At 54.0% G+C, this 57,671-nt stretch carries 47 protein-coding genes (2 of these 47 only partly in view); 14 read left to right on the top strand and 33 right to left on the bottom strand.

Features of this window, described 5'->3' with window-relative positions; all coding sequences use genetic code 11:
- Positions 1 to 365, top strand: the 3' portion of a protein-coding gene (locus ACYVHX_RS23760) for a membrane or secreted protein (RefSeq protein WP_460674192.1). 352 nt of this gene lie to the left of the window's left edge; 365 of the gene's 717 nt are visible here — the last part of the coding sequence; the start codon falls outside the window, past its left edge; it ends in the stop codon at positions 363 to 365.
- Between the two features lie 37 nt (positions 366 to 402).
- Complete coding sequence (locus ACYVHX_RS23765) at positions 403 to 1,488, top strand: dipeptidase (protein WP_460674193.1); 1,086 nt, start codon at positions 403 to 405, stop codon at positions 1,486 to 1,488.
- A 38-nt stretch (positions 1,489 to 1,526) separates the two neighbouring features.
- On the opposite strand, the gene ACYVHX_RS23770 is transcribed toward ACYVHX_RS23765, so the two are convergent.
- Complete coding sequence (locus ACYVHX_RS23770) at positions 1,527 to 2,093, bottom strand: DUF4126 domain-containing protein (protein WP_460674194.1); 567 nt, start codon at positions 2,091 to 2,093, stop codon at positions 1,527 to 1,529.
- 137 nt (positions 2,094 to 2,230) lie between these two features.
- On the opposite strand from ACYVHX_RS23770, the gene ACYVHX_RS23775 reads away from it, so the two are divergent.
- A complete protein-coding gene (locus ACYVHX_RS23775) occupies positions 2,231 to 3,991 on the top strand; it encodes an ABC transporter ATP-binding protein (protein WP_460674195.1) in 1,761 nt (586 codons plus the stop codon).
- Positions 3,992 to 4,069: 78 nt separating this feature from the next.
- On the opposite strand, the gene ACYVHX_RS23780 is transcribed toward ACYVHX_RS23775, so the two are convergent.
- The 9 genes from ACYVHX_RS23780 to ACYVHX_RS23820 all read right to left on the bottom strand — a co-directional run bounded on the left by ACYVHX_RS23780 (position 4,070) and on the right by ACYVHX_RS23820 (position 13,176).
- Complete coding sequence (locus ACYVHX_RS23780) at positions 4,070 to 4,342, bottom strand: hypothetical protein (RefSeq protein ID WP_460674196.1); 273 nt, start codon at positions 4,340 to 4,342, stop codon at positions 4,070 to 4,072.
- 111 nt (positions 4,343 to 4,453) lie between these two features.
- Complete coding sequence (locus ACYVHX_RS23785) at positions 4,454 to 7,018, bottom strand: penicillin-binding protein 1A (protein WP_460674197.1); 2,565 nt, start codon at positions 7,016 to 7,018, stop codon at positions 4,454 to 4,456.
- Positions 7,019 to 7,254: 236 nt separating this feature from the next.
- On the bottom strand, positions 7,255 to 7,743 hold the full coding sequence (gene msrB, locus ACYVHX_RS23790; protein WP_460674198.1) for a peptide-methionine (R)-S-oxide reductase MsrB: 489 nt from the start codon (positions 7,741 to 7,743) through the stop codon (positions 7,255 to 7,257).
- Positions 7,744 to 7,840: 97 nt separating this feature from the next.
- Positions 7,841 to 8,401 (bottom strand): fasciclin domain-containing protein, encoded by a 561-nt coding sequence (locus tag ACYVHX_RS23795; RefSeq protein WP_460674199.1) that lies wholly within the window; start codon positions 8,399 to 8,401, stop codon positions 7,841 to 7,843.
- 346 nt (positions 8,402 to 8,747) lie between these two features.
- Positions 8,748 to 9,629: an anti-sigma factor gene (locus ACYVHX_RS23800; RefSeq protein ID WP_460674200.1), complete on the bottom strand. Its 882-nt coding sequence runs from the start codon at positions 9,627 to 9,629 to the stop codon at positions 8,748 to 8,750.
- Positions 9,626 to 10,174 (bottom strand): RNA polymerase sigma factor, encoded by a 549-nt coding sequence (locus ACYVHX_RS23805; RefSeq protein ID WP_460674201.1) that lies wholly within the window; start codon positions 10,172 to 10,174, stop codon positions 9,626 to 9,628. Before ACYVHX_RS23805 ends, ACYVHX_RS23800 begins: the two co-directional genes overlap by 4 nt.
- 156 nt (positions 10,175 to 10,330) lie before the next feature.
- Positions 10,331 to 10,621 carry a hypothetical protein gene (locus ACYVHX_RS23810; RefSeq protein ID WP_460674202.1) on the bottom strand — a complete coding sequence of 97 codons (291 nt, stop codon included), beginning with the start codon at positions 10,619 to 10,621 and terminating at the stop codon, positions 10,331 to 10,333.
- 174 nt (positions 10,622 to 10,795) lie between these two features.
- Positions 10,796 to 10,903, bottom strand: coding sequence for an integrase core domain-containing protein (locus ACYVHX_RS23815; protein WP_460674203.1), 108 nt, complete (start codon positions 10,901 to 10,903; stop codon positions 10,796 to 10,798).
- Positions 10,904 to 12,045: 1,142 nt separating this feature from the next.
- On the bottom strand, positions 12,046 to 13,176 hold the full coding sequence (locus tag ACYVHX_RS23820) for an acyltransferase family protein (RefSeq protein ID WP_460674204.1): 1,131 nt from the start codon (positions 13,174 to 13,176) through the stop codon (positions 12,046 to 12,048).
- Positions 13,177 to 13,744: 568 nt separating this feature from the next.
- Between ACYVHX_RS23820 and lysA the strand changes: the two genes are divergently transcribed.
- On the top strand, positions 13,745 to 15,001 hold the full coding sequence (lysA, locus tag ACYVHX_RS23825; protein WP_460674205.1) for a diaminopimelate decarboxylase: 1,257 nt from the start codon (positions 13,745 to 13,747) through the stop codon (positions 14,999 to 15,001).
- A 65-nt stretch (positions 15,002 to 15,066) separates the two neighbouring features.
- Entirely contained in the window at positions 15,067 to 15,780 is a 714-nt protein-coding gene (locus ACYVHX_RS23830; protein WP_460674206.1) for a YebC/PmpR family DNA-binding transcriptional regulator, read from the top strand.
- A 14-nt stretch (positions 15,781 to 15,794) separates the two neighbouring features.
- Here ACYVHX_RS23830 and ACYVHX_RS23835 read toward each other — a convergent pair whose 3' ends face one another.
- The 4 genes from ACYVHX_RS23835 to ACYVHX_RS23850 form a co-directional block, all read right to left on the bottom strand.
- Positions 15,795 to 16,028 (bottom strand): hypothetical protein, encoded by a 234-nt coding sequence (locus ACYVHX_RS23835; protein ID WP_460674207.1) that lies wholly within the window; start codon positions 16,026 to 16,028, stop codon positions 15,795 to 15,797.
- Between the two features lie 90 nt (positions 16,029 to 16,118).
- Entirely contained in the window at positions 16,119 to 19,004 is a 2,886-nt protein-coding gene (locus ACYVHX_RS23840) for a T9SS type B sorting domain-containing protein (RefSeq protein ID WP_460674208.1), read from the bottom strand.
- A gap of 180 nt (positions 19,005 to 19,184) precedes the next feature.
- Positions 19,185 to 20,171 carry a glycosyltransferase family 2 protein gene (locus ACYVHX_RS23845; protein ID WP_460674209.1) on the bottom strand — a complete coding sequence of 329 codons (987 nt, stop codon included), beginning with the start codon at positions 20,169 to 20,171 and terminating at the stop codon, positions 19,185 to 19,187.
- Between the two features lie 70 nt (positions 20,172 to 20,241).
- Positions 20,242 to 21,084, bottom strand: a complete 843-nt coding sequence (locus ACYVHX_RS23850; protein WP_460674210.1) for an FtsZ/tubulin family protein — start codon at positions 21,082 to 21,084, stop codon at positions 20,242 to 20,244.
- Between the two features lie 188 nt (positions 21,085 to 21,272).
- On the opposite strand from ACYVHX_RS23850, the gene ACYVHX_RS23855 reads away from it, so the two are divergent.
- On the top strand, positions 21,273 to 21,662 hold the full coding sequence (locus tag ACYVHX_RS23855; RefSeq protein WP_460674211.1) for a DoxX family protein: 390 nt from the start codon (positions 21,273 to 21,275) through the stop codon (positions 21,660 to 21,662).
- A gap of 21 nt (positions 21,663 to 21,683) precedes the next feature.
- On the opposite strand, the gene ACYVHX_RS23860 is transcribed toward ACYVHX_RS23855, so the two are convergent.
- The 15 genes from ACYVHX_RS23860 to fbaA form a co-directional block, all read right to left on the bottom strand.
- Positions 21,684 to 22,400 (bottom strand): hypothetical protein, encoded by a 717-nt coding sequence (locus ACYVHX_RS23860; RefSeq protein WP_460674212.1) that lies wholly within the window; start codon positions 22,398 to 22,400, stop codon positions 21,684 to 21,686.
- Positions 22,401 to 22,469: 69 nt separating this feature from the next.
- Complete coding sequence (locus ACYVHX_RS23865; RefSeq protein ID WP_460674213.1) at positions 22,470 to 25,571, bottom strand: efflux RND transporter permease subunit; 3,102 nt, start codon at positions 25,569 to 25,571, stop codon at positions 22,470 to 22,472.
- 72 nt (positions 25,572 to 25,643) lie between these two features.
- Positions 25,644 to 26,771: an efflux RND transporter periplasmic adaptor subunit gene (locus ACYVHX_RS23870; RefSeq protein ID WP_460674214.1), complete on the bottom strand. Its 1,128-nt coding sequence runs from the start codon at positions 26,769 to 26,771 to the stop codon at positions 25,644 to 25,646.
- Positions 26,772 to 26,799: 28 nt separating this feature from the next.
- Positions 26,800 to 28,074, bottom strand: a complete 1,275-nt coding sequence (locus ACYVHX_RS23875) for a TolC family protein (RefSeq protein WP_460674215.1) — start codon at positions 28,072 to 28,074, stop codon at positions 26,800 to 26,802.
- An 80-nt stretch (positions 28,075 to 28,154) separates the two neighbouring features.
- A complete protein-coding gene (locus ACYVHX_RS23880; RefSeq protein WP_460674216.1) occupies positions 28,155 to 28,520 on the bottom strand; it encodes a hypothetical protein in 366 nt (121 codons plus the stop codon).
- A 260-nt stretch (positions 28,521 to 28,780) separates the two neighbouring features.
- Positions 28,781 to 31,483, bottom strand: a complete 2,703-nt coding sequence (locus tag ACYVHX_RS23885; RefSeq protein WP_460674217.1) for a DUF5686 and carboxypeptidase regulatory-like domain-containing protein — start codon at positions 31,481 to 31,483, stop codon at positions 28,781 to 28,783.
- A gap of 863 nt (positions 31,484 to 32,346) precedes the next feature.
- Positions 32,347 to 33,618, bottom strand: coding sequence for an HlyD family secretion protein (locus ACYVHX_RS23890; protein ID WP_460674218.1), 1,272 nt, complete (start codon positions 33,616 to 33,618; stop codon positions 32,347 to 32,349).
- A gap of 15 nt (positions 33,619 to 33,633) precedes the next feature.
- Positions 33,634 to 35,868 (bottom strand): peptidase domain-containing ABC transporter, encoded by a 2,235-nt coding sequence (locus ACYVHX_RS23895; protein WP_460674219.1) that lies wholly within the window; start codon positions 35,866 to 35,868, stop codon positions 33,634 to 33,636.
- Positions 35,868 to 39,062: a lantibiotic dehydratase gene (locus ACYVHX_RS23900; protein ID WP_460674220.1), complete on the bottom strand. Its 3,195-nt coding sequence runs from the start codon at positions 39,060 to 39,062 to the stop codon at positions 35,868 to 35,870. The genes ACYVHX_RS23895 and ACYVHX_RS23900 overlap by 1 nt, the downstream gene beginning before the upstream one ends.
- Positions 39,063 to 39,069: 7 nt before the next feature.
- Positions 39,070 to 40,008, bottom strand: a complete 939-nt coding sequence (locus ACYVHX_RS23905) for an LLM class flavin-dependent oxidoreductase (protein WP_460674221.1) — start codon at positions 40,006 to 40,008, stop codon at positions 39,070 to 39,072.
- Between the two features lie 168 nt (positions 40,009 to 40,176).
- Positions 40,177 to 41,370 carry a lanthionine synthetase C family protein gene (locus ACYVHX_RS23910; protein ID WP_460674222.1) on the bottom strand — a complete coding sequence of 398 codons (1,194 nt, stop codon included), beginning with the start codon at positions 41,368 to 41,370 and terminating at the stop codon, positions 40,177 to 40,179.
- A 105-nt stretch (positions 41,371 to 41,475) separates the two neighbouring features.
- Positions 41,476 to 41,628 (bottom strand): class I lanthipeptide, encoded by a 153-nt coding sequence (locus ACYVHX_RS23915; RefSeq protein ID WP_460674223.1) that lies wholly within the window; start codon positions 41,626 to 41,628, stop codon positions 41,476 to 41,478.
- A gap of 71 nt (positions 41,629 to 41,699) precedes the next feature.
- The gene (locus tag ACYVHX_RS23920) at positions 41,700 to 41,837 is read right to left on the bottom strand and encodes a class I lanthipeptide (RefSeq protein WP_460674224.1); all 138 of its coding nucleotides are present in this window, start codon (positions 41,835 to 41,837) and stop codon (positions 41,700 to 41,702) included.
- Between the two features lie 56 nt (positions 41,838 to 41,893).
- On the bottom strand, positions 41,894 to 42,082 hold the full coding sequence (locus ACYVHX_RS23925; protein WP_460674225.1) for a hypothetical protein: 189 nt from the start codon (positions 42,080 to 42,082) through the stop codon (positions 41,894 to 41,896).
- A 263-nt stretch (positions 42,083 to 42,345) separates the two neighbouring features.
- Positions 42,346 to 43,425 carry a class II fructose-bisphosphate aldolase gene (fbaA, locus tag ACYVHX_RS23930; protein WP_460674226.1) on the bottom strand — a complete coding sequence of 360 codons (1,080 nt, stop codon included), beginning with the start codon at positions 43,423 to 43,425 and terminating at the stop codon, positions 42,346 to 42,348.
- Positions 43,426 to 43,679: 254 nt separating this feature from the next.
- On the opposite strand from fbaA, the gene ACYVHX_RS23935 reads away from it, so the two are divergent.
- Positions 43,680 to 45,290, top strand: a complete 1,611-nt coding sequence (locus ACYVHX_RS23935; RefSeq protein ID WP_460674227.1) for a tannase/feruloyl esterase family alpha/beta hydrolase — start codon at positions 43,680 to 43,682, stop codon at positions 45,288 to 45,290.
- 162 nt (positions 45,291 to 45,452) lie between these two features.
- Here ACYVHX_RS23935 and ACYVHX_RS23940 read toward each other — a convergent pair whose 3' ends face one another.
- On the bottom strand, positions 45,453 to 46,919 hold the full coding sequence (locus ACYVHX_RS23940) for an amidohydrolase (RefSeq protein ID WP_460674228.1): 1,467 nt from the start codon (positions 46,917 to 46,919) through the stop codon (positions 45,453 to 45,455).
- Positions 46,920 to 47,094: 175 nt separating this feature from the next.
- On the opposite strand from ACYVHX_RS23940, the gene ACYVHX_RS23945 reads away from it, so the two are divergent.
- A complete protein-coding gene (locus ACYVHX_RS23945) occupies positions 47,095 to 47,616 on the top strand; it encodes an MOSC domain-containing protein (RefSeq protein ID WP_460674229.1) in 522 nt (173 codons plus the stop codon).
- On the opposite strand, the gene ACYVHX_RS23950 is transcribed toward ACYVHX_RS23945, so the two are convergent.
- A complete protein-coding gene (locus tag ACYVHX_RS23950) occupies positions 47,583 to 48,257 on the bottom strand; it encodes an HAD family hydrolase (RefSeq protein ID WP_460674230.1) in 675 nt (224 codons plus the stop codon). The genes ACYVHX_RS23945 and ACYVHX_RS23950 overlap by 34 nt on opposite strands.
- 94 nt (positions 48,258 to 48,351) lie before the next feature.
- Positions 48,352 to 49,557 carry an MFS transporter gene (locus ACYVHX_RS23955; RefSeq protein ID WP_460674231.1) on the bottom strand — a complete coding sequence of 402 codons (1,206 nt, stop codon included), beginning with the start codon at positions 49,555 to 49,557 and terminating at the stop codon, positions 48,352 to 48,354.
- Between the two features lie 144 nt (positions 49,558 to 49,701).
- On the opposite strand from ACYVHX_RS23955, the gene ACYVHX_RS23960 reads away from it, so the two are divergent.
- Together ACYVHX_RS23960 and ACYVHX_RS23965 are read left to right on the top strand one after the other, a co-directional pair.
- Entirely contained in the window at positions 49,702 to 50,565 is an 864-nt protein-coding gene (locus ACYVHX_RS23960; protein ID WP_460674232.1) for an AraC family transcriptional regulator, read from the top strand.
- Between the two features lie 37 nt (positions 50,566 to 50,602).
- Entirely contained in the window at positions 50,603 to 51,037 is a 435-nt protein-coding gene (locus ACYVHX_RS23965; RefSeq protein WP_460674233.1) for a GxxExxY protein, read from the top strand.
- Positions 51,038 to 51,104: 67 nt separating this feature from the next.
- On the opposite strand, the gene ACYVHX_RS23970 is transcribed toward ACYVHX_RS23965, so the two are convergent.
- The gene (locus ACYVHX_RS23970) at positions 51,105 to 53,219 is read right to left on the bottom strand and encodes an outer membrane protein assembly factor BamB family protein (RefSeq protein WP_460674234.1); all 2,115 of its coding nucleotides are present in this window, start codon (positions 53,217 to 53,219) and stop codon (positions 51,105 to 51,107) included.
- 114 nt (positions 53,220 to 53,333) lie between these two features.
- Between ACYVHX_RS23970 and ACYVHX_RS23975 the strand changes: the two genes are divergently transcribed.
- The 4 genes from ACYVHX_RS23975 to ACYVHX_RS23990 form a co-directional block, all read left to right on the top strand.
- A complete protein-coding gene (locus tag ACYVHX_RS23975; protein ID WP_460674235.1) occupies positions 53,334 to 54,710 on the top strand; it encodes an L-serine ammonia-lyase in 1,377 nt (458 codons plus the stop codon).
- A gap of 337 nt (positions 54,711 to 55,047) precedes the next feature.
- Positions 55,048 to 56,169 (top strand): sensor histidine kinase, encoded by a 1,122-nt coding sequence (locus tag ACYVHX_RS23980; RefSeq protein ID WP_460674236.1) that lies wholly within the window; start codon positions 55,048 to 55,050, stop codon positions 56,167 to 56,169.
- Positions 56,166 to 56,975, top strand: coding sequence for a LytR/AlgR family response regulator transcription factor (locus ACYVHX_RS23985; protein WP_460674237.1), 810 nt, complete (start codon positions 56,166 to 56,168; stop codon positions 56,973 to 56,975). The genes ACYVHX_RS23980 and ACYVHX_RS23985 overlap by 4 nt, the downstream gene beginning before the upstream one ends.
- 104 nt (positions 56,976 to 57,079) lie before the next feature.
- Positions 57,080 to 57,671, top strand: the 5' portion of a protein-coding gene (locus ACYVHX_RS23990; RefSeq protein ID WP_460674238.1) for a sugar phosphate isomerase/epimerase family protein. 449 nt of this gene lie beyond the right edge of the window; 592 of the gene's 1,041 nt are visible here — the first part of the coding sequence; it begins with the start codon at positions 57,080 to 57,082; its stop codon lies off the right edge, out of view.

The raw sequence follows: 57,671 nt of genomic DNA on the forward strand, positions 1-57,671 counted from the left end.
TCGATCAGCCCTCGACGCAAACGCCCCTGGCCGGGCTCTGGCGAATTACCGGTCGGTTGGGTGAAAATGGCCAGGTGAATGCCATGCAGCGGGGCGCCCGGAAAACCCTTAAGTTGTTGACCGGCACCCGGTTTCAATGGGCGGCCATCAACCCGGAAACCAAACAGTTTTCGGGAACGGGCGGAGGAACGTACACCTTCAAAGATGGCAAATACACCGAAACCATTGACTTTTTTTCCCGCGACAACAGCCGTGTGGGCCGCTCACTGACTTTTGATGGTGAACTGAAAGGAAACGACTGGCACCACCGGGGCCAGAGTTCCACCGGCGGCAAGGTCAGCGAAGTCTGGAGTCGGGAGAAGTAACGGTATTTTTTAGACCATTTTGCATCGATTTTCTGGTATGTTTTTGATTGACGCCCACCTCGATATTTCGTTAAACGCCATTGAATGGAACCGCGATTACCGGCTTTCGGCCCACGAAATTCGGCAGCAGGAAGCGGATATGACCGATAAGATCGACCGGGCGCGGGGTACAGTTTCATTGCCCGATCTGCGTCGGGGCGAAATCGGGCTGGTGGTGGCCACGCAGATCGCCCGGTTCAACCAGAGTAACGGCAATTTGCCCGGCGCAGGCTGGAACTCCCCCCACCAGGCCTGGGCGATGACGCAGGCGCAGCGGGCCTGGTATGAGGCCATGGAGGATGCGGGCGAGATGATTCAGATTCGCGACCGGCAAAGCCTGGACCGCCACGTGGCCCTCTGGCTGGATAAAACCGTACCGAATGAGCAAAAACCGGTGGGTTACATCCTGAGTCTGGAGGGCGCGGATTCGCTGGTCAATCTTTCGTATCTGGAAAAAGCGTATGCGTACGGGTTACGCGCCTTAGGACCAGCCCATTACAGCACCGGACGGTATGCGCCCGGTACGGGTTTGAGCGGTCCCTTAACACCGTTAGGTCGTGAGCTGGTGCTGGAAATGGACCGGCTTGGCATCGTTCTGGATGTGACGCACCTGACCGACGAAGGCTTTTCGGAAGCCCTTTCCCTCTACAAAGGACCGGTTTGGGCAAGTCACCACAACTGCCGGGCGCTGGCCCCGCACCAGCGTCAGCTTTCCGATGATCAGATCCGGCAACTGGCCGAACGGGGCGCGGTCATTGGCGGCTGTTTCGATGCCTGGATGATGAAACCCGGTTTTACGCAGCGGACGAGCAATCCGGCCGATTTCGGAATTTCACTCGTCACCATCATCGATCATTACGACCACATCTGCCAGCTAACCGGCAGCAGCCGCCACATTGCAATCGGCAGTGATTTGGACGGCACCTACGGAACGGAACAGTCACCTACCGACCTCGATACCATTGCCGATTTGCAGAAGCTAAACGGCTTGCTGGCAAACCGGGGGTATTCTTCGGACGATATCGAGAATATCTTCTATAAAAACTGGTTGCGGTTTTTGCAAACCGCCTGGGGCAGTAATTAATGAACAATGAATGCGCTGCCGCACGTGGTTCATTGTATTTACAACGGTCGGGGTTGCCGTTTGCGGGTGACCATCAACCGGATAAAAAAACCGATTATCAGCAGCACCAGAAAAGCCGCAATCAGGGGAAGCAGGACGGCCAGAAGCGATAACCCGAAGGAGGCAATGTTTTCGGCACTGGCGACGACCGGGTTGCCCAAGCCGCCGGTGGTTGCGGTTGAGCCAATGCGCATAAGGGTGGTTCCGGCCTGAATCAAACTGGCGGTGCCTCCGCCCGCAATGAGTCCGAGCCCCCATTTGAGCATGGGCAGGTCAACATCGACGAACGAAGTGGTCAGGATGGTGCCGGCCACGAAGGCAACGGGCGTGGCGATGGTATCGAAGGCATTATCGAGCCAGGGAATGTAATATGCGCCGATTTCGACAATCGTAGCCGTTGCCAGCACGAAAAGGGCCGTCCAGCTGCTCATCCACTCAAAACCGGGGGTGACGGAAACCCAACCCATCTTTAGCGCCAGACAGGCCACCAGCATAGGGACAAAAATTCGAAAACCGCAACAGGCACTCAGGGCAATTCCAAGACAAAGACTGATGATCCACTCCATGGTTGAGTTAAAAGTTAAAAGTTAAGAATTAAGAGTTTGAAGGAGCGCGCCCGGTTTTTTTAACTCGTAACTCTTCACTCTAAACTCATAACTCAATATTTCTGTTACACCAAAAACCTTCCAACTAACTTGCCTCTGTGAATACCGAAACCAAAAGTGGTCAGATCTTCGACTGGATTACGCTGCGACGGCTGTATGCGTTTGTAAAACCGTACCAGTTGCACTTTTACGGCCTGATCTTTATTATTCTGATGAGCGCCCTGCTGGCTCCGCTGGGTCCGTTGCTGATTCGCTACACGATTGACACCAAAATTGCCGCCGGTGATTACGCCGGTTTGACCACCATGCTGATTTTGATGATCGGCGTTCTGGTCTTGCAGGGCATTATTCAGTTCTTCAACACCTACCTGTCGGGTTGGCTTGGGCAGCACATCATCCGGGATATCCGGGTGCAGCTTTACCAGAAAGTGCTGCAACTTCGGCTGAAATTCTTCGACAACACCCCAATTGGCCGGTTGGTAACCCGCACGATCTCGGATGTGGAAACGCTGGCCGATGTGTTCAGCGAAGGGATGGCGGCTATTGTTGGCGACATTCTGCAACTGGTTCTGATCATTGGCGTGATGTTCTATACCGACTGGCGACTGTCGGCCATCAGTTTGTCGATGATCCCGCTGATGTTGCTGAGTACCTACATCTTCAAGGAAAAAATCAAGGTGTCGTTCAACGAGGTGCGGACGGCGGTTGCCAATCTCAATTCGTTTGTGCAGGAACACATTACCGGCATGAACATCGTGCAGATTTTTGGCAGCGAGAAGATCGAAGCCGAAAAGTTTAAGCAGATCAACGAAGAACACCGCAAAGCGAACATCCGCTCGATCTGGTATTATTCGGTGTATTATCCGGTGGCGGATATTCTGGCGGCTGCGGCAACGGGGCTGGTCGTGTGGTATGGGGCCAAAGAGATTCTTAATCAGGAGGTTACGTACGGGACCGTAACGGCCTTTATCATGTTTATCAACCTGTTTTTTCGTCCGATCCGGATGCTGGCCGACCGGTTTAATACCCTGCAAATGGGCATTGTCAGCACCGACCGGATTCTGAAATTGCTGGACAGCGACGATTTCACCCCCAACGAGGGAACGTATCAACCCGAAAGTATTCGCGGGAACGTCGAATTCAAAAACGTCTGGTTTGCCTACAATGACGAGAATTACGTGTTGAAAGACATTAATTTCTCCGTGAAGGAGGGCGAAACCGTTGCGTTCGTGGGAGCGACCGGTGCTGGTAAGTCTTCGATTATCAACTTATTAAGCCGGTTTTACGATATCAATACTGGAGAAATCCGGATCGATGGCGTTGAGGTTCACGATTATAAGCTGGAAACGCTTCGTCAGAGTATCGGTGTCGTTTTGCAGGATGTGTTCTTGTTTTCGGACACGATAGAAAACAACATTACGCTGGGGAACAAGTCCATCCGCCGGGAGCGGATTGTCGAAGCGGCTAAACTGGTGGGTGTTCATGAATTCATCGAACGGCTGCCGGGCGGGTACGACTACAACGTCATGGAGCGGGGGGCAACGCTGTCGGTCGGGCAACGGCAGTTGATATCGTTTGTTCGGGCGATGGTCCACAATCCACGGATTATGGTGCTGGACGAAGCCACGTCCTCAGTCGATACCGAAACGGAAGGGCTGATTCAGAACGCCATTGGGAAGTTGATGAAAGGCCGCACGGCCATTGTCATTGCTCACCGCCTTTCGACCATCCGCGAAGCCAACAAAATCATTGTGGTCGATAAAGGGCAGATTGTTGAGCAGGGCACCCACGAGGAATTGTTGCAGCGCGAAGGTGCATACGCCAATCTGTACCGGATGCAGTACAAGGAGATGGTGTAATATTTAATGATGGATTATGAATGATGAACGATGAATGGGCTACCGCAGCGCAATTCATCGTTCATCATTCATAATCCATCATTTCTTATTCGGTTCCGCGCCGTTCATGGCGTAGGCAATCTTCTCATTTAGACTCTCATCGCTGGCCGGATCGGGCGTTTGCTGCGACGGGATAAGCCCGACACTGTGGGCATTGGCTTCCAGATCCGTTTCCTCCGCGCTGGGCAGAGGCCCGGTTTGATCGATAATCTCCTCATCCGCATTCGGATCGTTGTCCATCCCCGATGGAATCTCGGCTAAAGGCGCAGAGTCCTTGGCGGGATGTAAATTCGGATTTTGTGATGGTGTCATGAGCTTGCGTAGATGGTATGGGAGTATAACCATTCCGTCGTCCCTCTTGTTTTTTGAACGAGCAACAAAAAGGCCACTCGCCCGGGCGAGTGGCCTTTTTGGGTTTGCCGGTTATTGCGCGCCCTGTGTCGTATCGGGCGGGTCGACCGGGTCGGGTGCCGTTGGTTGAATGAACAGGGAATCGGTCGGGAGGTCAAAGTCCGATGAGTCCGACTCCATGTCATCCGCTTCCGGATCGCCACCCGGGCAGCCGAGGTAATCCTTTGTGATTTTTACCTTGGGTTTGTCGAACGGCCCCTGATATAATTTCAGCGATTTATCGCGGTACACTTTTTCCAAAAACCGCCCCACCAGCGGCAGTGCCGTTTTGGCTCCTTCGCCCATGTCGGTCGAGCGGAAGTGGATGCTCCGGTCGTCGCCACCAACCCAGGCTCCCACCACCAGATCGCGGGTAACGCCCATGAACCAGCCGTCGGAGTTATTGGAGGTGGTGCCGGTTTTTCCGCCAACCTGGTTGCGGTTTTTGAATAAGTCGTACGACCACAGATTCTGGGAGGTGCCGCCGGATTCTTCCAAACCGCCTTTCAGCATTTGCAGCATCAGAAACGCCGATTCTTCCCGGATGGCCTGCTTCTTCTCGGGCACAAACTCTTCAATCACCTTGCCATCGCGGTCTTCAATCCTGGTGACAATAATCGGCTCCGTATGAACGCCGTTGTTGGCAAACGTGCAGTAAGCGCCCACCATTTCGTATAGCGACACGTCCGAAGAACCCAAGCCGATGGAAGGGACGGCCGCCAGTGGACTTTTGATGCCGATGCGGTGCGCATAATCGACCACGCGCTGCGGGGTGGCAACGTCGTTGGTCAGTTGGGCCGTCACCGAGTTGATCGACCGCGCCATCGCCCGGCGCAGGGTCATGTTGGAGTAGGAAAACGTGCCCGCCGAATTTTTGGGGGCCCAGTAATCCTCTTCGCCTTTCTCGTTGATGTACTCCTTGCGGAACGGTTCGTCACGCCGACGGTCGCAGGGACCCAGGTTGATCGTCGAGTCGTCGATGACCGTTGCGTACACAAACGGTTTAAAGGTAGAACCGGGTTGCCGCCTGCCCTGCTTCACGTGGTCATACTTAAAAAACTCGTAATCAAGCCCACCTACCCAAGTCCGGATAAAACCGGTATGCGGGTCCATCGCCACCAGACCCGCCTGCAGAAAGCGTTTGTAGTAGGCAATGGAATCCATCGGGGTCATGTATTTTTTCTGCGGGCCGTTCCAGGAAAAAACCGTCATGCTGTCTTTTTTCTCTTTCAGGTAGTAGTTGACAGAATCGGGCTGGTTCGGAAATTTCAGTTGCAGGGCTTTGTACCGTTCCGTGCGCTGGGCCACTTTGTCCAGAAAATCCGGAATTTCTTTGCCATCCTCGTCGGTCCACGGTTTGCGCCCCGACCAGTGATTGTCGAAAATCCGCTGCAACTGCTTCATTTTTTCGGCAACGGCTTCCTCCGCCAGCGCCTGCATCCGCGAATCGACGGTGGTATAAATCCGCAGACCATCGGTGTACAGGTCGTACCCGTTTTCCTCTCCCCATTTTTTGACGACATCGACCACCGCATTTTTGAAATAATTTGCGGGTCCGGAGTACGGATTATCGGGGCTAAACCGGGTAACAAGCGGTAACTTACTGATGGAATCCGCCTGGGGCTGGGTCAGAAAACCGTATTTCGCCATCTGGGAAATGACCACATTCCGGCGGTTCCGGGATTTTTCAAAGTTGCGTTTAATCAGCGGGTTGTAGGTGGTGGTCGCTTTCTGAAGCCCCACCAGCACGGCGGACTCCTGCACGCTCAGGCTGTCCGGCGCTTTGCTGAAATAAGTGCGGGCCGCGGTTTTGATTCCGTACGCATTGGAGCCAAAATCGACGGTATTGAAGTAAAGGGTCAGAATCTGTTCTTTCGAAAAATTCCGCTCCAGTTTCATCGCCATTAACCACTCTTTGGTCTTCAGGATAAAGGTCCGAACCAGCGGCACATTATACAGCAATCCCCTGGATTGACGACGGCGGGTTTTGAACAGGTTTTTGGCCAACTGCTGGGTAATGGTGCTGCCCCCGCCGGAGCTGTTTCCGGTCAGGACGCCATAAACCGCCCGGGCCAGACTCCGGACATCAATGCCCGAATGGTCATAAAACCGGACATCTTCGGTGGCAATCAGGGCGTTGATGAGGGGCTTCGGCAAATTCTGGTACTCAATCGGGGTGCGGTTTTCGGTAAAGAACCGACCGATCATCACCTTGTCGTAGGAGTAAATTTCGGACGATTGGGAAACTTTCGGATTTTTCAGCTCCTCGACGCTGGGCATTTCGCCGGTGAGGTACAAAAAGTTGGTTTCCAGGGTAAAAACATAAAACAAGGCCAGTACAAAGCCAAAAATTAAGGTTTTGGTGGTATGATAAAAGATTCGGAAACCGAGGGATCGCGTCGCAAAACGGGCGTTCAGCCAATTGCGATAATTTTGCCGAACGTTCCGGTACCGGTTGGTGAAGGCATCCACACGCCCTGTTCCGAAGAGGCCCGACATCATGCGGTAAACCAGTTGCCCGATGCGGTTTTTCAGGGAACCGAAAAAGCCGGTGATGCCTTGCCAAAGGGTACGAAGCTGCCCCCAGAATTTACTCATGCCTGGTATTTTGTCGGTTAAAAATCGTACGACGGATGGAGTAGACGTGGCACCCTTCGGGTTCTATACGCATCATCCGCCTGGACTCAAAAAAAGCATTTGTGTGCTCGTACGCAAAAAAGACGGATTGGGAAATCCGTCCTTCAAAGCAAATATAACGGAAATTTGGACGATATAATATGAAAAAAGCCAGCCCACCGAGTGGGCTGGCTCAAAACCAGTGAGTTAGTGCTCACTTATTTCTTCTCAAATTCCAGGGCAACCCCGTTCATGCAGTACCGGAGTCCGGTTGGCTTGGGGCCATCGTCGAAAACGTGTCCGAGGTGACCACCGCAAACCCCACATTCCACTTCGGTGCGGACCATGCCGTGGCTCCGGTCGACTTTCTCAACCACATTCTCTTTCGAGAGTGATTTGTAGAAACTTGGCCAGCCCGTGCCCGATTCAAATTTGGTGTCAGAACTAAACAATGGCGTTTTACAACCGGCGCATTTAAAGGTGCCTTTTTCGTGATTATCGACCAGCGGACTGGTGAACGGCCGTTCGGTACCTTGCTGGCGCAGAACGTAAAATTGCTGGGGGGTTAAACTCTTTTTCCATTCGGCTTCGGTTTTGACCACCTTAGGCGGTTTGGTGTCACCGCTAACGTTGGTTAGCGAAATGGAAGCGACCGAGACGGTGAGCACCAGCCCACACAATGCTCCTAAGAAAAGATTACGGTTCATACTAAAACAACAAATAATTTCAGCAGATAGTTTGCGCCGAAAAAGCCACGTGCGGCTTGGCAGCGTGGCTTTTTCGGCAGGATTCGTGGGGGCGGTTTTACATCGACATGGGCATCAAAACCGTGTCGATGGAGTGGATCACCCCGTTGGACTGGTAGACATCGGAGATGGCCACTTTGGCCGTTCCGCCTTTGGCGTCTTCAATCACCAGATCCTTGCCGCTCATTTTGGCTGTTAGGTTGCCGCCCGCAACGGTTTTCAGCGTGGCCGTTCCGTTGCCGGCTTTGATGAGTTTCGCCAGGGCCTTGGCATCCAGCCGTCCCGCGACAACGTGGTAGGTCAGAATACCGGTCAGCGTGGCTTTGTTTTCAGGTTTAACCAGGTTATCGACGGTTCCGGCCGGGAGTTTGGCGAAAGCCTCATTGGTGGGCGCAAAAACCGTAAAGGGACCGGCACCCTGCAGGGTTTCAACCAGCCCGGCGGCTTTCACGGCCGCCACCAGCGTCGTGTGGTCTTTTGAATTGACGGCGTTGTCAACGATGTTCTTGGTCGGATACATCATGGCGCCACCAACTTCTTTTGGTTTTTGGGCATACGCAACGGTTGCGTATGCAGAGAAAAGGATTGCAAAGATTCCAAGTTTGATTCCAGATTTCATGATACTTGTGTGATTTGAAAAGATGGTGAAAAAGAAAGAATCTGGTTGCAACCGACTCACAACAATACCTACGCCGGTGCTTTCAATTTGGATTTATGCGCGTTAAAAAAAATCAAAAAAGCCCCCTGAAAATCATTCAGGGGGCTTTTTTAAGAATAAAAATCAGCGTAAAAGGCGCTGGTTAAAACGCTTGGAGGAAAAGTTAATGAGAAGAATTAAAAGAACAGTTAAATAAAAAATGATAACTCATAAATGGTAAAGTAAATCCCATTGAAATACTTTTAAATTTATGAGTTATCATTTTTTATTTAACAATCTAAAAAGAAGAATGCCAGCGAGAAAGCCATCAGGTGTTGACATTGCCAACCACCACCATCGCCGATAAGGTGGGAGTGGGGCTACCGCCCCGGCGCTCCAGGGTAATGGCAAAGGCATCGGCCCGCTGGAATTTTTTAGCCTGTTGGACAATCCGGTCACTCTCGCCCATATCGAAGACCCCGGCATCGACCGGTTTTCCGTCGACAATCGCCCACAGCTGGTATTGCTGCGTTTCGGGTGGGCGGACCAGCGAATCAATTTCCAGATTGACCTGACCGGTGCTGGCGTTCCAGTAAACCGTAGCCAGGTTGGTGGTGGTGGAGTCGGTTGCGTTCAGACGAATGACCCGTGTACCCGGTTCTTTCAATATCGCCAGCGTTTGATCCGACTGGGATTGCTGGGCCCGTAAAATTCGGACTTCTTCGCTTAACTGTTGATTGGAAGCCCGCAGCTCGCCGAGCGTTTGCTGACTTCCCTGCAACTGCGAATAGAGAAAATAAGCGAAGACCAGTACCAGCAATCCGAGGGAAGCTGCCACCAGCCACGTTACGCGGTAGGTGGGCCGTGAATTGGTATAATCGACTTCTTTTTCTAAAAAGAGGGGCCGAACGGTAGCTTCATCGGCGGTTTCCGGGATGGTGAGGTCTGCCTTTGGGGTCGTAACTTCTTCCTCAACCGGCACAGCACCAAATTCCAGTTCCTTCAATAACCATTGCTTGACATCGGCGGGTGGCTCACGGCGCAGCGTCTGAGCATACTGTTCCAGGGCAGTCGACAACGTGTCCAACTCCTGCCGGATTTCGGGGTAAATGCTTGACATACACTCGACTTCCCGCTTTTCCTGCGGGCTGACAGTGCCAAGCACATACTCCTCCAGTATGCCAGATTCAATGTATTCTTTCGTGTTCATGTGCCGAAAAGCGTCTTCAATTCCAGTAAAGCAGATCGAACGCGCGTTTTGACCGTTCCCAGGGGCAAATTGAGTTTTTCCGCTACTTCTTCATGGGTGTAGCCATAGAAGTAAACCAGGTCAATTACGGTTCGTCGATCAGGATTTAATTGTTTCACTTTATCGGGTAAATCAATTGTCTCAATAGCAGGTTGATGGGTCTGCTGATGCTGATCAATTATATCTACGATATCGGTGTCAGTTTGGATTGATTGGCCTGAATGTCGGGTGCGAATGGAGTCGATTGCGGTGTTTCGGGCGATGTTGAGGATCCAGGTAAATAACCGTCCCTTCTGGGCGTCGTAGGAAGGAAGATTGCGCCAGATTTTGACAAAGGAATCCTGTAAAACGTCGCGGGCGGTTTCTTCGTCACGAACTACTTTCAAAATTACGCCATACAGCGCCGGGGAATACTGATCGTATAACAAGTGAAATGCCTGTTCCTCGCGCAGCTGGAGCTTCTTTACCAGTACTTCTTCCGTAAAGGGGAGGTTTGAACGCTTCAAGATATTGGAGTAATACGGTAACCAAAGGGGTCGAGTCAAAAATACAAATAAATTGATGCTGGCAAACAGAGGACCGCTTTTTTCGCCGGTAAAATCAAAAAAAAAGCTATTTCAACCAGGAAAATAGCTTTTTGTCTACGAAACTGCCCAAAAAAGTCACTTACTCGATGAGTCGTCGGGCTTTTTGGTTTTGACGGTTTTGGTGGTTTTTTTCTTCACCATCGTGCTTTTCGTGGCGGTGGCCTCGCCCGATCGCCGGGCGTTTCGGCTCGACTGCGTATTCTTCACCAGTTTACTCTTCATCGAATCCGTCCGGGCGGTGGGGTCGCCCTGGGGAAAGCTTTCGGAAGGTTGTTCCGGTGCGTGCGCGTTGGGCGACGGAGTCTGGGCCTGGGCTTGCAACGCAATACCCAACAGAATGGCTGGTAAGAGGGCTCGTATTTTCATGGCTTTCGTGTCTACGTTGAATAAAAATAAAACCCGGTTTTAGCCAAATTGTTTTGCCGTTCGGCCTTACCCAGACTAGGACGGCAAGCTTCTAGACTTCTGTGATTTTCATTTGCTTAATATAGATTGCTTTTGCTACCTAACGACTGATGGGGATGAAAACGATTATAATGATCACCCACTCATCCAAATTTGGGGTTGTCCCAGTGACTCGAATTGACAAGCATCCAGCACGTCCTTTCGAAACGTGTGGTTAAGCCGCTCAATATAGGAGTTTTGCATCGGTTTACCGGATAGATGTATTGAATTGTAATGTGATTATCTGCACACCATCGCTACGGCTACTCGCTCCTGAAATTTACCCGCAATAGATTCTTATCTATTTTCTACCGAGACGGCGGCTCAGCTGGATCTGCTTTAGTAAAGGACACTTTATGGAAAGCGTTTCCAGAACATCAATTACTTTCTGGACTGATAGCGAGAAATCAGCATGGGAAGCCAACACTTCGCGGCTACAGTTATCCATGATTGTCAAAAACCGAATCTTCAGTTTGCCCATCAGTGCATCCGAGACGAAGTCCATGCCGCAACGGCACACCATTCCAGGAGTTGTTAATTTCCTCAGGAACCAGTAAAGGTTATTTCACTCGGGCCGGTAACCTTCATTTGTACTTCCTTCGATGCTTTAGGTTCAAAAACCGATACACTCGTTAGGCCCGTTTATGATTCCACGACAACCTCTCAATACGAATCTTACCGTAGTATTCATCGAAACCACGAGTGGGATGGGTTTCGGCATATACCCGTAGTTTATCGATCACGGGTAGATTGTACTTCTTGCTCCGATAGTACCACAAGGCATTCCCACTAAACGATACTCCCTGCTTATAAACACGTTTTCTGCCACTGCTCATTCCATTGACGCTTTCTGATGGCAGGGCCCTCTATCTTTTTTCAATGAGCTCCTCTGTCAATTTTTAATCTAGGCGTCGATTCTCGCCCTGAAGGACTTTAGGCTCTTTCAACTGGCGGGGTTGTATTTCTTGAGCCAATACAAAAGGGTTACTTTTGAGATGCCTTTCTCACGACAAACATCCATAGCTTCTCGACCTCCTCCGTAATATCTAAGGATGGTCACGATTTGAGTTTCAGTGAGGTTGTGGTCCGCCGAGGTTCATTTTAAAATGATAGTTAAAATTAGATATTTTCGAGTCTAAGCCTATACTATCCTAATTTCAGGGAAGATTATGCTGCTTGTTGAAATTTGGCAGCAGGCGGGCCCGTGATGCATCCTACCCGATCCGATTCTAGAACTAATACATTTACTATGAATAAAATGAATTATTTGTAAAGGGTGAGCCAAGCCAACAAAGATAGTTCTATTGCTCCACCACTTTGCTCTTCAGGCTGGAAAGTTTAACTCCTTAACCGTCAACCAGCACCGATTTTTGACTAGGACGTAGTTTAGCAAATGCACGGATAGTGAAGAAGTTGTTGATAGGCTTCTCAACAAACCAGTAGAAAGGGATGCTTGCCAGCGTACAAAGCCCGAAAAGGAAGGCAATATAGAGCGACGGATACTGAAAACCATACGGAATCAGGATTTTGGAACCCACTTTAGTAGCGGCATTGATAATAAACATGTGAAGTAGGTAATTCGAGTAAGAAGCATCCCCTAGCAATTTTAATAAACTAGGTACTCCAATTACCTGTAATCGCTCCAGGAATATATAGCCCAAAAGGATCATAGCGCAAGGGCCTCCCCAGAAAATACACCGGTAAAATGCGTGAATATTACTATTAAGAACAACGGTTGAATTGGTATTACCCACACGCCAGAAAATTGTACTTAGAGCGATTAATGACCCGCCAATTAGGAGGCCCCACGAAAGCTTTGAAAGATTCCTATTATGTTTTTTAACCTTATCGTATGATATCCCACAAACTACACCCATACCGAACTCCAATAACAGGGGTGAAGAAAGAAACCGGGGCAGTGGCATAAGGGGATCACTTAGAGCGCCCATTATTCCTAAACATAATAATGCACCCGCAAGTTTATAAAAGGGTGACTGAGGGCTAATCAGTATGAACAAACCAACCAGTAAATAAAAGTATATTTCAAATGAGAGCGTCCACCCTACATTTAGAATCGGGTAAGAAAAATACGTTTCATCCAGCAAGGGGAAAAAGTAAATCGCTTTCCCCGTTTCTACCCAAGAAGGTGCGGAACCCTGGACGAGTTTGAGCAGAATCACCAAAGCGGTTAGGCCCCAATAGAGCGGAATAATACGAATTCCCCGCTTAATAACAAACTCTTTCCAACCTCCGGGCCTCGCATAACCTTTTGCAACGCGGGTCATGATAAACCCACTTATAATGAAAAAGAGATCGACTCCAATGGATCCCCAGTTTCGAAAATGAAAAAACGTGCTTTGAAAGGAAAGACCAAATATCTTGTCGGATGATAAAATGGAGTGGTAATAAACTACAGCGATTACAGCAATACCTCGCAGGGCTTGCACCGAATTCAAGCGTTCGTTTGACAGTAACATATTTCAATAGACTTGGAGTCGAATAAATTTAGGAGGGGATGCCTGTATTTTTTGAATAAAGAAACAGCGAACAGTAAAATGTAAATCAATAAATTCAAAGAATTAATATGTAAATAAAGGAAAATATACATTTTAATTGCCAATTTTGAGCCATCTTTTTTTTGTAATTTTTTTTTAATGCTGTTTCTGTTGACATACTTTAGGCTTTGATATAGCTACTTATAGAAAATAAAGTTTATTCAGAAAGGTCAATATCTGACAATGTGATTTCGGGATAATTTATACATGTTGAATGTTTGTTAGATGTTCATTTCCACATCTTCGAAAAAAATACACCTCTGAAACTTTAAACCGCCTGCTGATAGCTCCTATCGCTGCGGACTTTAAAACGGTTGATGGTTTCATGAAACAAGCCTGAAACAATGGCTTACTTCTAGTTACCAAAGCGAGGAAAAGCTACTCCGAGTAGAGGGCCAATTACCATTTTAAATCTATATTAAGGGTATACTGAGGAGAATAACGCAGTTGCTTTATATTTGCACCTCAATTCTAGCAGACCCAACTGCTCATGCAGATCGATCAGAACCGTTATCAGATTCAGGGCGTCGACGTGCTGGAAATGGCCGAGGAATTTGGCCTTCCCTTGTATGCGTACGATGCCGATAAAATTATCCAGAAAATAGGGGCGCTTCAGGCGGCTTTTCAGGGCGTTCCGCTGAAAATAAAGTACGCAGCCAAAGCCCTGACGAACGTGTCGATTTTAAAATTGATGCGCAGCCGGGGCATTGACATCGAAGTGGTGTCGATCAACGAAATCCGGCTGGCGCTGCTGGCCGGTTTTGAACCGGAGCAGATCATGTACACGCCGAGCGGGGTGTCGTTTCCCGAAGTTGAGGAAGCGCTGAAGCTGGGCGTTCGGCTGAACGTCGATAGCTTGCCCCTGCTCGAATGGATGGGGCAACAGTACGGGGCCGAAAAACCGGTGGGCATCCGGATCAATCCGCACATCACGGAGGGCGGAAACGAGAAAATTCAGACCGGTCACGCCGACTCCAAATTCGGCATTTCCATCGCCCAGCGGGACCAGATCCGGGGGGTTGTGGAAACGTATTCCATTCCGGTTATTGGGCTGCACATTCATACCGGATCGGATTTCAAAAATGCTGATGCCTTTCTGAAAGGAGCGGAGGTCCTGTTCGAGCTGGCCAGTGATTACCCCAACCTGCAATTTCTCGACTTTGGCAGCGGTTTTAAAGTGGCTTATAAGGAAGGCGATCACAGCACGGATATCGACGAGCTGGGTCGGAAAGTCACGACGGCTTTTCAACGGTTCTGCCGGCAATACGGCCGGGAGCTTGAGCTGTGGTTCGAACCCGGAAAGTTTCTGGTTAGTGAGAGTGGTGTGTTGCTGGTCAATGTCAATATTGTCAAGGAAAATCCGACCCGCACGTTTGTGGCCGTCGATTCCGGCCTGAACCACCTGGTTCGCCCCATGATGTACGGTTCGTATCACGAAATTGTCAACGTCTCGAACCCGACGGGCGAACCGCAGGTATACAGCGTCGTGGGGTATATTTGCGAAACCGACACGCTGGGCTGGGACCGTTCGCTGAACCAGGTCCGGCCCGGTGACGTGCTGGCCCTGAAGAACGCCGGTGCCTACGGTTTCAGCATGAGTTCCAATTACAACTCCCGGTGTCGGCCGGCCGAAGTGCTGGTCTACGACGGAAAACCGCATCTGATCCGTCGGCGCGAAACCTTCGAAGACCTGATGCGAAACCAGATCGAAGTTGATTTTGAAGAAGAAATAAGTGTTAAAAAATAAGGAGGAGGTACGAAAGTCGACGTGGTAATTCATCGTTCATCATTCATACCTCTTCATTCACAATCATGGGACGCGCATTCGAGTATCGTAAAGCCAGAAAATTCAAGCGGTGGGGGATGATGGCCAAAACCTTCACCAAAATTGGGAAAGACATCGCCCTTGCAGTCAAGAGCGGAGGGTCGGACCCCAGTTCTAACGGCCGGTTGCGGGCCATAATCCAGAACGCCCGGGCGGCCAACATGCCGAAGGAAAACGTGGAGCGGGCCATCAAACGGGCCACTTCGAAGGAGCAGGAAGACTTCAAGGAAATCACCTACGAAGGGTACGGTCCGCACGGCATTGCTATCGTAATCGAAACCGCCACCGACAACATCAACCGCACCGTAGCCAACCTGCGGAGTTATTTCACCAAAAGCGGTGGAGCGCTCGGCACGTCCGGCATGCTGGACTTTATGTTTGACCGCAAGTCGGTTTTTCGGATTCCGGCCGGAACGATTGATCTGGATGAATTTGAGCTGGAAATGATCGACTTCGGTGGCGACGAAATATCGCTGGATGATGAAGCGGGCGAAATTGTCATTTATGGCGAATTCACGGCCTTCGGAGCGCTCCAGAAACACCTGGAAGAAAAAGGATTCGAGATCAAACAGGCCGAATTCGAGCGAATTCCGAACGATACAAAGGAATTAAGCGAAGAAGAAGCCGCTGATTTGGAGAAACTGTTGGAACGCATTGAAGAGGACGAAGATGTGCTGAACGTATTTCATAACATGCGGTAATCAGTAGCGTCCAATTACCGCATACTCTCCAATAAGTCCTGGCGGGTCGGGCGCTCGTTGACGACCCGGTAGTCCAGCCCTTCCAGATCCAGCGTATCGACAAACGCCCGGTACTGTTCCACTTCAAACAGACAAAGGTTATCGTAGGGCTCGTTAAAGATTTCCACTTCGGTTAGGTTCGCTTTTTGCTGCAACAACTGGTATTGCTCGTTGGATAAGTCGTCTTGTCGAATGGTGAAATACCACATATTTTTTGCGATGAAAGAGAAAAGACACGCCAAGAAAAACCTGCTGTCACCCGGTTTTTCTTGGCGTGTCTACCGTCTCAGGTCTAGCCATTAATTTGTTCCCCCGGATTCGCGCAGCAGTTCCACCCAGCCTTTGTAGGTTTCGGCGGGGGCGGCACAGTTGACCCGTCTGAATTTGACGGTTATCTGGTAGAGATACAGCCCGCCCGGAACGTCTTTGCCCTGGCTGTTTTTGCCGTCCCAGCGCAACGACGGATCGCTGCTCCGGTAGACCAGCACACCCCAGCGGTTGACAACCGTCAGTTCGGCAGATTCCACAAACCGGGGGCAGCGGGAAGGTTCAAACACATCGTTTCGACCATCGCCGTTGGGCGTAAACACGTTCGGCATCTGGAGGTACGGGCAGTTGTCCTTGCACACCCGGTTGGACGGGGCGCTTTCCTGTCCGCTGCGGCTAACGGCTCTTACTTCGTAACAACCGGCAAAGGAAGTTAGATTCTGGTGCCGGTAGGTCAGCAGCGGAGCGTTGACCGAATCCACCAGGGCCAGCTCGTCGCCCTCACAGGCTGCGTAGTAAATCCGGTATTTCACAATGTTTCGATCACAACTGCCGGTTTCCGGGTTCTGCCAGGTGAGCGTGTTGGTAAACGTCGTCTGGTTGCAGAACGCTTCGGGCGTCAGGCTGGCACAATTGAGCGTATCGACGGCCAGACGCGGAGGGCAGGGACGGGTGGTGTCGATCGGCATGGCACACACGCCCTGCGAGAAGTTGTTGAGCAACATCGTCATCAGCGGAGGAGCATAGCGCCCGACGGTTTCAACCCGGTAGCAATAACTGCTGTCGATGGACATGGTAACGGGCTGCACTCCGTCGGCGGCAAACGAATCGCCCCCCTGATCGGTGTACGCGTAGGTATTCGCCGTTGTCACCGGCACGACGGCAACCAGGTTAAACGGCCCGTTCGGCCCGGTTTTACTCCGGTAAACCCGGTGCTGCTGATTGTCGTTGCTCCAGGGTACATTCGCTTCCCATTTCAGTTCGATGCGTCGCACACCCGCCGTGGCCGTGAGCCGGACCGAACTGGCGTTTTCGGTGGCATCCAGCCGCTGCAACTGCCCGGAAGCCGGGTCCGTATAATAAAACTCGATCCGGTAGCGATACGGATTGGCCACCGTGTTCAGTCCGCGGTCCGTGTAAACCGTGTCGGCCGCGCCCGGTTGCAGGGTGGTGTTGATGGAAGCAACCTGCGTAAAGTTGGTGCCGGTCAGACCCGTTGCCCGGAACAGCCGGTACTGAAACGGACCGGTTCCGTCGTTCGGATTGATGCCCGGAGGCCGGGTCCAGCGCACCGTAATGACGCCCCGGGTGTCGTAGGTACTGTCGACGGTTACGTGTGTAATCAGCGGAACCTGCTGGGGTAAATTCACGCAGACCTGCTCCGAAACCACGCTTTGGCCGTTGTTGGGACGCGGCAAGACCACCACAATCCGGTAGCTGTACTGAACCCCCCGTTTCAGGCCCTGGTTGTTGTTGTTATCGGTGAAATTGGTCTGATTGATGGGTACTTCGCCAACCTTCGTGTACCCTTTTGAGGCCAGGGCCCCGGGTTCCGTACAGGGATCAAACGTGTTGGCTTCGCAGCCTTCTTTCCGGTAAATAAACATTTTGGTGTCCGTCGGTAACGACGAAACCCCGCAGGCATAAGCCGCCCAGTTCAGAATGATGGCGCGTCCGGCGGCATCGGCGGCCGGCCGGGCGGTGAGGTTCTTGGGTTGGGGCGCGTAAATCCTGATCCGGAACGACTCCAGGGTTGCCAGCTGCGTCTGGCTCGCTCCGCGCGGAAGATCGACTACCCGAAACACAATGTCATAGGGTTCGGCCCGGACGTGGGAGCAATTGGTTTGCCAGCGGAGCGTACCGGAAGCCGGGCTGTTCTGGGCCGTCGTCGGGCTGAACGTGGCAAAGTCCCGCGTGATCAGGGGCGGATTGTACTGCTGGCCGTCGGGGCTCACGTTGAAAGGCCCACCAAACGCCGAGAGTTCCAGGCGGTTTCCGTCCGGATCGGTGGCCGTAACGGTTTGCTGAATCAGCGTACCGGCTTCCACGCAGAGATCCGGGGGCGCCACCAGCGCCGGGCGTTTGTTGGGCGAAGCCGTCACGATGATCTGCATGTCGCGGATGATCTCGCCAATCTTGACCCCGTCGCGCCATTCCTCCACAATAAAGGCAATGTTATACTGTCCCTGCTCGGCGGGGGCGTCCCAACAGACGTCACCAGTGATGGCGTTGACGGTCAGCGTGGCCGGGCCGGTTCCGGCCTCGTTGATTCGGTTAACCCCGATGGCCGTCGGATCCGAATAACCGGCCACCGAACGCAGCGTACAGTTGCCTTGCTGATCGTTCAGTCTGCCGGACGGAACGTACAGGCGGTACGCCAGGCTGTCGCCATCGGCGTCGAAGGCTGCGGGGTTGTGGCACCATTTCTGCCCGACCCGCGCCGAATCCAGCGGAGGATTCAGCATCACCGGGGTACTGTTCAAACCGAGGTCGGCATTGACGACGATGGTCGTCTGAAGCTGAAAGCTGGTCTGGATGGAACTGGGAATGTTGCGAACGTTCTCGTTCCGGTTGGTGATCGTACAGGTGATGCGGTAGGTTCCGGGGCCGGGATACGTAAAGGTTGCTATGTACGTATTGACGGTGGTAGCCCGGTTAATCGTCCGTCGGTTAGCCCGTTTGACGGCAACGGCGGGGCCGATACCAAAACAGAAATAGGAGGGGTCCTGCTGATCGCTGGCCGTTCGGCCCCCGATTTCGTCGTGGTAGGTCGTCATCGTTACCTCATACGTCAGGGCCGTGTTGGAAATCCGCCGGGTGGTAATTTCGCCCGCCCGCAAGTGCGTTGCCTGCGACTCGGTAACGACCAGCATGGCAAGCAACAAAACCCACAATGAAGTGAGGAAATATGTTTTCATAACCGATTATTTTCTATACTACAAGAACGTACAATTGCTTAGGTTGTGTATACGGTCAGGTGCCGTTGGAGACAATTATAGCAATAAAGTTTGGCAATTGGGCGGTTTGGAACGGGGGCCGGTCTTCCGAAGCGGGCGCCGGACCCTGGCTCGGTTCCCGGGCCGATCGTTGCCGCACCCCTAAATTTTGTAAAAACCGGGTCGATTGAAGAGGGTTTTCCAGAAAAACCGCAGAAAAATGCCGACGTGACGGGCAAATTCACGCTGATTTTCGAGTTCGGCCAACGGGTTTCGAAAGTTGAGCAGATTGACGCCAATTTTCCAGCCAAAAACCACCGGTACCATCGTCAGGTAGTGTAGAATCAGCACCAGATAGGCCCCGACGCCGTATTGCTTCCGGACCCAGAGCAGGTTTGAAACGTGCATTTGCGGTTTGAAACGGTTGATGTGCGTTACCTTGCGCTCCTGGTAGTCGGTGCTGCTGCCGTATTCCAAGTGGATGTAAAAAGCGTCCCGCAGCAGCAGCAATTTGCCTTGTTTGCCCAGCCGCCAGCACCATTCGACGTCTTCGGCGTACATAAAAAAATTTTCATCGAGCCCGCCCGCTTTCGCCACCGTGTCCCGGCGCGTCATGATAAAAGAGCCAATGAGCCAGTCGACCTGATTCGGGTCGGGAAATTGCGTGTCGGGCAGAAGCCGGTGCAGCAGGCGTTTGAAAAAACCGGAACCGGGCAGGATGTAGAAATACCGGCGGAGTTGCGAAAAACCGTCGTAGGCTTCCGTGTGAACTTTGCCTTCCCGCGTGATCTGCATCGGCGCCACCGCGGCCACCTCCGGGTGACTAGTCAACAAGTCGGCACAGCGTTTCAGTACATTATCAACCAGCAACGTATCCGAATTCAGAAGCAGAATCAGCCGCCCGGTCGATTCGGCGATACCCCGGTTGTTGGCGCGGGAAAAACCGGCATTGTATCCCATTTCAATCCAGCGCGTTGCCGGAAAGGCGTTCTGAACCACGGCCTGCCCCGAAGGATCGGGGTCGTTGTTGATCACCAGCACCTCGTACGTCAGGCCCGACGTGTATTTTTCAATGGAATGAAGGCAGTCGACAATGAGGTGTGGGGTTTTGTAATTAACCAGAATGATGGATACGTCCGGATTTTGCATAGAGATGCAAAAGTAAGAATTAAGCAGGAAGGTCGGCCATTTTTTAGTAGTAATGCGGGTGGTCCGCCGGCTAAACCGGCTCCTCCAGCGGGGTCCAAAGCAGCAGGGTGATCTGGATGCGGTTTCCTAGCGCAGCATCGGAGACATACCCGGTTTTAAAAAGCCGGGGCTGGTTGCTGAAGAGCGTCAGCAGTCCGCTGGTCAGCGTCCATTGTTCCCTCATCAAAACCGGAGACGCCGGGCTGGCGCTAAGTTGCATCAGCACCCGGTCAACGCGCGGGGTGTCAAAGGAGTAATTCTCCAATTGGTTGATGGCTTTTGCCAGCAGGGTTTCGCTGCGGGTTTCGCCTTCAGCCTCCTGATGAAGGACGGCGATGCGCCCAGCCCCCCGCAGGAGATACTGAATATCGGCAAAATCGGTGGTTCCCAGGGTCTGCCGGCCCAGATTGGCCAGACCTTCAATGGCCAGCACCAGTTGATGCAGCGGAGCTTCGCCGGTGGAGTCGGCCGGTCGAAAAACCATCAGGCTGGCGAAAATACCGCCCAGACGCTGTATCAAGTCCGGTTGTGGGTCGGCGGGAAGCGGGAGCAGGGCCACCCCCGGGCGGTTTTTCGATTGCAGCCAGTGGGCAATGGGCAGTAGGATTGGGACTGTTTCGGGATCGTTCAGATCGGCTACGATAAAAACCAGTCCGGTCGATTCCTCCAGCGGATAAAGGCCTTCCAGCCCATGTTCCGCCGTTGGCTGGTCCGGGTCAATCAACACTTTGTGAGGAATGGCGGACGCCCGGAGTGACTCAGAATCAGTTGAATAGGCAATGAACGTGAGGTCGTGCAGACCGCGGTTGAGCAGGTGTTCCAGCGTTTGGAGGCCCAGCGAGCCAATGCCGATGGCGGAAAATAGTGGATTCATCTAATTGGGTAGGAGAAAATGGACCACCGAAAGTAGCGGTTTTCTAAAATTTGCCAACAAAAAAGATAAAAACCGCAGGGTCGAAAACCGCCCGTTTGGGGGCTGGAAAGGCAGCTCAAACCGTTCGTTGCGTAGATATTATAACAAAACGGTCGGAATTTCCCTATATAGTAAAACGACTTGTCACCATGAACGAAAAAACCGCTAAAAAGGTCGCCCGTATGCTGTTAGGGGCGAATTTGATCTTTGCCGGCATCAGCCATTTAACGTTTGCCCGGAAAGCGTTCCAAGCCCAGGTTCCGGATTGGGTGCCCTTGTCGAAAGACGATACGGTGGTGTATTCGGGTATTGCCGAAATTGCGCTGGGCAGCAGCCTGGTGCTGACCGACGAAGAACACCAGCAAGCCGTGGGAAAAGTGGCTGCCGGTTTTTTTACGGCGGTATTTCCCGGCAACATCTCCCAATACGTCAACCACCGGGATGCGTTTGGCCTGGACACCGATCGGAAACGGTTTATCCGCTTATTTTTTCAGCCGGTCCTGATTTACTGGGCCTTGAAAAGTACGGACAACGCCTAGGGAGTGAGTGGGTTACAAACTTTAGGGAGGGCTCAATAGCGATTCTTTCGGCCATTCCCGGCGACGGATAAATTTCCAGATGTCTTTGAAAAACTCGGGGTACAGAGTAGTTCCGATGCTGTAATAGGTACCGTTGTAATGCTGGCTGACATTCGTCTGAAAAACCGCATACCGGTAGCCGACCTGCGCGCTCAGGCCAACCCAGCGGGTGGCTTTCCACTGGCCGTACACGCCGATTTGAACGGGCATGAAAAAATCCCAGTGCGCCCAGCCTTTCAGCGTGTCGGTCTGGGTGTCCTGCCGGACGGCGGAGGCTTTTCCGGCCCCGATCTCAACCGGGATGCTGAACAACCAACGGCGGTTGTTGATCGGGTTGCCCCAAAACATCAGACTGCCGTACGCCATGTCGGTTTTGGTGTAATATTCGAGGTTGAGTCGCCGGGCCGCATTGCGGTGCCAGTTGATCAGTCTGAGGTAGGAATTGTAGGAAAGCCAGTAGTACCCGACGGTGATCTGGTGTCGTTTTTCGCCCAGCACAATACCGGTATTGACGCCCCAGACGTTGACGGGCTGCCGATTAACGAACGAGTTCCGAAAGTCGAGGTTGAGGGTCCACCGAACCGGCTTCCGACTCGGTTTTATTACCGAGTCCGTTGGGAACTGCGTCGCCACGGCCTGGGCAAAACCGGGGGCGATGCTCAGCCCAAACACGCTCAAAAAGATCAATACCGCTTTCATGCTTCAAGACAAAACCCGCCAAAGTTGGCGGGTCTGTACCGATTCTCTTAAAACATTGTCGAAAATTTTTTAAACGGGCGCCAGGGTTTTGGGTCGGTAGAAGACGTAAAACACCAGCGGGAAAATGAAAAGCGTCAGGAACGTGGCCGTAATCAGCCCGCCAATCACCACAATGGCCAGCGGTTTGGAGGTTTCGGAACCAATGCCCGTTGAGATAGCCGCCGGAATCAACCCAATGGCCGCCATCATCGCCGTCATCACCACCGGCCGCACCCGCGAAATGACGCCCTGCCGGATGGATTCGTTCAGGCTGAGCCGGTTATGCAGGTTTTTCTTGAATACCGAGATCAGAATAACCCCGTTCTGAATGCAGATTCCGAACAGGGCGATGAAGCCGATCCCCGCCGAAATGCTGAAGTTGACGTGCGTAATGAGCAGGGCCGCAATGCCACCGATGATGGCAAACGGCACGTTGAACAGCACCAGCCCGGCGTCTTTCACATTGCCAAAAAGCACGAACAGGATAAAGAAAATGCCCAGCAAGCTAATCGGCACCACCTGTTCCAGCCGGGCCGTTGCGCGTTGCTGGTTCTCAAAATCCCCGGCCCATTTGATGGTATAGCCCTGCGGCAGTTTCACGTTGGCGGCTACTTTCTGCTGCGCTTCGGCCACGGCCCCGCCCATGTCGCGGCCCCGCACCGAAAATTTGACCGCGCCGTAGCGTTGGTTACCTTCCCGGTAGATCAGAATGGGACCGGTTTGCGTGTAAATTTTGGCAATTTCCTTGATCGGAATCTGGGAACCGTTGTTAGTCGGTACCATCAGGTTACCGATTTCGGCTTCGTTCGAGCGGAACGGTCCGTCGTAGCGAATCCGCAGGTCAAATTTGCGTTCCCCTTCGTAAATCTGGGTGGCGGCTTTTCCGCCGATGGCCATTTCCACCACGGTTTGGGCGTTGGCTTTATCAATACCGTAGAGCGCCAACTTCCGTTCGTCCAGCTCGATACGCAATTCGGGCTGGCCGATGTTGCGAATCACGCCCAGGTCGGTAATACCGTTAACGGTTGCCAGTTGTTTATCGATTTCGGTGGATTTACGTTCCAGCGTGTACAGATCGGGGCCGTATACCTTAACGGCAATGGAGCCTTTGACCCCCGAAACCGCTTCGGCCACGTTGTCCATGATGGGCTGCGAGAATCCGAAATCGACCCCCGGAAAAACCGCCAGTTTTTTCTGCATCCGGGCAATCAACTGTTCCTTCGTTATTCCACTCTTCCACTCTTCTTTCGGGAAAATGCTCACCAGAAATTCGATGTTGTAAAAACCGGTGGGGTCGGTGCCGTCGTTCGGGCGACCGGTTTGCGAAATCACGCCTTTTACTTCCGGAAACTCCTCGAAAACGTGGCGCATCTGCGTGGTCAGCTTGACGGATTCGGGCAGCGAAATGCTCATCGGCATACTGGCCCGGACGTAAATCGAGCCTTCGTCCAGTTCGGGCAGAAACTCCGTGCCCAGCAGTTTAAAACCGGATAAGCCCACGATTACCAAACCGGCAGCCGCCAGCAAACTCAATTTTTTGTGGGCAAACGTAAATCCGAAGGCTTTGGTCGCATTCCGGGTGATGAACTCCACCACCGGATTGTGTTTTTCGCGGACGTCTTTTCTCAGCAGGAAACTCGCCAAAACCGGCACCAGCGTCAGCGTAAAAATCAGGGCGCCGAGCAGGGCAAAACCGAGGGTCCAGGCCAGCGGTGAAAACATCTTGCCTTCGACTTTCTGGAACGAGAAAATCGGGACCAGACAGGTGATGATGATGAGTTTGGAGAAGAAGATGGCCTTGCCCATTTCCGTGCCGGTTTTCCGCAGCACACCCAGTTTGGCGAGTTTGTTGAACCGGCTCATGCCGTTGTGAATGGCCATTTCGTCAAGTGTGACGAAAATGCCTTCCACCATCACCACCGCGCCGTCCACGATAATCCCGAAATCGATGGCGCCCATGGAGAGCAGGTTGGCCGACATACCTTTGAGCCGCAGACAGATGAACGCGAACAGCAGCGCCAGCGGAATGATGATCGAAACCGTTACCGTCGTCCGCCAGTCGGCCATGAACAGAAAGACGATGACCGTCACGAACACCAGCCCTTCAATCAGGTTGTGCGTCACCGTGTGCGTGGCGAAGTGAATCAGCGTTTCGCGGTTGTAAAACGTATCAATCTGCACGTCCGCCGGTAGAATGCTGGTATTCAGTTCGTTAATTTTGGCTTTTACGCTTTCAATGACCTCGCTGGGGTTTTCGCCTTTGCGCATCACCACGATGCACTCCACCACGTCGTTTTGCTTATCGCGACCTGCCTGGCCCAGCCGGGGCAGTGCCGATTCCGACACCTGAGCCACGTTCCGAACCATGATGGGCGTTCCGTTGGCGTTTTTGATGATGATGTTGCCGATGTCCTGGCTGTTTTTCAGCAGACCGATCCCGCGCACCACGTAGGCTTCCGCGTTTTTCTCGATGACATCCCCGCCGACGTTGACGTTGGAGTTGGCAACGGCCTGATAGAGTTGGAGCGGGGTAATGCCGTAATCCAGCAACCGGCGCGGATCGACCGAAATTTCGTAGGTTTTGGCTTCTCCGCCGAAACTCACCACGTCGGCCACGCCCGGCACGCTTTTGAGTTGTCGTTCGATCACCCAGTCCTGCATCGTTTTCAGTTCGCGGCTGGTTCGGGTATTGCTTTTGATCGTGTACCGGAAAATCTCGCCGGTGGGGCCGTAGGGCGGTTGGACATCGGGCTTCAGCCCTTCCGGTAAATCGACGTTATTCAGTAGATTATTGACCTGCTGGCGGGCGAAAGCGTCGTCCACCCCGTCGTCGAACAGAACCTTGACCACCGACAGGCCGAACAGCGTCGTCGAACGAATGTCGGTTTTTTTCTGAACGGAATTCAGTCCGATTTCAATCGGTATGGTAACGAACTTTTCAATTTCTTCCGCGCTCCGGCCCGGCCACTGCGTAATGATCGTGATCTGCGTGTTGGTAACGTCCGGGAAGGCTTCAATCGGCGTATTCTGGTAGCTGATAAAACCCGCAACAACCGCCAGACCCGTCAGGAAGAAGATAAAAAACCGGTTCTTCAGCGAGAACGAGATGATATTTTTGATGAACTTATTCATGGATGGAGGAGGAAAGGAGTGGAGGTAAGTTGTTTCGCAGACGGGGCCGCCCCGTCTGCGAAACAACTTACCTTAATTTCCTAGTGCGTTATAAATCAGGAGTTGATTCTGCTTCACGACGCGGTCGCCGGGTTTCAGGCCAGTGTTGAGGTAGGCGATGTCGCCGATGGTTTTGAAGATGTCCACCTCGCGCACGACCGGTTGGTTATGGGAGTTGACGGCCACGACGAAGTTGCGGCTTTTGTCAAACACAATGGCTTTGGCCGGAATTCCAATCCGCTGTTCCTGCCCAGCGTATTCGACCCGCACGTTGGCAAACATTTCAGGTTTCAGCGTATAATCCGCGTTCAAAAGCGTCACCCGCACTTTCATCGTTTTGCTTTCGGGGTCCAGCACGTTGAAGATTTTATCGATCTTTCCTTTAAAAACGCGGTCGGGATACGACAGTGTCGTGATGGTGGCCGAAAAGCCTTCTTTCACATTGGCCAGGTCTGACTCATACACGTTCGCCAACACCCAGACCTGATCGAGGTTGGAGATCGTGAACAGGTTTTCGGGATCATCCGAGCGGAGTTCCATACCCTGCGCGGCATTTTTCTCGACCACAAAACCGTCGGTCGGGGCTTTCACGACGTAAATGGAGCCCGAACCGCCGAGGATGCCTTTGCGGGCTGCCACCCGGTTGACTTCGCCCTGAGCGGCCTGCATTTGTTCGCGGGCGGCAATCAGGTCTTTCTGGGCGGCCAGACCGGCTTTCGCCATGTCATCGGTGACTTGCAGGTTTTTACGGGCCACGGCCAGTTGGCCTTTGGCGGATACGGCTTCCTGCTCCAGATCGGCCATGTCGCCGGACCGGATGATGGCCAGCGTTTGCCCGCGTTTCACGAAGTCGCCGAGGTCGGTTTTTACTTCCTCAATATGCCCACCCACCAGCGGAAACACCTTCACCACTTTGTCCTGGTTGAACGTGATTTTGCCGGTGAGATTCAGTTCGTTGTTGACGGGCCGCAACCGGGCGGTGTCAATTTTGGCCGTTGCCAGCAAGTTGACTTTCCGCTGCGACACGTCGTCGCCCTGGGATTCGGGCGTGGCCGACGATTGGCAGGCTGTCAGGTTCATGATCAGCAGTCCGGCCAGGAAGCAGGATGCTGAAGTGGATGCCAATTTCAAAGACGGTTTTAAGAGATGCGTTGCTTTCATGACGGATGCGGTTTTTAAAAACCGGGTATTATTTCGTGAATAGGTTGGTGCCGACGGCAAAGTTGAGTTCTTCCAGGCTTTGCATCCGACTGTTTTGCAGTTGGTTGAATTGAATCTGGCTGGCTTTGTACGAATCGAAAAAGTCCAGAAATTCCACCACGTCGATGTTTTGTTTGCGGTAATTGGTGGTGACGCCATCGATGAGCCGGCTAAAATCGCCGTTGAATTTCTGATCGAAAGTCTGGTAGACCTGATCGGTTTGCTGCACTTTCTGATAGGCCCGCCGAACGTCGCTGTCCACCTGAAGCGCGTAGGCGTCGGTGGCCTGCTGGCTGCTCTGCGTTCGGATCGTCGCGGCTTTGATGTTCCCCTGATTCTTGTTAAAAACCGGCAGGTTGATGCCGATGCCCACGCCCACGTAGTTTGGGATGTAGCCCGCGTTGCGGTCGTAGGTGGCTTGCAGCGACAAGTCCGGAACGGCCATCGCTTTTTGCAGGGTCAGATTTTGCTTCTCCTGAATGGCCTGATCGCGGAACCCTTTCAGGTCGTAGCGGTTTTCTTCCGCCAGTTTAAACAACTCATTCAGGTTAAGCTGACCGACGGCAGGCTGAATGGCCCCGGTATTTTCCAGCACGGGTTGGAAGGGTACAGAAGGGCTGGCATTCAGTAAGAGGGCCAAATCGGCCTGGTCGTCGGTCAATTTCAGCAGCAACTGCTGGCGTTCGGTGGTCAGGTTGAAGAGGTAGGCTTTCAACCGGGTCAAATCTTTCAGCGGAATGTTGCCTTTTTCGTACTGCTGCTGAAAGAGGTTGACGGTTTGCCGGAGCGTGCCGATTTCCTGTTCGTAGACACCGAGTGCCTGCTGGTTGTAATACAGATCGTAGAACGTGGTCCGCAACTGGAAATTCAGCGTTCGCAGCAGGTCAAAAAACCGGTCGCTGGCCAGCTCGGTACTGCTGCGGGCAACCGCCAGTTGTTTATTCCGTTTGCCCGCCAGCAGCAGGAGTTGCTGTACCTGAACCACCTGCTCCGAATTCCGTTGCCGCCAGGGCATCACTTCCTTCGTCTGGGCGTTGTAGGGCATCTGTTCGACGTAGAGGCTCGGATTGTTCCAGAGTTTTGCCTGAAATTCGTAGGCTTTGTTTTCATCAACGCCCAGTTTCGTCGCCATCAGTTGCAGGTTGTTCTGACGAAACTGCGTTTCGGCCTGGGGCAGCGTGAGCCGCAGCGTATCGTTTTGCGCAAACGACAGCAGCGGGCTATGCAGGACGCACCCAAACACGAAAAGAAAAATCCTTTTCATGGTGTATGGAAAGCTGTTTTAAGAGAAATTTCGCCGGTTGGCGGAAAGGAATACGCGACGGACGGTTTTGTCCGGAGTAATTAAACCGCAGGGATGCGCAGGGAACAATAAAGCAGGTAATACGGGCGGTGTGTGTTCACCGGTTTTCCGGCCAGAGCCAGTCGGACGGGCAGCAGCAGAAGGGCTACCAGCAACAGACTCAGCCATTCGGTGGGCCATTCTGAAAGGAACTCCGGGTTGGGAGAAGGAACCAGTTGTTCGTCTTCATCCTGAACCCAATAAACCGCCGAATCGGTGGAAGGCGTATTGGAGTGGGTGTTTTGCTTAACAACCGTCGGTGCAATGCCGTGCGCAGGGGAAACCGTTCCGGCTACCATGGGGTAGACCCGGAAAAGCAGCACCCACAGCAGGCCGACTGTTAGCAGTATGTTGCGGAAAATTCCCATTGATCCTCAATTCTGGCAACAAACAACGGGTCGCCAGATTTAAACCGCCTAAAAAAGCCGTTAAAAGAAGATTAAATATGCCAGCCTGTTTCCTCCAACCCCGAAGGTGTTGACTTCCTGATACCCCCGGGTGCAACCCGGGGGCTGTGAGGCCGGGGATACCGGGTCCCGGTCCGGGGGGTGCGCCGTCCGTAGCCCCGGTTTGCATCCGGGGGTATCTACAGTCAACCCCTGGCGGGGTTGGGGCTGAAAGCAGTGGGTTACCGGAATTTCAGGGTCGTGCCGATGCGGAAACCGAGCTTCTGGTACTGCCAGTCCTGCCACTGGGAAATCACCTCAACCCGAAAGAACGGAAAAATACCCGGAATCAGGCCGTCCAGTGCGTAGCCCACTTCGGTGTAGTTGCGGGACTGGGGCGTGGCGAGATAGTGCACAAAGAGATTTTCTTTCAGGCCCGTCAAGCGCACCAGCGTCAGTTGCGTAATCAAAAACTTGCGGTATTCCATCAGAACGTGGCCTTCGAAAAACCGCTTGCCGGTGCTGTACTGGTAATACGGCAACATCCGGAAAATCGCCGTCGGGTCTCCCTGCTGGAGAAAGAACTCGTTGCCCTGGAAGTGCTTGAAATCCGGGAAAAACACGGCTTTGTCGTTCAGGAAAGCACCCGCCGACAGGTTGTAACTCAGGCGGCTTCGGATGCCGGTTTCGAACGAATGGCTCAAACCGGCCTGCAGAAAGTCGTAATCCACGTCGCTGGCTTCGACCGCTCCCGACTGGAGCGGAATTCCCTTGCGGTAGTTCAGCGTCACCTCCGGGCTGTTGTTGCGGCTGGCGACACGCCGACCGTTCCGAAGCCGGTATTGGGTGGCCGCCAGTTTGCCCGAAACCGCCAGATTCAGCACAAACGCCTGGTGCACCGGAAATGCCCCGGACCCCAGCTCGGCGTTCATCGGGCGGTTGGGCGTGTAGCTGAACTGGTTCCAGTCGATCCAGGGTTTCAGATTCTCCCGGTAGTTCGCCAGCTCCGTTCGCTCGGCGTATTCCAGGCTGCCGTTGACCGTGATCCGGTTTTCGAAAGGACGGGCCGAAACGCCCAGCCGCAGAAAGTCCCGCTGGTAAAACTTCGCGTAATTTTTCTCGAACAGCAGCGAAGTCAGCGAGTTGAGGAACGGGCTGATCGGTTCGTTCGGATTAAACTGGTTGACCCAGCGCCCGCCGGTCAGATCGACGTGCGTGTTTTTATAAGTGTAGCCGATGCCGCCCGTTCCGATAAACCGCTGCAAGCCAAACTCGTAGCGGCCCGCTCCGCCGATGGTCAGGTCGGGCGTTGGTTTGATGGTGACCCGCCGGCGCGTCGAATCTTTTTGCGGTTTGCGGAGATAATACCGGAGTCGCAGCCCGAGGTCGACGGTGTACCCTTCGACGGTATTGTAATAAATTTTCTGAAGTGGGCTGTCCCAGGTCAGGGCGGTCCGCTGACCGAAATTCCAGGTATTGCCCGAGATCAACTGCCCCGGTTTGAAGGTTTTGCTGGCCCGGTTTTTTCGGGTCGAATCCCTGGCGGCTTTGGTGCTGTCTTTCCGCACTTCAATTTTCCGGACAATTTGCAGGCTGTCGCGCTTGACATAGCTTTTAATTTCGGCCGTCGTCAGCGGCACCGTTCGCAGCGAATCCCAGAAAGCGTTTCCGCGTTTGCCGGCCAGTGAATCGACCACGGTGGAGTCGTTGCGCGACACTTCTACCTCTTCCTTGCGTTCTTTCTTGGCCTGGTACTCCTGTTTTTCGTACTCTTTCAGGAGCTTTTTAAAATCTTTGGCCGAATATTCTTTCTGTTTGGCAATCTTATCTTCCAGTTTCTGCCCTTTGATGTCTTTGTTGGTCAGGCGAACGGCCGGTTTTTCAATTTTCTCATCCACAATCCGCACATCCTCAACAAAAGCCGGGTTTACCTGTAATTGGCTGAAGGCCTGGCTGATGATGAGCTGCGCGTTTCCGGCGGCCCCCATAATTCGGCCTTCCAGATCATACCGCTGATTAACCGGCAGCCAGACGTTTTGCACCGGGCTGTACACCTGACGGATTTTGATGTCGAAACCGAGCGGATTGCGGGTCTCCAGCTGCAAACTGTGGATGGCCCAGCTGTTTTCGATGATGAAAATCGCACCCCGAAAAACGCCCTCGCCGTACGCCCGGGGTGTCACCTTGATTTTGCTGACGTCGATGCCGCGCTCACTGAACGTGCCCTGGTACTCAAATTTGTAATAGGCAAACGCTTTCGGCGAAAGGGGCGAAACCGCCTTGTTGACCTCCGGGCGGTAGAAGCTCGACAGGAAATAATCGCTCACCGAAACGTTGTCGCCCAGCGAGTTGCGGGTGGCCATAATGCGGTGGCGGTAGGTGTTCGGTTGCTTGAAGGTTACTTCCGAAACCGATTCGTACAGCATCGGAACGCCAATTTTAAACCCTTCTTTTTCGGCTTCCTTCAATTGTTTTCGGTACATGAACTGCATCGGCAGATCCGTCACCGTAAAGGACGTTTTGGTGTAGGCGCGGGCCGTGTAGCTCATTACCTGCAATTCGTGGTATTTGGCTTTGGCAATGGCCCGGCGCATGATGCTGTAGGCCGGATCTTCTTTGCCCTGGCGGGCCTGCACCTCCTGCAAGCGGAACGCCTGTTCCTGCATCGTGACGTCGATGGTTTGCCATTCACTGCCGATTTCGACAGTTTTTTCCTGCGCCTGAAACCCCAGATACTGGAATACAATGGCGTATTTCCCCGGTTTGAGCGGTACTTCGTAACGCCCTTCCGCGTTGGTGATGGCGCCGTTGGAGGTGCCTTTCACCACAATGGCCGCGTAGGGAAGCACCTCACCCTGCGTTGTTTTGATCGTCCCCCGGATGCCCTGGGCCGTTGTCCATTGATAAAAAGTAAGCGTGATGAAGAGAGTAAGCCAGTATTTCATACATTCAGGTTGCGTATTCGCAGGGAAATCTACCAATTTTGGCGTTCAGGTGCAATCCCAGACCCATGAACGGATCGGCGGTTGATTTGGGTAGTTTATTTCCTGATGCGAAAAGACCCCGCAAAGTTGCTCACCGGAGTTCAATAAACCGTATTTTTAAGAAATAATAACGTTTTGCTCCGGAAAACCTGAAACCGGAAAAACCGGGCATCGAAGGATGCCCAGCCACCGGATGAAAGAATGAATTTCGGTACCTTGACGGGCGGCATACGAAGATTCAGAGCATTCCCGGGTGTAACGTACGTATATAAATAGCTGATAAAAATTAGTTTATCAGACACGTTTATTTGGAGGCCTTAAAAAGATAATATAGTTTATTTTCCTATTTGGAACCGGTATTATCAGGTAAGGCTGCGCCCTACAAGTTAGCTTTCTCCAATCTTTACAAACTTTTTTCGGCAGCCTAAACAGCGGTAGGAGCGGTTGGGGATATAAAATAAAAGCACCCTGGTAAAGGAGGATCGCGGGATTCGCTCAGCCGCCGATTCGTCCCGGCCGCAATAGGGACAAGTTTTGGTGATGGTAAATCGGCGGGAAAGCAGAACGGTGTTCAACGTTCCCGACAAGATCGATAAAGGTTTCATAACACGCTTCGAGTTGGCTTAACCAAGGTACGCAAACGCTGCCCAAATAGACTATCAATTCGTGTGAATAAATGGTAAAATCTTGTTTGTTTTTCAGGCTTTCTCCCTTCGATTCAATTTTGATATAAAAAACCGGCCTGTCGTGTTATAGGAATGAAGTTATTTCTTCATGAGATACTAATAAATCAGTTACAAGCCGCTAATTGCAAGACAAAAAAGCTAGTCGATCACCGCGCTGGCCGTCTTGCGGAATTTTCGGAACAGGTGTCCAAAAACCGTGCGTTCGTCCGTGATCACATCGGCTTTCCCCCGCATCCCAATTCGCAACAAACGGTTCAGGTGTGCCTGGTCGGTCACCCGGATTTGCACATTGAACATTCCTTTTTCGTCGGGCGTAAACGAAACCTGGCTGACCTTTCCGTGGCCGGGGCCCCATTCGTACACCGGATAGGCATCCACCTTCATTACCACCGCCTGCCCGGCCCGGATTTTCCCGATTTGTGCGGAACTGACCTGCGTGTGGGCATACAAAGGCGCGTCCTCGGCGAGGAGTTTCAGCAGTACGGAACCGGTGGGGGCTTCTTTCTCGCCTTCAAACACGAACGAAACCGTACCCGCCCGGGAGGCTTTGAGCCGCAGATGATTGTTTTCGGTCATCTCAAACGTGCCGTAAGCTCCCTCAATCCGTTGGCGGGTGGTGGTCAGCGCGGTGTTCAGTTGCGCATCTTCGAGTTGCAGATCCACCGAACTTTTTGCCCGTTGTTTTTCCAGGCCCTTGATTTCCAGCTCGTGAGACGTAATTTGCCGGTTCAGCGTATTGCGGGTATCCAGGTAATTCTGGTAGGCCACATCGTACAAATTTTTGGCGCGTAACTGATTGGATTCGATGGTGTTGAGGTCGTTTTTGCTGATGTCACCGTCTTTGTAAAACTGCCGGTTGATGGTCAGCAGCCGGGCGGTTTCCTGCACGTCATAAGCCAGCCGGATTGATTCGGACGCCCATTTCTGTTCGTTCATCCGAAGCTGCGATTCCCGGAGCGCAATCTCCTCCCGGAGCCTTCGAATCTGGACCTCGATCACCGAACGTTCGTGGTCCGCCGATTGGGTCCGAAACCGCTGAAAACTGGACAGGTTGGCCCGCGCCGAAGCCAGCTCGTGCGTCAGCGCGGCAATGTCCGGGGCACTCAGTTCGAGCAGGACATCCCCGGCTTTTACCGCCTGACCCGGTTTTACAAAAAAGCGCTCGATGTAAACCGTTGACGGAAAGCGGTAAATATCCTCGGCCCGCTCCGACTTGAAAACAAAGGGCGTGGGTACGGTATCGGGCAGCACCACGACAAAACCGGCCCCCAGACCCGCTACGACCAGCAAAACCGCCCACCAGCCCATTCGGCGCAGGGCTTTGAGCCGCAGGTCGGCCAGCGGGGCGTCATCGACGTGGTAAAGATCTTCGTACTGGTTTTCGCTTAGATCGTGCAGAAGGGTGTTCATGGCGGTTGATTGAGGTTACTCCACGTAGGTTTTCATAAAGTCGTAGTAAATACCACCCTGAGCGAGCAGGTCGGAATGGCTGCCCTGTTCGGCAATGGTGCCCTGATCGAACACCAGAATCCGGTCGACGGCTTTGAGCGTGTGCAGCCGGTGCGCAATGGAAATGATGGTCTTGCCTTCGTAGCGTCTGTAAATGTTGTCGAGAATCCGCCGTTCAGTTTCGACATCCAGGGCGCTGCTGGCTTCGTCCAGAATAATCAGGTCGGGATCGGGACTGGTGACAAACAGACGCGCAAATCCGATTTTCAAAACCTGCCCGCCCGACAGGTTGCTGCCGAAATTGCCCACCATCTGGTTGTAGCCCAGGTGTGTACTCTTGACAAACTGGTGCAGGTCAGCCAGTTGCGCAGCTTCGACCACCTGCTCCGTGGAGGCTGAGAGGTTGGCACAACGGATGTTTTCCTTGATCGTGTCGTTGAATACGTAGGTGTCCTGCGGAAACAAATGAACGTGGTTGCGCAGCACTTTCGGATGAATGGCCCGCATCTCCTGATCGTCGCACCAGATTTTGCCTTCGTACTCGGGATAGAGGTTCAGCAGCAACTTGACAAACGTGGATTTCCCGGCCCCGTTCCGTCCGACAATGCCGATGCGTTCGCCTTGGCGGATTTCGCAGTTGAGGTTGCGCAAAATGTATTTTTCGTCGCGCTGGTTATACCGGAACGACACATTTTCGAGACGGATGCGGTTTCCCGAAAACGAATTGCTTTTCTCCTGATAATTGGTTTCTTCGCGTTCTTCCAGAAAAATTTCGTTTATTTTCTCGAAACTCACGCTCACCTGCGTCACCATCATCCAGAGCGCGCTCACGCTGTTGACGGCGTTCATGACGGTCATGAAAATGGACGTGAACGCCATGTATTGCCCGATACTCAGGTGTCCGGTAAATACCTCGTAAGCCCCCACCCAGAAAACCGCCACCTGACTGAAAATAAAGATCAGTTTCTGGAGCGAGTTGATCAGGATCTGGCGTTGTTCATCGACCATCACCGAGTTGATCGACTCGCGGTGCAGGTGTTTCCAGCGCACCAGTTTGTATTTTTCCAGCGACAGCAGTTTTACGGTTTTGATGCCGAGCAGGGCGTCTAGAAAACCGCCCAGCGACGCCTGATTTTTATGGTAAACTTTCGAGCGCAGGTTCTTGATGATGGGAATGAAATAGGTGGTTGTCAGGCCGTAAGCCACGAAGCAACTCAGGGCAATTCCGCCCAGTAAGCTATTGAACCAGAACAGGATCGGAAAGTAAATCAGCATGAAAAAGACGTCCAGAAATTGCTGGATGATAACCGGATTCGTAAACTGCCGGATGCCGATGCCCTCGTTGAACCGCGCCATAAATTCTTCGCGCTTGCGGTTGTCGTAGTACTTCTGTTTGAGCGAAATCATGCGGTCGAAAAACTTCGTCATGAAGTCCATCTCAAACCGAAACCGGTAATGCACCATCAGCATACTGCGCGTATAAGTCAGCACCACCTGCACGACGAACACCAGCATCAGCCCCGCCAGAATCCCGATGAGCAGCTTTTTATTTTGGTTTACCAGCACGTTGTCGAGCATGGTCTGCGTAAACAGCGGCAGCACCAGCCCAACGAGTTCGAGCAGGAGGGAGAAGAGGAAAATTTCGCCCAGAACGGTTTTGTTTTCGCGCAAAATGGGCAGGTATAATTGCTGAAAAATGCTTTTTTTCTCGGTTTTCTGCTGCGCGATTGCTTCCGTCAGTTCGTCGTTTTTATAAAACTCCGCAGTCGGCTTCAGTTCGAGCACAATTCCGCTCCATTTGTTCTGGAATTCCTCTTTTGAATACCGGACTTTTCCAAAAGCAGGGTCCGCAATCCGGACGTGGGAGTCGGTGGCTTCGTACACAACCACAAAATGCTGGCCCTCGTAGTGGGCAATGCAGGGCAGCTGAATCTGCTGCAAATACGGATAATCCAGCTCGTAGCCTTCGGCTTTGCAGCCAAAATTTTCGGCTACTTCCATCAGCGTGTACAGGCTCGAACCTTCCTGGGAAATGCCCGACAATTTGGTCAGAACGTGTTTGGCATCCGACACCCCGTAGTGCTGGAAAACCATCGCCAGACAGGTGGGGCCGCAATCCATCATGGCCCCCTGTTCAACGTACGGAAACCGGTCGATGAAGCGGTAGGGGCTCATTTTGCCGCCGAATACGGTTTTAAGAAAGTGGCTCATCAGGATGCAGCGGGAAGGGAAGTGGAGGCAACCGCCGGCCGGATGTGGCCGTGCGCCAGCCGGCCGTACGTGATTCGGTAATACTTGTGCAGGTGGTAATACAGCGAATATTCAAGGTGCCGTTGCCGGTTGCGGAACAAGCGGTTTATCGTCATGTGAATCAGGCTGTCGAGCAGGCTTTCCAGCGAGAGCGCCAGGTTGCCCTGGTCGTGGAGGAACCGGAAATACGCCACCATCGGCTGCAACTGCGCGCTGCGTTCGTGGCTCAGGTCGTAGAAAAACCGGTGGTCGTCGCAGGTTTCGTCGAACAACTGCTGAATCGCGGGTTCGATTTCTTTGTACCGGCCATCAAGTTGTTTTTTCCGGGCCGCGTTGTAGCCGAATTCCCGGCCAAACAAGGCGGTTTGCTGTTCGGTAAAAGCGATGCGCTGCGGTACGTCCAGCCCAAAGGCATCCAGCACATCATGCATCATTTTCAGGCCAAACCGCCAGCGGCATTCTTCACCCTCGGCGCCTTCAATCTGGCTCAGGAAGGCCAGCGTTGTCTGACTATCGACGTGAAAAAAAGCTTCGGCGGTTCGGATGGAGTTCTGACCGTAGCGTTCCAGTTCGCGGTTGTAGGTGTCGGTACCTACGGAAGTAACGCTGCGATTGGCCAGGTACGGCGCCAGCGCGTCGTGCAGTTCGCGAATGACCTCGCCCAGAAACCGCACATCGGTCAGGTGAAACCGGAAGCGGAAGTGATGGTTCGGATCGGAAAGCCGGATAAAGAAAAACTGGTCGGTCCAGCCCGCCAGCCGGAATCGCTCGGTCAGCGGGTGCATCACCTCCGTCAGCAGCGAGTCGGCGGTTTTTATTCCGGTGTAAATTTTATAATACAGCCATTCCGAACCAGGCAGAAATTTGCGATCCAGGGGCTGGTCTTCCGTATTTTGGCTGGTTTTGGGATTTGTAAAAACCGCCGTTGTCGGCTGGTTTTTGAAGGCGACTACAAACTGATTTGTGTGCCAGCCTTCACCCGATTCCACCACCGCCGTGTCGGCGCGGTACAGAAACTCCTTGATCGTGAACGTGGAGCGGGATTTAATTTCATTGACAAACGTTTCGGCCAGCCACTGATTGTCGAGATCGACGTAAAGCTCGTTGTCGGAATCGGTGAGCGTGATGTAGCGCGGAATGCGGAACTGCCTGCGCCAGCCTAGGATGGCTTCCTGCAACGGCGCCCAGTGGCCGGTTTTGAACGCCGTGACCAGCGGTTGAGCGTGGGCATCCCGGAGATTCCACTGCGCTTCGGCCAGAATCAGGTTGTCGAGCACAATGCGCGGAATGAACACGAACAGCCGGCTGGCACTGCTCGTCCAGTAACTCAGCGTCGTGCGCTGGTGCTGCGTCTGCAAATCGCAGAGGAAATGGTACAGATCGAGCGATTCGGAATTGGCATAATTGTGGGCGTTCGACAGGCGCGGCACCACGGTTTTATTGAGCGATTTCGACCGCAGCCGCAGCGTGTTTCCGGACAGACTCACCATCAAATCCGTCACCGGAAGCTGGGAGTCCGGATCCACCGAAGCTTTGCCCAGAAACGGAATCTGGTGCGTTTTCAAGGCCGGGCGGATGATGACGTTTCCGGTGCGGGCTTCGGGCAGGTGAACGAGGTCGGCAAAAACCAGATCGGGCCGGGCTTCGTCTTCGGCCTGACTGATTTCGTGCAGGAGGTTCAAAACCGCCGGATCGGTGTGCCCAAACCGGCCCAGCAGCGCGGTGCCGTTCATGCCGCCGAAATGATTCAGGACGAGTTGCTCCCGCCCATGTTCCCGAATCACCGAAAACAGGGCAGAGTTGGTGAGCGGCAGGCTGGCTTGCCGGGGCTCCAGCGGACGGAGTTCATCCTCCTGGATTTCAATCTGGTAGCGGTTCGTGAGTTGCGCGTCGGCAATTTTCTGAAGAAGGTAACGGTGTTCGGCCGGGACGGTAAAATGCTGCGCTTCGTCGGCCTGGGCGGTTTCAAGGCCATCGATCAGGGGCGACACATCGGCCCCGGCGGCATCCGCCGGATAACCAAGGCCCATTTCGGGATCAAGCGCAATCACCAGCGGAATTTCTTCTTCCTCGTATCTGGCCCGAAACGCTTCTTTGAATTTTTCGAGCGTCGCATTGCCCGGCGGCACCAGTTTCATCAGCGTCGGGATTTTGGACACCAGTTTGTTGAGCAACCCTTTGTTCAGTTGCCCGTCGGTTTGGGGCAAAAAGGTGTCAATCTGAAACAGCACTTTCCGGTCGAAGGGGGTGGACAACTGGCTTATTTTCCGCTCGATAGCCTCAAATTTTTCCGTCGAGCGGTTTTCCGCCGAGCTTTCCAGGGCTTTCAGGTCGGCTTCGAGCTCGGTCAGGATTTGAATGATGGCCATCAGGTCGGTGTCGGGATGCTGCGCACAAACCGCCTGGAGGGTTTGCCGGATCTGTACCAGAAAATCGTCGCCGGTCAGGGCCGGTTCCAGTTCACTGACAACGAGTTGGGCCTCCAGAATCTGCCCGATATAAGCTGCGGCTTCTTCCTCGGAAACCTCGTCGGACCGCAGCGAATCGACCAGCTGATGAACCGTTGCTCCGGCGCGGGCCAGCGCCAGAACGCCGTCCAGGTATTCGTTCTGCTCCGAACTGGTCAGGTGATGAACCCGCCGTCCACCCGCGTCGTAGCGGTAGGCAATGTAGCGGTACTGAGCGTGCGCCAGATACAGGCTGGTATTGGGAAAAAACCGCAGATGCGGCTGAATGGCGGGGTGTTTTTCCAGATCCTGCGCCAGGGCGCAGAGGTAGTTCATGTCGAGCCGTGTCACTTTTCGCGGGCTAGCGGTCGTCTCCACGCGAACCTGGGTTGGCCCCGAACCGACCGGCACGGTTGAAAAAACGCTGAACAGGCCGAACGGCGTGCAGCGCGTTGCGTACCGGGCTGCGTATTTGATCAGCGAATACAGCACACGCCGGTTTTTCTCGTCGGACCGGAAACCCGGCTGGAGACTGAGGTCGAGTTTCTGAACTTCGTCGTACAAGGCAGGTGACGCAATGTACAGCGCTTCCAGAAACCGGGGGTCCCGAATCAAGTCCGCTATGCGGGACTCGTCCAGTTGGTCGATGGTATCGGCTCCGGCGAGCGGAACGCGAACGAAGGCGGTTGAGAACGGAACGGTTGCCATACGGTTTTCAGACAAGGGTGGGTAAGCAAAAGCGGGATTCGACCGATTCGGTGTAGTGGCCGAGGTGTTTGGCGAGGAGCTCAATGCCGGTCTGTTTGTGCCCGGTTTCTTCCGCCATGTTCATGAAAATGATTTCATCGACTCCGTATAATTCGCTCAGCCGGGCCAGCTCATCCAGGATGTAGGTGGGCGAGCCCACAATTTCGTTGCTCACTGAAGCGGGCCGCTGCAAATTCGCCTGAATTTGACGTGCTTTCTGGTCGGTGTCGGCGCACAAACCGGCCACGGCCAGATTCACCTCCGGAACGGTCTGGTGGCGGTGGTAAAATTCTTCCCGGTAATGCTGAAGCCGCTCGGCGTCCCGCTCGTGGCTAGCGATGTCGCTGTGAAAAAGAGACTTGCAAAGCGACGTGTTGAGGCTGGCAATCGCCATGATGTTGTGCAGACTGGCGCTCAACGACCAGATCGCGGGTACATGACCACTGCAGGGTGTGATTTGATTGGCGAAGGCCGGGTCCAGCAAATAGCTGTACAAGGCCGTGCTGTTTTGCAGAAACGTATCGACCCACACGGTTTTGTCAGTCAGGTCCAACGCCGGCACCAGCCGCCGGGCATACTCGGCGGGCATGCCACCCCGGGCAATGCCCAGGTCGATGCGGTGGGGAAACAGGTTATTCAGGAGTTTAAAGGCGGTGGCCACCCGGTACGGGTTATGGTAAGTCATCAGCAAGCCGGCCACGCCCACCTTCAGCTCGCTGGTTAGTCCGGCAATGATCGGCACCAGCATTTCGGGATTGCCGTACGCGGGGGAAGCGCCGTAGTGCTCGGCGAGCCAAAACCGGGTGTAGCCCATTGTTTCGGCGGCTTCGGCATAGTGGATGACATTTTCGACAATGTCCAGCGGGCTGGTGCAGCCGGTTCCAAACTCGAGAAGACCCAGTTTCATCGTGGTATTCGTTCGTGTGTTGTTTACGCTTGGTAAATGTAAAAGGCGGTTTCAGGCCGGACTAGGACCGATGAATAGCTGGCGGTTTCGGGTGAACACCTGGCGGAATCGGGTCCCTGACAACCTGTTTGAATCCGGTAATTCTGAAAAATCGAAAGAGCGCCGGGCTCAGGAAAGCAGGAGAAACCGGTCCCACCCGGCGGGTACGCCCAACTCGGCAAGCAGCACCAGGGCGACGCTGCCTTCACCGTCGAGCAGTCCCAAATTAACCTCGGACGCGCCCTGGCCTAACAAAAATGCGGTTTCGTGGCCGTCGGGCGTGGCCTGGAGCAGGGTTTGCTGCATCCAGTAATCGGCGGTTTCGGTCAGGAGCGGATGCGGATTGTGTTGGGCAAACCGGCGAAACAGGTAAGCCACTCCGGCGCTTCCGTGGCAAAGGCCGGCGTCGTAGATGTGCGCTTCCGCCCGGTTTCGGCGCTGAGCCGCCCGCAGCATGGTTTCTTCCGCAAGGGCTTGCCACCCGCTATGGTTCAGGAGTCGGCCCGCCCGCCAAAACGTGTGCGCAATGCCCAGATCGCCGTAGCACCAGCCCAGACGGCTGTTCTGATCCTGCCGGTTTTCGTGGACCACAGTCGGAAAAACCGACTGCCCCGAGCGGTTGCGGTGGTTCCAGGTCCATTGCAGCGTACCCCGGATCAGTTCGGCAGCGCGCCGACGGGCGTAGCCGCGTTCGTACAATAAGCACAGAATGGCCACAATGCTGGCGGTTCCGTGCGAAAGACCGGGGTTATAAATCGCTGGCTCGTCGGACGCCCGGCGGCCCAAATCGTCAAACGACCAGGTGATATCGCCGTTTGAAAAACGAACCGCCGTGTCTGATAATGCCTGGACCATCTGCTCGAGGTAATGCGTCAGAACTGGCGAAGCGGGTCGTTCTAAAAAGTACAGGGCTGCACTCAGGCCCCCGTGCAGGTAGTCAAAATTACCCTTGCGGAGCTGCTCCATCGCCAACTCGAACAGCGGTTCGTCGAGGTCGGCCACAATATCCTGCGCATCCAGTCCGTCGGTTTGCAGCAAATTCCGATTGCAGAGGTGGAGAAACCCCCAGGCGACACCCGCCATGCCACCGGCAAACGAAGGCAGCAAGGCACCGTTCTGGACCGCGGCCAGACTGGTTGAAATCCGTTCCCATATCCGGCTGTCGTCCGTTTCGCCGAAATACCGCTGCGCGTAGGCTTCCAGCAGGGCGAAACCCATCTGACCCGCCAGCAGCGAAACGTCGCCCGTGGTGGGTTGCTGCTGGATACGGCGATACAGGCGGTCGAGCAAGGCGGTTTTTTGATTGATTAGGGTCGTTTTCATGGCGCGAAGGGGGAAGGAGGAAGCGGTTGTTGGTGAAAAGGGAATCGTTTCAGAAAGCACTAAATTCCTCCTGAAACGATCCCTGCGAGCCTTATTCCAAACAGATTAGATTTTCGTCGGGCAGGCCGTGTGGCCGCTGCAGTTCCCGTGTTTCGAGATTTCGACCGGTCTGCCGCCGGCGATGCTCCGGGCCTGGGCGTTTGACAAAGCGATGATCTGATCGGTTTTCAGCGTAAGTTTTGCAAGTTGCTTTTTCATGATTGTGTCTGATAAATAGTGTGAATGAGCCTACTCTGGAAGACGGTTTTCGGCGGCCCCGTTGCGGTTGATTAAATATCCGTGGGGCAGAAACAGGTGGTATTTCCCGTTTTCGGTTTGGCTCCGCCCAGGACGTTCAGCGACTGTGATTTGGACAGGGTGACGATTTTGTCGGTTTTCAGCGTGATTTTTGAAACTTGCTTTTTCATCGTTTTTTGATTTTGAAATAGGGTGTGAATGAATTGGTTACGGACGGATTGAAGAATTAGATTTTCATCGAACCGGCATTGATCTTCATCGAGCCAGCGTTGATCTTCATGACGACTTCGTTGATTTTCATCGAGAATGTGTCCGCCGGTTTGTCCGGAAGGTCAACGCCACCAACGATGCTTTGGGCCTGGACTTTGGTCAGCGATTTCAGGGTGCCGCTGGCGATCATTTTTGCATTTTTCATTTGAATTTTGATTTGTTGTTTTGGCCTACTCTAGTCGGTTTTCGGCGTGCCCCGTTGTGATTAACGATTCAAAATTGCAGCGAAAACCGGCTCTTTTTTCGGGACAAAAACCGCCGAAGGATGAAATGTGACGCTGGTAGGGTGAAAGAAAAGGCTGGCGCGACGAAAGATTAAACGGTCGTCCAGGAGGGCCTGAAAAAAAAAGGGTTACAAGCCAGACGGCCCGTAACCCTTTATATTTGAACTCGAAATCCTTAACGCGTTTACGCCAGCCGGTTGATGCAATTCAGATCTTCGAAGGCGATTTTCAGGCGTTGAACCACGCTTTCTTCGGCTTTCCGCAGCCAGACGCGCGGATCGTAGTATTTTTTGTTCGGCGAATCGGTCCCGTTGGGGTTGCCGAGCTGGCCTTGCAGATAGTCCCTGTTCGACTCGTAATAATTCCTGATGCCGTCCCAGGTGGCCCACTGAATATCCGTATCGATGTTCATTTTGATGGCACCATAGCGGATGGCTTCCCGAATTTCTTCCCGGCTCGATCCCGAACCGCCGTGGAATACGAAATTAACCGGCAGCGGACCCGTTCCGAATTTCTCCTGAATGTAATCCTGTGAATTTTTCAGAATGATCGGCGACAGCTTCACGTTACCCGGTTTGTAAACGCCATGAACGTTTCCGAAAGCGGCTGCGATGGTGAAGTTGGGGGAAATTTTCAGCAGTTCTTCGTAGGCGTAGGCCACTTCCGACGGCTGCGTATAGAGTTTTGAATCATCGACGTCCGAGTTGTCAACGCCGTCTTCTTCGCCACCGGTTACCCCGAGTTCGATCTCCAGCGTCATGCCGATTTTCGCCATCCGCTCGAAGTATTTGGCGCAGATTTCCAGGTTTTCCTCGATCGGTTCTTCCGACAAATCGATCATGTGCGAGCTGAACAGCGGTTTGCCGGTTTGGTCGAAGTGTTTTTCACCCGCGTCCAGCAGTCCGTCGATCCAGGGCAACAGCTTTTTCGCGCAGTGGTCGGTGTGCAGAATAACCGGAACGCCGTACAGGCCGGCAATATTATGAATGTGGAGTGCGCCCGAAATGGAACCCGCAATGGCCGATTGCTGATTGGCGTTCGACAGGGTTTTGCCCGCGTAGAAAATACCACCACCATTCGAGAACTGGATGATGACCGGCGAATTAACGGCTTTCGCCGTTTCCAGAACGGCATTGATGGAATTGGTCCCAACCACATTTACCGCCGGAAGCGCATAATCGTTTTCGTTGGCATGACGGAAAATTTCGGTGACACCTTCGCCCGTTACAACTCCGGGCTCAAATCGGGAGGCTACTTCGCTCATAGTCAATAGGAATAATAGATTAGCTCAAGAAAAAATTGACCAATTCCGTGACGGTTTTCCCGCTTTGAATTGGACCTGCAAAGTACGATTTATTTTTCAAAGAGTCTTTACGGTATCAGTGTTTCGCGGGTTAAGCGGACATGATCAGACGCTGAGGCTCCGCTCACCGCTTTTAAACGCCGATTAGCCGCCGGGCGGCTCCGTCTGCGTAATAACTTTTCTATCTTCAGGCCCTGAAATGACTGCCCCCTAAAATGCTACACAAGATCGGCTTTTTCATTCTGATTCCATTGCTGCCATTCGCCTTGAAAGCGCAGGATTGCGATTGCCCAAAACTGGCGAAACAGACTTTTCCCGGCGCCACCATCACCACGGCGGAATGCGTCGCTGCGGGCGCCTTCATCCTACCCGGAACGGGCGTATCGGTGCCGGATCTGCCCGCTTTTTGCCGGGTTGCGGCCACCTTGAAACCGACGCCGGAATCGACCATCCGGATTGAAGTGTGGCTGCCCCATACCAACTGGAACGGGCGGTTTTTGGGAACGGGCAACGGGGGTGGAGCCGGAAATATCGGCTATTTTGCCCTGATCAACGGCTTGAAACGCGGGTTTGCCACGGCCAACACCGACATGGGCACCTCGCCCGGCGCCAACGAAGCGGTCGGACATCCCGAACGGTGGGCGGATTTTGGACACCGCGCCACGCACGAAATGACGGTCAGCGGAAAAGCCATCACCCAGGCGTACTACCAAAAACCGGCTCACCACGCTTATTTTGCGGGTTGCTCAACGGGTGGTCAGCAGGCGTTAATGGAGGCCCAGCGGTATCCGGAGGACTACCACGGCATTCTGGCCGGCGCCCCCGCCAACAACCGGACGCACCTGCACACCGGTTTTGTCTGGAATTACAACGCCACCCAGCATCCGGGCAGTGCGTTTTTGCCGAAAGAAAAAATCGCCCTCATTACCCGCGCGGTGATCAAAGCCTGTGCCGGGAAGGATGGCGGAGCGCCCGGCGACAACTTCCTGACCGACCCGCGGGCCTGTGCCTTCGATCCGGAAACGCTGCCGAAATGTCCGGACGGCACCGATGACGGCACCTGCCTGACCGAAGCCCAATTTACCGCATTGAAAAAAATCTACGCCGGACCGATGAATCCCCGAACGGGCGAACGGATTTACACGCCCATTCCGGTCGGGAGCGAAAGCATTGCCTCCGGGCTTGAGTATCAGCAAAACCCCAGACAGGCGCCAAATTCGCTTTTTTACCAGTACAAATGGGTGTTCGGGCGTGATTTTGCGCCGGCGACGTTTGATTTTGACCGCGACCAGGCGCGCCTGGACTCGGTGCTGGCCCCGCTTCTGAACGCGAACAATCCGGATTTGCAGCCGCTGAAAAACCGGGGCGGAAAAGTACTGATGTATGCCGGAACTGCCGATCCGCTGGTGCCGTATCAGGATGCGGTCGGTTATTACGAGCGGGTGATTGACGCGCAGGGTGGGATCCGGCAGACGCAGGACTTTTTCCGGTTTTTTCTGATTCCGGGCATGGCGCATTGTGGCGGTGGTCCCGGTTTGAACGACTGCGGCCAGAATCTGGCGCTCAACGTTCCGCAGGACCGCGAGCATGATGTTTTAACCGCCCTGATCCGGTGGGTGGAAGAAGGTGCCGCACCGGATCACTTCATCGCTACGGCCTTTAGGGACGGCCTGGCCGAAAAGGGCATCCGGTTTCAGCGGCCCATTTATCCTTATCCAAAAATGCCGAAGTACACCAAAGGCGATCCGAATTCGCCGGCCAGTTACAAAGGCGTCGCCCATCCGCGCCGGAACGTTCTGAAACCGGCGCAGCGGTATTTGAGATAGGGAGTCGGTTTTCGGTTTTCAGTTTACGGTATTCGGTACACGGTATTCGGTATACGGTATTCGGTATACGATTTAGGCGGATTATCGTTACGGTGGCTGCTGCAAGGAAAAGGAACGCGTCAGCCACCGTAAACCAAAAACCGTATACTGAAAACCGTACCGCTATTTTCGATAATCCAAAGCCGGTTTTCGGTCGCCCAGCAGGGCTTCGTACTTAAAGTCGGCACCCTCGCGGGCCTGTTGCCAGTCGGCGCGGGCTTTCTGAATCAGGACGGGATCGCTGAAGAGTTCGATGGCGGTCAGCGACAGGGATTTAGCTGCGACCATCATGCCTTTGACGCCGATGCTGGTGCCACTGGCGGCTACGGCCTGCCAGCTGTGGGGCGCCGTTCCCGGCACCCAGGTCGCGGCCGATAAACCGACCGTCGGCACCACCCAGCTCACATCGCCCACATCCGTAGAGGCACTGCTCAGCAGATCGTTGTTCGAGAACGGCGCAATGGCCGCGGCTTCCCCCGGTTTTCGGATCGAGCCAAACGACGCCCCGAACGATTCGCCCAGTTTTTCGGCAAAACGGGTTTCTTCGGGCGTGTAGGTAACCCCGCCCACCAGGCTGAGATTTTTGTACATCCGTTTCGCCAGCGATTCCACCGGCAGCAGGTTATAGACCCCGCCAATGATTTCGTATTCCATTTTGGTTTCCGTACCCAAACCGGCTCCTTCGGCGGCTTTCACCATCCGCTTCCAGATATCCTGCAAAATCGTCCGGTTTTTGTGCCGAACGTAATAATAGACCTCCGCAAAATCCGGCACGACGTTGGGCGCTTCTCCGCCTTTTGTAATTACGTAATGAATCCGGGTGTCCGACGGAATGTGCTCGCGCATCATGTTGATCATGTAGTTCATTGACTCCACGCCATCGAGCGCCGAGCGTCCGCGTTCCGGGGACGCAGCCGCGTGGGCCGAAATCCCCCGAAACCGGAATTTGGCCGTAATGTTGGCGAGGGAGGTTGAAGGATCGGCGCCGTTGCGGTCGGCGGGGTGCCAGTGCAGCACCACATCCATATCGTTGAACAGCCCCTCCCGGACCATGTAGACCTTGCCCGAACCGCCCTCTTCCGCCGGGGTACCGTACAGGCGAATTGTGCCGGTTTTGCCCGATTTCTGCAACCAGTTTTTCACCGCCACCGCAGCCGCCACCGAACCGGGTCCGAACAGGTTGTGACCGCAGGCGTGTCCGGTTTTTTTGGCGTCGAGCGGTTTTCGTTCGGGTGAAGCATCCTGCGAAATACCGGGCAATGCGTCGTATTCCGCCAGAATACCAATCACCGGTTTTCCGCTGCCGAAGGTGGCCACAAAGGCCGTCGGGATGCCGGCGACCCCGGTTTTTACCGAAAATCCCTCGCGGTTCAGTTCGTCCTGCAACAGGGCCGCGCTTTTCTGTTCCTGATAACCGACTTCGGCCCAATCCCAGATTTGTTTGGAAAGCGTGCCGTAATGCGCCGATTTACTTTCCAGTCCGGCCAGAACCGCCTGCTGGTCTTTCGTTAGCGAGGGTTGCGCCTTGAGGGAGAGCGTGAGGAGGCTAAACGCCAGAATACCTGGCCAGTAAGTTGATTTTCGTGTCATGGAATGAATCAAAAATGACGCCTGGCCGGCGCTGCCGTTTGGCGGCACGGGGCTCCGTTTTCGCTGATGAAGATAGTAATTATTTGGGCGGGCGGAACGGAATTTGAACATTCTGACGGTTTTCCTGCTTTTGACAGAAACGTTTCTTGTTCACGACCGACAAATTTTAGGACCTGTGGAAACCTCCCTGAAGCATTTGATTGAAAACTTTCCCCGGCCGGGTCGGGTGGAGTGGATCGGTATCCGGCCCACCCGGAAAGCTCCGTTGAAAACCGTATCCGAGGTGGAAGTATCGGAAGAAAAAGGGCTGGTGGGCGACCACTACAGCGGGCGCAGCGGCAACCGGCACGTGACCCTGATCCAGGCTGAACATCTGCCCGTGGTGGCGGCAATGACCGGACACGATACCATCGACCCGGGTTTGCTGCGCCGAAATATCGTCATTTCCGGCCTGAATCTGCTGGCCCTGAAAGACCATCATATTCAGATCGGAAAGGACGTTTTACTGGAAATTACCGGATACTGCCACCCCTGTTCCCGGATGGAAACCAACCTGGGGCCGGGCGGTTACAACGCCATGCGCGGCCACGGCGGACTGACCGCGCGGGTGCTGCGGGGCGGCACCGTCCAGAAGGATGATGCGGTTACGGTTTTACCCGGAACTCAGACGGATACCGACCGCGATAGCAGCGACTGAAACCGGGCCCTTGTTAATTCCGTAAAATCCCGAACAACCTCATCGGCGCCCACCCGAATCAGCTCGTCGGCCGGTTCGGTGGTGGCCAGGCCAACCACATACGCGCCGGCGGCTTTGGCCGCCCGGATGCCCGTGGCCGAATCTTCAAAAATGACACTTTCGGGAGGCTCAACACCCAAGGATTGCATGGCTTTCTGGTAAATTTCCGGATCAGGCTTGGGGCGGGTCACTTTGCTTTCGTCGAGCAGACTATCGAAATACCCGCGCAGGTTCAGGGCGTCCATGACAAAATCGAGGTTCTCGACTGGGGCCGAGGTGCCGACGGCGGTGACAATCCCGGTTTTCCGCAGCAATTGCAGGAACTCCGGCAAACCGGCCACGGGTGTAATGTCCGGGAGGTATAATTCCCGAAACAAGGCTTCTTTTTCGGCGGCCAGTTGCCGCGACTCCACCACGGAAAGCGTTCGGTCGGCAAACAGGTGACGAAGAATATCGTCGTTGTGTTTGCCGGAAACGTACCGGACAAAATCAGCGTCGGTGAGCGGTTTTCCGCAGCGTTCGAAGTACTTCCGCCAGGCAATGCGGTGGTGCGGATTGGTATCGACAATCACGCCGTCCATATCAAAAATAGCTGCTTTCATATTTTAAAAGGAGAAATAGAGGAAGAACAGAGGAGAAGAGTAGGGGATGAAAGGAGAGGGTAAAGGCTACAGGGCTCTTTCCTTCCTTCATCCTTTACTCCTTTCCTCCTATTTTAAGTTTTCGTGAAATTACGGCCGATAACAGCAGCATAAAAACCACCAGACCCAACCCGTACGCCAGTCCATAGCCCTCTGCCACAAAACCGATGACGGGCGGTCCGGCCAGAAAACCGACAAAGCTAAAGGTGGCAAACGTCGCCAGCCCCGTTGCCGCCGGAATGCCCGGAACGCGCAGGGAAGCGGCATATAGGATGGGTGCCGCCAGCGAACAACCCGCCCCCAGCAGGGCAAAGCCGGCCAGCGCCACCAGCGAAACCGGAACGCTGATCGCCAGGAAAAGCCCCGCAGCGGCCACCAGACTGCCAAAAAACAAAATCCGCCGGGTGCCGAGCAGCGGAATGATGGCGTCACCCATAAACCGGCCGAGGGTCATGGCCAGCGAAAAGCAGCCAAATCCCAAAGCCGCCAGTTGACTCGATGCCCCGGTTGCTTCTTTCAGAAAAACCGCACTCCAGTCCAGCGCGGCTCCTTCGCCCATGGCCACCGCCAAACCAATGAGAATCATCAGGAATAACACCATGTTCGGCCGGACGAAGGCGGCTGATGATTCAGTGGGAGGCTGGGCCGGAATGGTGGCCAGTATCGGGCGGAGCACAAACGTGAGTACCAGCAGCAGGACGGTCATCCCCAGCATGTGAAGCGAGGGCGAAACCTTAAAGGCAATCAGAATGCCCGCCAGCAGCGACCCCACCATGCCCCCCAGACTCCACATGCCGTGGCAGGAAGACATGATCAGGATGTTATGCGCCCGCTCCACATCGGCTGCGCTGGTGTTCATGGCGACGTTCAGCAGAGCCGCACTCAGGCCGACCAAAAACAAACCGACGGCCATCACGGCAATCGTGGGCGCGTTGATGGGCAACAAGGTGCTGATGCACAGAAAGAGGGCGCTGAGGAAACAGGTGCGGGCCGCACCCAGCCGGGCAATAATCCAGCCGGACAGCGGATTCATCAGAAGCAGACCGGCGGGCATGGCAAACAGCACCATGCCCAATCCGGCGTCGGTCAGTTGCAGCTTTTCTTTGACGTGCGGGATGTGGGCGACCCAGCCGCCCAGCAGCAAACTTTCGGTCGTGAAAACAAGGCCGATTGCCCGCGCCTGGGGGTTGGTAAAAAACGTGTGCAGACTTCGAAAAAGCGGTGGTGTAGAACGCGGTTTTTCGTCGATGGTTACATTCATGGCGTACGGATTCGTATCGATACAAAAGTAAGGCGGTTTTTTGCGTTCCGTTTTAGTTTAATTACCTAATTTTAGTGTTCTATTGATCGAATGATGTGAAATTGATAGCTTTAAATGTTAACTGTGCATTATCGGTAGCCAAAAATGAAACCGCAGTTTGAAAAAATAGAACCGGAGTTCGGCAGTTCTTTCCGATTGATTCACCACACGGAGCCCGATAGTTGCTGGGTGTACTGGCATTATCACCCCGAACACGAGATCGTTTACATTCCGCGCGGAAGTGGAAAACGGCACGTTGGACACCATGTTTCGACGTATTCGGATGGTGAGCTGGTTTTTCTGGGGCCGAATCTGCCGCATCTGAATTTCAGCCACGGGGTCGTGGGTGATTTTGAGGAAGTGGTGGTGCAGCTGCGGGACGATTTTCTGGGGAAAGACTTCCTGCAAAAACCGGAGCTGGCGGCTGTCCGGCGGCTCTTTGAACGGGCGCACCAGGGCATGTCGTTTCACGGCGAAACCAAGCGACAAGTCGGCCGGCAGGTGGCCGCGCTGGTGACCTTACCGCCTTTTGAACGCATGATGGCGCTGCTGACTCTGTTTCAGCAGTTGGCCGTTTCGACGGAGTATCAGATTCTGAATGCGGGCCATGTCAGGCTGGAGCTGAAAGGGCGGGAGCAGGAGCGGATTAACCGAATTTACCAGTTCATTGAGAAAAATTACGCCAAACCGATTGATATGCAGGAGGTTGCTTCGCTGGCGAGCATGACGATTCCGGCGTTTTGCCGGTATTTCAAAAAAATGACGCAGATGACTTTTACCGACTTCGTCAATGAGTTCCGGATTACCCAGGCCCGCAAGCTGCTCACCACCGACCGCAGCATCGGCGACATTTGTTACGAAAGCGGTTTTAATAACCTTTCCCACTTCAACAAGGTTTTCAAACAGCAGACGGGCCAGACGCCGGGGAAATATCGTCTTGAACTCGGATTACACGGATTAAAGGATTAACTAGGAGGTGCTGATTCAGTACAATTAAAGATTTAGAGTGACAAAATCGTCCTTTGTACTTCTAAAGGAAAAATTAGCCTTTAGAACAGAGGATACGACTCAATTTAAAGAATTAACAGGGCGAGTTATTGGGGGCGCCATGGAAGTTCATCGGCAGCTTGGCAATGGTTTTCAGGAAGTAATTTACCAACGTGCATTGGCAATTGAACTAGAAACGGTCGGCATTACATTTGAACGTGAAGTTGAGATGCCTATTTTTTATAAAAACCGCCAAATAGGTACCCGCCGTGTTGACTTTCTGATTCAAGAATTGGTATCAGTTGAACTTAAAGCCATCATCGCACTTGAAAATGTACATCTGGCTCAAGCCATCAATTACCTGGAAGCCTACCATCTTCAAATTGGCTTATTGATCAATTTCGGTTCCAAAAGCCTAGAATTTCGGCGACTAGTCAATAACAAATTCTTATAATCATTTAAAAATCAGCACCTCCTAGTTAATCCTTTAATCCGTGTAATCCGAGTTCAAGACGGCATTCTCACGGCAGCGCAAACGCCACGTAACTATCGCCCTTCTTCGTACCCAGCTTCGTGCCGCCACAGGCAATGACGATGTATTGTTTGCCGTTCACCTCGTAGGTGCTGGGCGTGGCATACCCGGCCGCCGGCAGTTCGGTCTGCCACAGCGTGTTCCCGGTTTTTTTGTCGATCACCCGGAACTGGCCGTCTTTGCTGGCGGCAATGAACAGCAACCCGCTGGCGGTGACGACGGGGCCTCCGTAGCTTTCGGCGCCGGTGGGCGGAATGCCTTTCGCCGACAATTCCTTCAGTTCGCCGAACGGTTTTTGCCAGAGGTGTTCGCCGGTATTCAGGTTAATGGCTGTCAGCGTGCCCCAGGGCGGCCGAATGGCGGGAAACCCTTTGTTATCCAGAAATTTGGTGTAGCCGTTGAATTTATACGGCACATACGGTTCTTTTTTTCCTTTGGCTCCGGCGGCCACTTCCACTTTTTCGTCACCGAACAGATACGCCACCAGCGCCTGTTTTTCAAGTTCGGAAAGCCGCGTAAAACCGGGCATCATGCCTTTGCCGGTGGTGATGAGTTTGTGGACAAAATCCCGGTCCCGACGCTGCCCGATGTTGACCAGCGACGGATACCCACTGGCCGGATTGCCTTTGCGGTCGGGACGGTGGCAAACTGCGCAGTTGACCGTGTAGAGCCGTTCGCCGGGGCTGAGGTGCGCTAATTCTTCGTCTTTCGGGGTATCGCGCAGGCTCAGCAGCCAGGCCATCTCGTTGGCATTCACGTACATAATGCCGTCGGGATCGACCGCGGCACCCCCCCACTCGGCCCCGCCGTCCAGCCCCGGATAGACGAGCGTTGGCGTTTTGCCCAGCGGCTGAAACGGCCCTACTTTGGCACGTCGGTACGTCGCCAGCAGCGAATCCCGGTTTTCGGCGTAGGGGCTCAGGTCGGCTTCGGAAATGGTCTGGCGGGAAAACGGCGCCGGTTTGGTCGGAACGGGCTGCGTCGGCCAGGTCGGTTCGTCGGGCAGTTCGGATTGGGGATAGGCTACCTCTTTGATCGGAAAGAGCGGTTTTCCGGTCACGCGGTCGAACACAAACACATGCCCCGATTTGGTCACCTGCGCGACCGCATCGACGGTTTTGCCGTTTATCCGCAGCGTTACCAGATTCGGCGGAGCGGGCAGGTCGCGGTCCCAGATGTCGTGGTGCACAAACTGGTAGTGCCAGAGTCGTTTGCCGGTTTTGGCATCCAGCGCCAGCAAGCAGTTGGCGAACAGATTCTGGCCCCTGCGGTTTCCGCCGTAAAAGTCGAAAGCCGCCGAACCGGTCGGCACGTAGACAATGCCGCGCTTCCGGTCGATCGACATGCCCGACCAGTTGTTGGCCCCGCCCACGTTCGTATTTTTGTAGGTGTCCTTCGGCCAGGTGTCGTAGCCAAACTCCCCGGGATTCGGAATCGTGCGGAACACCCAGGCGATTTTTCCCGTCCGGACGTTAAACGCCTGAACGTAGCCCAGAGCCGCATCGGACGCTTCGGAAAGCCGCAGGGGCATGATAATCAAATCGTTGAAAACCGTACCGGGCGTATTGGAAATGACAAATTTATCGACCGCCGTGGGACCCAAACCGGCTTTCAGGCTGGCTTTTCCGTTGGTGCCAAAACCGGGAATCAGCACGCCGGTTCGGGCATCGACGGCGCAAAGCGAAGCCCCCGAACCGAACAGAATCCGCTGGTCGTCGCCCTCACGCCAGTAGGTGACGCCCCGCAGGGTGTTGACTCCGCCTTTGCTGGATTCCGAAAACCGCCATTTCTCCTGACCCGTGGCCGCATTCAATGCAAATACCTGATTGGAAGCTGTGACCCCATACAGCGTCCCATCGACAATGATGGCGTTGCACTGCACCTGTCCGGAGTCTTTGGCGTGATATTCCCACGCAATTTGTAACTTACTGACGTTGGCAGCGTTAATCTGGTCGAGGGGCGAGTAATGATTCCGGTCGGGACCGCCCAGGTACTCGGGCCACTCGCGGGAAAAACCGGGTGGCTGGGGGGCGTCGGAGGTCAGTTGAGCCGCCGTAAACAGGGCCGCCGACAGAAAAAGCGCAGGCAACAGCAAACGTTTCATTCGGTTTAGGAAAAGCGTCTAGTGGGTTTCAGGCATTTGGGTACAACCGAAGCAGAACCGGCCGCTCAAAAGCGCAGTAAGATACAACTTCATCAATATTCCTGGCGATACTTCATGAATAATTCACCCATTACCACCTCCATTTTTGATTTGTTCAAGGTAGGGCCCGGCCCGTCGAGTTCGCATACGATTGGCCCGATGAAGGCGGCTTTCGATTTTCTGGAACGCCTGCCACAACTGCCAGAAGCGACCGTGCAAAGCTCTGATTCCGTGCAGGTTCACCTATACGGTTCGCTGAGCGCGACCGGCAAAGGCCACGGCACCGACCGCGCCATTGTGGCCGGGCTGCTCGGCTGGCAACCCGAATCAACCGATCCGGTGGCCCTGCTGGGGTTACTGAAAGATCCCGCGGTAAGGTACCCGATCCGGGTGAAAGAACGGCAGTTTGAACTTGGACCGGAACACATTCATTTTGAGCGTAAAAAGTACGACTCGCCCTTCGCCAATACCGTGGTTTTTCAACTGGTGTCGGCCGGCCAGGCGGTTTTTGAACAGGAGTATTATTCGATCGGGGGCGGTTTTATTCTCCGGAAGGGTGAGGATGTAGCCGAAAAACCGGCCGCCGAAATTCCGTATCCGTACCGAACCATGAAGGAACTGAAAACGCGCCTGTACGATCACCAGCTGACGCTGGAACAGTTGATGCTGGCCAATGAAGCCGCCCTGACCGGACGAACGCCGAAAGAAATCAACCCGCGCATTGACCTGCTTCTGGATTTTATGCACAAAGCCGTCCGGCGCGGACTGCGGCATACGGGCACCCTGCCGGGCTCAATTAAACTGCGCCGGAAAGCGCCGGTTTTGTACCAGCAGGCGCGCGGACTGGCCCAATCGTCGGATAGCTTTCTGATCTTTCTGAACGCCTATTGTCTGGCGGCTTCGGAGGAAAACGCGGCTGGTGGCATTGTGGTGACGGCCCCCACCTCGGGTGCATCGGGCGTCATTCCGGGCCTGACCTACCTGGCCAGAAACCATTTTCATTACGACAAAGCCACGCTGCGGAGAGGCATGTGGGCGGCTGCGGCCGTCGGTTTTCTGGTGAAACACAACGCCAGCATTTCCGGAGCCGAAATGGGGTGCATGGGCGAAATTGGCACGGCCTCGGCGATGGGGGCGGCTTTTCTGACCGAGTGCGCGGGCAAATCCATTGACGCGGTGGAAGCAGCCGCCGAAATTGGCATCGAGCACCACCTCGGCATGACCTGCGATCCCATCGGGGGATACGTGCAGATTCCGTGCATCGAGCGGAACGCAATGGGCGCCGTGAAAGCCTACAACGCTTTTTTGCTGGCCACCGCCGGAACGCCCGCCAACCAGAAAATTTCGCTGGACGCCGTCATCAAAGTGATGAAAGCCACCGGGCGCGACATGTCCACCAAATACAAGGAAACCTCCGAAGCCGGCCTTGCGCTGAGCGCGACGGAATGCTAGATCACCCAACCCCGCTTAGGATAACCCCCTGCAACCCCGCCAGGGGTTGACTCTGGATGACCCCGGGTACAACCCGGGGCTGCGGGGCGCCGGGAATCCGGCTCGTCGGCCACCATGCCGGATTCCCGGCGCCATCCCCGTACGCAGTGCGGGGCTACCAACAGTCAACCCCTGGCGGGGTTGCAGGGGGTTATCCTGAGTGGGGTTAGGATGGTTGGTTGGCGGGGCTCGGCGCTTTAAATAAGCGGTTCAGCCCGGTAAAAACCGTATTCTGCAATTTTCTTTTTTAATTGGGCGGGTTCGTCAGGAATTTTGAGATTCGAGTAGCTTTTAGGATATGAATCCGACAACCCCATACCGGCTTTCCCTCCGCCAGATCGCCCAGCTTGCGTTTAGCGTGGTGGTGATCTATTACCCCATTCTGCTGTACGTCAATCTGCCGGAACGTACCTGGTGGTTTCTGGTGCAGTCGCTGCCGTTTCTGCTGGGGCAGGGCGTGGTGACATTTGCGCTGTATTTTGTCTGGATTTACCTGACCGAGATTGTGCTGGACTGGACGGCGGGCCGGTTTGGGGAGGAGTTTCTGGTCGACTTCAAATTGCCGACACAGTTTCTGGCCCTATTGCTGACCATCACCGCCGGTTTGGGCCTGAACCTGGCGGGGGATTACGCCCGGCGCGAAGTCCTGCATCGGATTCCGCGCCCGACGCCGGGGAGTCAGCGAATTGAACGGCCCCGAACGGACCTGACACCCCCCGGCCGCTGGGAGTTTTTCGAGCGCTCGAACAAGGGCCTGACCATCGTCATCATGCTGTCGATCTTCTACCTCTCGGCCAACCGGCGGGCCAACCGCCGGCTGAAAGACGTGCAGATTCGGGCGGAGCGGCTGGAAAAAGAAGCGGTTCTGACGCAGTTGGCCGCCCTGAAAAACCAGATCAGCCCGCATTTTCTGTTCAACAGCCTGAGCATTCTGGCGTCGCTGGTGCACGTGGATGCCGATTTGTCGGAGCGGTTCATTGACCAGCTTTCGCGCGCGTACCGGTATATTCTCGAGCAAAAAGACAACGACAAAGTCGGGCTGAAAACCGAGCTGGATTTTATCCGGTCGTACACCTTTCTGCTCAAAATCCGCTTTGAAGACAGTTTTGATGTTTTCATCGACGTGCCCGACGCCGTCGCAACCCGGTTTTGCATGGCCCCGCTCACGCTGCAACTGCTGGTGGAAAACGCCGTGAAACACAACCGCATGACGCCCGAAAAACCGCAACACGTTTACATTCAGACCGAAGGCGATGTTCTGGTGGTGCATAACCGAATTCAGCCGCGCGAACAACTGGAGCATTCGACCGGTTTGGGCTTACAAAACATCATCAACCGCTACGCCCTCCTGACCGACCAGCCCGTGTGGGTGGGCGAGCAGGACGGCTCATTTGTGGTTAAAATTCCGTTGATCCAATGAACGTCGTTATTCTGGAAGATGAACGCCTGACGGCCCAGCGGCTGGAAAGTCTGCTGCATCGCTACGATCCCGAAATCCGGATTCTGGCCGTACTGCCGTCGATCGAAAAAGCCGTTGCGTTTTTTACCGAACCGCAGCCCGAAAAACCGGATTTGGTGTTCATGGACATTCATTTGCAGGATGGCCTGTCGTTTCGGGTGATCGAGCAGGTAAAGCTGACGACCCCGATCATTTTCACCACGGCCTTCGATCAATACGTCATTCAGGCGTTTAAGGTCAACAGCATCGACTACCTCCTAAAACCGCTGAACTACGACGAGCTGGTGGCGGCTATCTCAAAATTCAAGGCGCTGCGGGAGCAGTTTGCCCAATATCAGCAACCCGCAACTGTTCCGGCGGCTCCGGCCCGCGTGGGGCCGAATCTGGATGCGCTGGTGGAAATGCTCGGGGCGTTTCGGGAAACGGCTTACAAGGACCGGTTTATGATTACGGTCGGGTCGAAAATCCGGAGTGTAGAAACCGGCGAAATTGCGTACTTTTTCCTGGACGAGCGCATGGCCTTTCTGGTCACCAAAGACGGTTTGACGCTTCCCGTCGACTACAGCCTGGATAAGCTGACGACACTTCTGAGTCCCAAACAGTTTTTTCGGGTCAGTCGGCAATTTCTGGTGTCGATGGCGTCCATTCAAACCATACACAGCTACTCGGCCGGAAAATGGCGGCTCGAATTGCAGCCCAAAGCCCGGCACGAAGTGTTTGTCAGTGGCGAACGCATTACCGATTTTAAGGATTGGCTCGGCAAATAGCCGCGGTCTAAAGAGGCTGCGAATAAAAAACCGGTGGCCGTGTGCGAATGGAACGTATTTTAGCCCTATATTTTATTCCGAAAATCCAGTCAAACCGACATTTTATGAAAACACAGCCAACACGTCGTCAGTTTTTGGGCGCTACGGCGGCCCTCGTTTCGGGGGCTGTCCTGGGCAACAACAAGCTCTTTGGAGCGCCGGCGCTTATTCGCAGCCTGGGTGACAAACCCAATTCGCTGATCGACGGGGTGCAAATTGGGTGCATCACCTACTCATTCCGCGACATGCCCGACCAGAGCGCCGAAGCTACTCTGAAATACGTGCTGGATTCCGGAATCAGCGCCATCGAGCTGATGGGCGGCCCGGCCGAATCGTTCGCCGGTGCGCCCAAAAATTCGGTCGATATGCGGACGATTTTTCCCCTGATGCGGAAACGACGCGAAAAACAGGAACTCACGGAAGACGAGAAAAAACAGCTCGACGCGGCCGATGCGCAGATGAAAGCGTACCGGGAGGAAGTGACCAAATGGCGGCTCTCGGCCCCGATGGCGAAGTTTGAGCAGGTACGCAAGATGTACAATCAGGCTGGGGTCAAGATTTACGCCTTCAAACCGGATGCGTTTGGTATGCAGAATACCGATGCCGATATCGACTACGGGATGCGGGCCGCCAAGGCACTGGGAGCCAATCAGGTGA

The sequence above is a fragment of the Larkinella ripae genome, from assembly GCF_054780775.1.

Bases quoted from the DNA above. Each gene is read 5' to 3' on its own strand.
- ACYVHX_RS23850 (WP_460674210.1), bottom strand. From the start codon at position 21,084: ATGAATCCACTATTTTCCGCCATCGGCATTGGCTCGCTGGGCCTCCAA.
- ACYVHX_RS23770 (WP_460674194.1), bottom strand. From the start codon at position 2,093: ATGGAGTGGATCATCAGTCTTTGTCTTGGAATTGCCCTGAGTGCCTGT.
- ACYVHX_RS23795 (WP_460674199.1), bottom strand. From the start codon at position 8,401: ATGAAATCTGGAATCAAACTTGGAATCTTTGCAATCCTTTTCTCTGCA.
- ACYVHX_RS23950 (WP_460674230.1), bottom strand. From the start codon at position 48,257: ATGAAAGCAGCTATTTTTGATATGGACGGCGTGATTGTCGATACCAAT.
- ACYVHX_RS23830 (WP_460674206.1), top strand. From the start codon at position 15,067: ATGGGACGCGCATTCGAGTATCGTAAAGCCAGAAAATTCAAGCGGTGG.
- ACYVHX_RS23970 (WP_460674234.1), bottom strand. From the start codon at position 53,219: ATGAAACGTTTGCTGTTGCCTGCGCTTTTTCTGTCGGCGGCCCTGTTT.
- ACYVHX_RS23785 (WP_460674197.1), bottom strand. From the start codon at position 7,018: ATGAGTAAATTCTGGGGGCAGCTTCGTACCCTTTGGCAAGGCATCACC.
- ACYVHX_RS23910 (WP_460674222.1), bottom strand. From the start codon at position 41,370: ATGAAAACGACCCTAATCAATCAAAAAACCGCCTTGCTCGACCGCCTG.
- ACYVHX_RS23920 (WP_460674224.1), bottom strand. From the start codon at position 41,837: ATGAAAAAGCAAGTTTCAAAAATCACGCTGAAAACCGACAAAATCGTC.
- ACYVHX_RS23975 (WP_460674235.1), top strand. From the start codon at position 53,334: ATGAATAATTCACCCATTACCACCTCCATTTTTGATTTGTTCAAGGTA.
- ACYVHX_RS23810 (WP_460674202.1), bottom strand. From the start codon at position 10,621: ATGAAAATACGAGCCCTCTTACCAGCCATTCTGTTGGGTATTGCGTTG.
- ACYVHX_RS23860 (WP_460674212.1), bottom strand. From the start codon at position 22,400: ATGAAAGCGGTATTGATCTTTTTGAGCGTGTTTGGGCTGAGCATCGCC.
- msrB (WP_460674198.1), bottom strand. From the start codon at position 7,743: ATGAACCGTAATCTTTTCTTAGGAGCATTGTGTGGGCTGGTGCTCACC.
- ACYVHX_RS23835 (WP_460674207.1), bottom strand. From the start codon at position 16,028: ATGTGGTATTTCACCATTCGACAAGACGACTTATCCAACGAGCAATAC.
- ACYVHX_RS23905 (WP_460674221.1), bottom strand. From the start codon at position 40,008: ATGAAACTGGGTCTTCTCGAGTTTGGAACCGGCTGCACCAGCCCGCTG.
- ACYVHX_RS23855 (WP_460674211.1), top strand. From the start codon at position 21,273: ATGAACGAAAAAACCGCTAAAAAGGTCGCCCGTATGCTGTTAGGGGCG.
- ACYVHX_RS23780 (WP_460674196.1), bottom strand. From the start codon at position 4,342: ATGACACCATCACAAAATCCGAATTTACATCCCGCCAAGGACTCTGCG.
- ACYVHX_RS23875 (WP_460674215.1), bottom strand. From the start codon at position 28,074: ATGAAAAGGATTTTTCTTTTCGTGTTTGGGTGCGTCCTGCATAGCCCG.
- fbaA (WP_460674226.1), bottom strand. From the start codon at position 43,425: ATGAGCGAAGTAGCCTCCCGATTTGAGCCCGGAGTTGTAACGGGCGAA.
- ACYVHX_RS23935 (WP_460674227.1), top strand. From the start codon at position 43,680: ATGCTACACAAGATCGGCTTTTTCATTCTGATTCCATTGCTGCCATTC.
- ACYVHX_RS23955 (WP_460674231.1), bottom strand. From the start codon at position 49,557: ATGAATGTAACCATCGACGAAAAACCGCGTTCTACACCACCGCTTTTT.
- ACYVHX_RS23845 (WP_460674209.1), bottom strand. From the start codon at position 20,171: ATGCAAAATCCGGACGTATCCATCATTCTGGTTAATTACAAAACCCCA.
- lysA (WP_460674205.1), top strand. From the start codon at position 13,745: ATGCAGATCGATCAGAACCGTTATCAGATTCAGGGCGTCGACGTGCTG.
- ACYVHX_RS23985 (WP_460674237.1), top strand. From the start codon at position 56,166: ATGAACGTCGTTATTCTGGAAGATGAACGCCTGACGGCCCAGCGGCTG.
- ACYVHX_RS23900 (WP_460674220.1), bottom strand. From the start codon at position 39,062: ATGGCAACCGTTCCGTTCTCAACCGCCTTCGTTCGCGTTCCGCTCGCC.
- ACYVHX_RS23820 (WP_460674204.1), bottom strand. From the start codon at position 13,176: ATGTTACTGTCAAACGAACGCTTGAATTCGGTGCAAGCCCTGCGAGGT.
- ACYVHX_RS23870 (WP_460674214.1), bottom strand. From the start codon at position 26,771: ATGAAAGCAACGCATCTCTTAAAACCGTCTTTGAAATTGGCATCCACT.
- ACYVHX_RS23915 (WP_460674223.1), bottom strand. From the start codon at position 41,628: ATGAAAAAGCAACTTGCAAAACTTACGCTGAAAACCGATCAGATCATC.
- ACYVHX_RS23890 (WP_460674218.1), bottom strand. From the start codon at position 33,618: ATGAACACCCTTCTGCACGATCTAAGCGAAAACCAGTACGAAGATCTT.
- ACYVHX_RS23800 (WP_460674200.1), bottom strand. From the start codon at position 9,629: ATGAACACGAAAGAATACATTGAATCTGGCATACTGGAGGAGTATGTG.
- ACYVHX_RS23980 (WP_460674236.1), top strand. From the start codon at position 55,048: ATGAATCCGACAACCCCATACCGGCTTTCCCTCCGCCAGATCGCCCAG.
- ACYVHX_RS23885 (WP_460674217.1), bottom strand. From the start codon at position 31,483: ATGAAATACTGGCTTACTCTCTTCATCACGCTTACTTTTTATCAATGG.
- ACYVHX_RS23895 (WP_460674219.1), bottom strand. From the start codon at position 35,868: ATGAGCCACTTTCTTAAAACCGTATTCGGCGGCAAAATGAGCCCCTAC.
- ACYVHX_RS23960 (WP_460674232.1), top strand. From the start codon at position 49,702: ATGAAACCGCAGTTTGAAAAAATAGAACCGGAGTTCGGCAGTTCTTTC.
- ACYVHX_RS23940 (WP_460674228.1), bottom strand. From the start codon at position 46,919: ATGACACGAAAATCAACTTACTGGCCAGGTATTCTGGCGTTTAGCCTC.
- ACYVHX_RS23815 (WP_460674203.1), bottom strand. From the start codon at position 10,903: ATGCAAAACTCCTATATTGAGCGGCTTAACCACACGTTTCGAAAGGAC.
- ACYVHX_RS23880 (WP_460674216.1), bottom strand. From the start codon at position 28,520: ATGGGAATTTTCCGCAACATACTGCTAACAGTCGGCCTGCTGTGGGTG.
- ACYVHX_RS23925 (WP_460674225.1), bottom strand. From the start codon at position 42,082: ATGAAAAATGCAAAAATGATCGCCAGCGGCACCCTGAAATCGCTGACC.
- ACYVHX_RS23865 (WP_460674213.1), bottom strand. From the start codon at position 25,571: ATGAATAAGTTCATCAAAAATATCATCTCGTTCTCGCTGAAGAACCGG.
- ACYVHX_RS23765 (WP_460674193.1), top strand. From the start codon at position 403: ATGTTTTTGATTGACGCCCACCTCGATATTTCGTTAAACGCCATTGAA.
- ACYVHX_RS23840 (WP_460674208.1), bottom strand. From the start codon at position 19,004: ATGAAAACATATTTCCTCACTTCATTGTGGGTTTTGTTGCTTGCCATG.